We start from the raw sequence: 56,385 nt of genomic DNA on the forward strand, positions 1-56,385 counted from the left end.
CGCGTAGATCGCGGTGGCGTCGATCTCCAGCCGGTCGGTCGGGCGCCATTGCAGGCCGCCGCTGCCGGTCAATTGCTCGATCGAGCGGTCGATGCGGCGATAGCGCGGGCGGCGCGGCACCGCGACCACCGCACCGTCGATCGTCTGCGTCGCCCAGCGATCCTGGAACAGATAGTCGGCGCGATCCTCGAGCTTCTGATAGCCGAGGTTGAGGTACACGCCGAGGCGACCGTCGGCGAACTGGTCGACATAGCTGGCGCCGAACTTGGGTGTGATCGTCTTGCCCGCATATTCGCTGTTCTGCACCTTGGCGGACAGCACGATCTTGCGGTTCTTGTAATCGAGCGGCTGGACGGTCTGGATGTTGATCGTGCCCGACAGCCCGCCGCTATCCATGTCGGGGGTCGGCGACTTCAGTACCTGCACCGCATTCGCCAGCTCGGTCTGGATGATGTCGTAGCGGAAGCCGTCGGTGAAGTCGGCGCTCTTGAAGGTTTGCCCGTTGATCGTGGTCAGCGCATATTGCGGGCCGAGCCCGCGGATGCTGATCGTCGCGCCGCGTCCGTTGATGTTCTGCATCTGCACGCCGGAGATGCGCTGGATCGATTCGGTGATGTTCTGGCTCGGGAACTTGCCGAGATCCTCCGCCGAGATGCCGTCGCTGACGCGCGTGTCGCGGCGCTTGGCATCGAGCGCGGTGGCGATCGAGGCGCGGAAGCCGGTGACGACGACGTCGCCTCCTTCGGCTGCGGCATCGGCGGCGATCGGCTCGCTGGTCGCCGGGGTCGGCGTGACCGGAGCGTTGGGATCGATCGGAACGGTCTGCGCCAGCGCGGCGGGCGCCATGAACCACAACGCCGACCCTGCGGTGCCGAGCAGCATCGTCTTCACCGCGCGCGCTACGCGCGCCGGTTCGCGAACAACAACAGCCATTTTCCCTACCCCCGATTGATCAAGCATGTGACGCATGCCGGTTTGTCCGGTCACGAGCCCTGCTCCTCCTGCGCGATCACGGTGCTTTGGTATTATCCGGCTGTCAATTGGTTTTACACCGGTCCCATATTGCCCTGACCACCATTGAAGATGCCTCTTAATGGAACTTACTAATCCAAAGCAGGTTAACGTTGTCACATCGATCGCATCAAGGCGGTCGTCGTGCGGGGAAAACGGTTGATCGCATCTGTCGCTATGATCGTGGCTGGCCAGGTGGGCAGCTGTGGGTCGGCGCGGCCTGGTCGCGCGGCAAGCGACATGATCGCCGCTCCCCCAGTTATTACGGAGGATCGAGCATGAACAAACATGAGCTGCACGGCGGGGCGCGCTACCTGGGCGGGAAGGTCGAGAAGGCCGCCGGCGATGTCGCGGACAAGCGCGACTGGCAGGCCGATGGCGTGCTCAATCAGGTCGCCGGTGCGGCCGAAAACCTGCTCGGTCGCGCACAATCGGTGGCGAGCGACGTTGCCGACATGACGCCCGGGCTGATCGACGGGGCGCGCGAACGGCTCGGTGATGCCGCTGACCGCGCGAGCGCCGTTGCGCGTCACGGCACCGCGGTCGCGGAAACAACGGTGCGCGAAAATCGCGTCATATCGGTGGCGATTGTCGCCGCGCTTGGCGGCGTGGCGCTCGGCTGGCTGCTGTTCGCGCGACGTCATTGAAGGGGCAGCGGCGGTCGTCATGACCGCCGCGACATGAAAATCAGAGTAACAGGAGTGCGTATGGCGACGAATTTCACGGCGGGCCGGGTGCCGCTGGACGAGCCCGCAATAGTGCGGGCCGGGCGGCGCGTATCGTGGGGCGCAATCTTCGCCGGTGTGGTGATCGCGGTGGCGGTGCAGCTGCTGCTCGGGATCCTCGGCACCGGCATCGGGCTGTCGATGGTCGATCCGGTCGAGGGGACGACGCCGGGCGCGGCGGGGTTCGGGATCGCGGCCGGTATCTACTGGCTGATCACCACCGTCATCGCGCTCGGGTCGGGCGGCTATGCCGCGGCACGCCTGTCGGGCGTGACCGAGAAGTTCGACGCGCTGGCGCACGGGCTGGTCGTATGGGGCGTCACGCTGATCCTGACGCTGTATCTGCTGACCTCGGCGGTCGGCGGGATCATCGGCGGCGCCTTCCGCACCGTGGGATCGGTCGCGGGGGCGGCTGGCGCGACGGTCGGCGCGGTTGCACCGAAAGCGGCGCAGGTTGCCAGTGTGGATGCCGGCGATGTGAAGCAGGAGGCGTCGGCCTATCTGTCGGACGCGCCCAATGATCCGGCGCAAATGACCGCGGAACAGGCGCAGGCCGAGATCGCAAGGCAGCTTCCGGCGCTCGCCCGCGGCGGTGCCGACGGGCAGCGCGCCGAAAGCCGGATCGTCGACGTGGTCGCCGCACAGCGCAAGATCAGCCGCGAACAGGCGCAGGCGCAGGTCACGCGTGCCAAGGCGCAGTTCGTGAAGACCAAGAACGACGCGGTCGAAACGGCCAAGTCGGCGACCGACACCGCCGCCGGGGCTGCCGCCAGCACCTCGTTCATCCTCGTGCTCGCGCTGCTCGCCGGCGCCGGTGCGGCCGCCTTGGGTGCGACGACGGCGACCCGCCGCCGCCTGCGCTGAGTGCCCGCGGCGGGCCAGCGTATCCGGTCCGCCGCACCCTTTTGTTTCGAGAGGAGACGACCATGACCCGCAAAATCGCTCTCACTGCCACCGCCTTCGCGATGCTGGCGCTGTCGGCCTGCAATACCGTTCACGGCGCCGGCAAGGATATGACGTCCGCCGGGAAGGCGGTGTCGAAAGCCTCGGGTGAAAAATAAGCCAGTGATGTGGCGCGCCGCTTAGCGTTGGGCACGCCTCAGATCGGTCTGTCACGGCCCGCTGCGGCGAAAGTCGTGGCGGGCCGCTTGGCTTTTGTTCACCGGGCGCGCTCGCGCGTTGATCAGCTCAGCACGAACGGAAGCGAAGGGCATTCCGGCTCGTATAAAGCCGTCAGCCCGGACTTGACCCGGGGCTCCGCTTTTTTGAACCACTCGGTAGACATGAAGAAGCGGGGCCCCGGATCAAGTCCGGGGCGTCGGGATGTTACCGGGCGAGGCCAGCCGCCGCGCGGGCGCGGGCTTCGATCTCGGGCAACGTGCCCTCGGTCACCCAGCTGCCGCCGACGCACAGCACCGGCCCGATCGCCAGCCAGTCGGGCGCGCTCGCTTCGGTGATCCCGCCGGTCGGGCAGAATTTGCACTGGTAGAAGGGCGCGGCGAGCGCCTTGAGCGCCTTCACCCCGCCGCTGGTCTCGGCCGGGAAGAACTTGAAATGCTCCAGCCCCATGTCGAGCCCGCGCATGATGTCGCCCGCGGTCGCGATGCCCGGCAGCCACGGGATGCCGGCTTCCATGATCGCCTCGCCGGTCTTGGTCGACAGGCCGGGCGAGACGATGAACTCGACGCCAGCGTCCTTCACCTGCGCGACCTGTTCGGTCGACACGACCGTGCCCGCCCCGACGATCGCGCCGGGCACCTGCCGCATCTCGCGGATTGCATCGAGCGCGGCGGGGGTGCGCAGCGTCACCTCCAGCACCTTCAGCCCGCCCGCGACCAGCGCCTCGGCGAGCGGACGCGCCTGCGCGGCGTCGTGGATGACCAGCACCGGGATCACCGGGCTGGTGCGCATGACGGTTTCGATCTGGCTCACGATTGATGCTCCTGCGCGAAGGCGGCCGCGGCACCGAACAGGCCCGGCTGCGGATGGGTGATGAGCTTGACCGGGATCGCCGACATCAGCGACTGGAACCGGCCCTTGGCGACGAAGCGCTGGTCGAAGCCCGAGCGCAGCAGCTTGTCCTTGATGCGCAGGCCCAGCCCGCCCGCGATCACGACGCCCTTCGCGCCATGCGCCAGCGCCAGATCGCCCGCCACCGCGCCCAGCGCGAGACAGAAGCGATCGAGCGCCGCGAGCGCGATCGAGTCGGTGCCCTCCAGCGCCTCGGTCCAGATCGCCTTGTCGTCCTTGTGGATATAGGCGCGGCCTTCGAGCTCGGCGAGCGTCTCGTAGATCGCGACGATCCCCGGCCCGGCGACGATCCGCTCGGCCGACACGCGCGTGTAGGTCTTGCGCAGCCGCTTGAGCAACGCATCCTCGATCCCGTCGAGCGGAGCGTAATCCATGTGTCCGCCCTCGGTGGGCAGCACGCGGTAGCGGCCGTCCTGCCTGTAGACCTGCGCGACGCCCAGCCCGGTGCCGGGGCCGCACACCGTCGTGACGCCCTCGCCCGGCAGCGGCGCGTCGGGGCCGCAGAGATGCTCGAAATCGGCATCGGGCAATTGCCCGACGGCATGGCCGATCGCGCCGAAATCGTTGATGATCGTCCAGGTCGACGCGCCGAGCCGCTCGGGGATCAGCGACGGGCGGATCACCCACGGGTTGTTCGTCATGCGGATCACGTCGCCGGTGATCGGCGAGGCGACCGCGATCGCCGCGGCGTCGGGCAAGGTGCCACCCATCCGCTCGCGGAACGCCTCATAGGCGGTCTGGAGGCTGGCGTGCTCGGCAGTCTTGAGCGTGACCGGCTCGCCCAGCGAGACGACATGCCCTTCCTCGACATCTGCGATGGCGAAGCGCGCGTGCGTGCCCCCGATATCGACCGCTACGACCTGCATCATCTAACTCCCTCTCACCGGTGCGGAGGGCGCCGGGGTGAGGGGCCGCCACCGGCGGCACCGCTCGTGGCGCCTCTCTCCCGACCCTCTCCACGACGGGGAGAGGGCCAATGTATCAAAGACCCGCGCCGGCCAGCACCGCGCTCGCGCCCTTTTCGGCCTCGTCGGCGAGCCCGCGGAACATGCCGAACAATTCGCGGCCCATGCCGGTCGCCGGTGCGGGCGTCGGCGCCTGTTCGCGCGCTGCCCATTCGTCGGCGGGCACTAGCGCCTCCAGCGTTCCGGCCTCGGCATCGACGCGGATCAGGTCGCCGTCGCGGATCAGCCCGATCGCGCCGCCGACCCCATTCAGACCGGGCAGCGCCTCGGGCGAGCAATGAATCGCGCACGGCACCTTGCCGCTCGCGCCCGACATCCGCCCATCGGTGACGAGCGCGACCTTGAAGCCGCGGTTCTGGAGCACGCCGAGCGGCGGGGTAAGCTTGTGCAGCTCGGGCATCCCGTTGGCGCGCGGCCCCTGAAAGCGGACCACGACCACGACGTCCTGCTCCAGCTCGCCGTTCTTGAACGCCTCGAGCACCTCGAGCTGGTCGGCGAAGACGCGGGCGGGCGCCTCGACGATCCAGCGCTCGCGCTCGACCGCCGAGACCTTGATGCACGCGCGGCCGATGTTGCCCTGCAGGATGCGCATCCCGCCGTCGGGCGAGAACGGCGCATCGGCAGGGCGGAGGATCGTCTCGTCACCGCTGTCGCCCGCCGGGGTCCAGGTCAGCGCGTCACCTTCGAGCGTCGGCGCGGCGGCGTAGGCGGTCAGATCGTCGCCCGCGACGGTCATGATGTCGCGGTGCAGATAGCCCGCCGCCAGCAACTCCTTGATGACATAGGGCATCCCGCCCGCCGCCTCGAAGCCGTTCACGTCCGCCGACCCGTTCGGATAGACGCGCGCGATCAACGGCACCGCCGCCGACAGCCGGTCGAAATCCTCCCAGTCGATCACGATCCCGGCCGCGCGCGCGATCGCGGGCAGGTGGAGCAAATGGTTGGTCGACCCGCCGGTCGCCAGCAGGCCGACCGCGGCGTTGACCACCGCCTTCTCGTCGACGCACGCGCCGAGCGGGCGGTAATCGTCGCCGTGCGCGCCGATCGTCGCAAGCCGGTGGACCGCGGCACGGGTCAGTTCCTGCCGCAGCTTGGTGCCCGGATTAACGAACGCCGCACCCGGCATGTGGAGGCCCATCACCTCCATCATCATCTGGTTGGTGTTAGCGGTGCCGTAGAAGGTGCAGGTGCCTTGCGTGTGATAGGCGGCGATCTCCGCGTCCAGCAGCTCCTCGCGCCCGCAATCGCCGGTCGCGAAACGCTCGCGCACTGCCGCCTTGGCCTTGTTGGGGAGGCCCGAGGGCATCGGCCCGCCGGGGATCAGGATCATCGGCAGATGCCCGAAGCGCAACGCGCCCATCAGCAGGCCGGGGACGATCTTGTCGCAGATGCCGAGCAGCGCCGCGCCCTCGAACGTGCCGTGGCTCAGCGCCACCGCGGTCGACAGCGCGATCGTGTCGCGGCTGAACAGCGACAGCTCCATGCCGGCATAGCCCTGCGTCACGCCGTCGCACATCGCCGGCACGCCGCCCGCCACCTGCGCGGTCGCGCCGACCTCGCGCGCCCAGACCTTCATCTGCTCGGGATAGCGATAATAGACCGCGTGCGCCGACAGCATGTCATTGTACGCGGTCACCAGCCCGATGTTCATCGCCTGATGCTGCGTCTTCATCGCCTCGCGGTCTTCAGGCGTGCCCGCATAGGCATGCGCGAGGTTCGCGCAGCCGAGCCGCGGGCGACCGATCCAGCCCTGCCGCTCGCGCTCGATCAGCGAGAGATACGCCTGACGCGTCGGGCGGCTGCGTTCGATGATCCGGTCGGTAACGGCGCTGACGGCGGGGTTCATGATCTTGCGTCCTCGTCATGCCGGGCTCGTCCCGGCACCCGCGGCCCCGCGGGGCCGTAGGGGTAAGCCTTTGCGTCACCACGCCCTTCGGAACAAGGGCGCGGCGACGAGCGGCATACGTATTCGCGCGTTTACGCGGCCCAGTGGATGTCGACGGGCAGCTCGGCATCCGCCAGCACGCGCCCGATCGGATAGGGCGAGCCCGCGCCCTCCTTGATGGCGTCCTCGATTACCTTGCGCTTGGCATCACCGGTCACCGCGATCATCAGCGCGCGGGCGGTGACGATACCCTGCCGGGTCAGCGTCACCCGCGCGACCGGCGCCTCGGGCGGCAGCGGATCGGGCATGACGCCGATCGCGCGGCGTTCCTTTGGTCCGTTGAGCGCCTCGTCGTAATCCGGGCCGGGGAAGATCGATGCGGTATGCCCGTCGCCACCGACGCCGAGCAGGCACAGGTCGAGCGGCCAGTGCAGGTCCTGCATCAGCGCATCGGCCGAGCGCCCGGCCGCCTTGTAATCGTCGGTCGCCTTGGGGACGATCGGCATGACACGCGCGCCCTTCGGAATGAAGATCTTGCCGAGGGCGGTGACGTTCGACAGCGTATCGCCCAGCGGGACGATCCGCTCGTCGCCGGGGATGATCGTCACACGCTTCCAGTCGAGCTTGGCCTTGGCCAGCTTTTCATAGGCGGGCAGGGGCGTCTTGCCACCCGCCAGCGCGATCACCGCCGAGCCGCGCGCGTCGATCGCGCTTTCGATGACGAACTGGATGTCGCCCGCGACCGCATCGGCCAGCTCGGCGGCGTCGTCATATTCCCACCATTCGATTTCGGTCATGTCGTACTGCCTTATGAAATCACGTCATCCCCGCGAAGGCGGGGATCCAGAAACGCTGACCGTCCGGTCGATCGCACCACCTGCGCGTCTGGATTCCCGCCTGCGCGGGAATGACGGAACAAGTGTCAATCGTCCTGCCAGGTCACATTGTCGCGCTCGGTCAGCGCGATCGCGCCGGCCGGGCCCCAGGTGCCCGCGGAATAATGTTTCGGCTTGGTCTGGTTCGCGGCCCAGCCGGCGCGGATCGCGTCGATCCACTTCCATTGCGCCTCCACCTCGTCGCGGCGCACGAACAAGGTCTGGTCGCCCTCGATCAGGTCGAGCAGCAACCGCTCGTAGGCGATCCGGCGACGCTTGCCCGCGAATTCGGCGTCGAGGCTGAGGTTGAGCGGCACCTCGCGCAGCTTCAGCCCGTCGCGGTCCAGCCCCGGCTCCTTGGTCATCACCAGCAGCTGGATATATTCCTCCGGCTGCAGGCGGATGATGAGCGTGTTCGGTTGCAGCACCCCGCCGCGCCCCGAGAACATCGAGTGCGGCACCGGCTTGAACTGGATCGCGATCTCGCTGCGGCGCTTCGCCATGCGCTTGCCGGTGCGCAGGTAGAAGGGCACGCCCTGCCAGCGCCAATTGTCGATATGCGCCTTGATCGCGACAAACGTCTCGACGTTGCTGTCATAGCCGAGCTCGGTGTCATAGCCCTTGACGACCTTGCCGCCGACCGCACCCTCTTCATACTGGCCGGTGACCGTGTTCTGCGGAACCTGCTCGGGCGTCAGGTGCCGCATCGAGCGGAATACCTTGGCCTTCTCATCACGAATCGCGGTGCCGTCGTACAATGCCGGCGGCTCCATCGCGATCAGCGCGACGAGTTGCAGCATGTGGTTGGCGACCATGTCGCGCAGCGCACCCGCACCCTCGTAATAGCCGGCGCGATCCTCAAGCCCGACCGTCTCGGCGATCGTGATCTGGACGTTGTCGATGCCTTGCGCGTTCCAGATCGGCTCGAACATGGAATTGCCGAAGCGCAGTGCGAGGATGTTCTGCACCGTCTCCTTGCCGAGATAATGGTCGATGCGGAAGATGCGCTCTTCGGGGAAGACCGCCGCCACCGTGTCGTTGATCTCGCGGCTCGATTCGAGATCGTAGCCGAGCGGCTTCTCCAATCCGATCCGCACCGTCTCTCCGGCCAGCCCGACGCTCTGCAACCCCTTCACCGCCGGCTCGAACAGCGAGGGCGCGGTGGACAGGTAGATCGCCAGCCCGCCCGAAACGTCGCCGATCTTGTCGGCCAGCGCCTGGAAGGTCGTCGGGTCGGACAGGTCGACCGGCTGGAAGAAGACGCGGGCAAGGAACGACGACAGCGCGCTTTCATCCTTGCGGTCGGCGGGCAGGAACTCGTCGAGCGCCTTACGCGTCACGTCGCGGAACTGGTCGTCGGTCAGGTCGCCGCGCGCCGAACCGGTGATCGTCAGCCCCTCGGGCAGCAGGCCGTCGGCGTGCAGGCCGTACAGCGACGGCAACAGCATCCGCTTGGCGAGATCGCCCGTCGCACCGAACAACAGCAGCTTGCCGACCGGGTTGCGCTCCAACTCGCGTCTCCTTCTTACAGGGTCAGGCCGGCGACGGGATCGAGCCCGGCCATGATGTTCAAATTCTGCACCGCCGCACCCGCCGCGCCCTTGCCGAGATTGTCGAGCGTCGCGATCAGCAGCGCCTGCCCGGTCGCCTCGTTCCCGGTCACGCGCAGCGTCATGCGGTCGGTATTGGCATCGTCCTCGATCCGCACCATCGTCGCCGCCTCGTGCGCGAAGCGGACGACACGATTGCCGTCGTAAGCGCTCGCCAGCACCTCGGCGACGTCGGTCAGCGTCGCGCGCCGGGAGAGCTGGGCGAGATGCAGCGGCACCTGCACCACCATCCCGCGATAGGCGCGCGCCACTGCCGGCTGGAAGATCGGCGCGTGGGTCAGCCCGGCGTGGCGGCGCATTTCCGGCGCGTGCTTGTGGTTCAGCCCCAGCGCATAGGGGCGATAGGCGGTGATCGTCTCCCCGCCCTCGAATTCGGCGATCATCGCCTTGCCGCCGCCCGAATAGCCCGAGGTGGCGTTGACGCTAAGCAAGGTATCGGCGCCCAGCAGCCCGGCGCGGACCAGCGGGCGGACGAGCGCGAGGAAGCCGGTCGGATAGCAGCCGGGATTGCTGACGAACCGCGCGCCCGCGATCCGCTCGGCCTGGTCCGGCTCCAGTTCGGCGAAGCCATAGGTCCAGCGATCGGCGACACGGTGCGCGGTCGAGGCGTCGACGGCGCGCGTGCGGTCGTTGGCGATCATCGCCACCGCCTCGCGTGCGGCATCATCGGGCAGGCACAGCACGACATAGTCAGCGTCGTTGATCGCCTCGCGCCGCGCGGCTTCGTCCTTGCGGCGCGCCTCGTCGAGGGTGACGAGCGTGATGTCGCGCCGCGACTCGAGCCGCTCGCGGATCTCAAGCCCGGTGGTGCCGACCGCACCGTCGATGAAAACCTTGATCGTCATTTCGGCTGCACCGCATCGGCGTCGAGATACCCGACCGTTCCGCTGTCCACGGCAATCCCCCAGGCGATCCCGCCGGTCAGATCGAGCAGATCGAACGGCGCCCCGGCGGGAAGAGTGATAAGCGACGCGGCGGCGCGATCACGCGCCTCCCGCAACATCGACTCGCGCAGCACAGTTCGGCGCAATGGGGCAGCGTAATGCGGCGCGAAGACGCGATCGGCGAGGCGGACGTCGGCGATGTCGGGGCGCACGGCATGGGTGCGCGGATCGAGCGTTCGCGACCGGCCGACAAGCGCGAAGCCGCTACGCCCGGGCCGCATCCCCGGCGCCGTGGGGGCGGACGACGGCAGGGGCGGCATCCCCTTCGCCGATGAACTGGCCGAACTCTTCAAGAAAATCTGCCCCTTCGGTCGTGCGGGCGACGAAGATGTTGCGCTTGTCGCTGTCGTCGCGTTGCCGGCGCAGATAGCCCAGCGCACCCAGCCGATTCAAGGCGCGCGTCACGACCGGCTTCGACACGTTCAATATGCGCGCCAGCCCACGCACGGTGTGCGGCCCCGGTCGAAGATAAACCACGAGCAGGAGCGCCATCTGGCGGTTGGTGAGATCGGGCTCGCCCGAGCGCACATAATCGACCAGCGCATTCATCCACGAACTCAGTTCGGGTTGAGCCAATGTTGCCACGTCCTCGTCCCGCATCGAAAGAAGGCCGGATCATCCCGGACCTGTCGCTGGATTAACGCCCGCTTTCACCGCTGGTTTCAGCTATGTCTCGAATTTGGCACGCCGCTTGTCCGGGCGGGGGCGGGCGGCGCGGTTGATCCCGGCGCGTGGCTCCCCTATGTGGCCGGTGATCCGGGGGCGCCGCAGCGCGGACCGCCGGCTGTTTCTCGCTTCGGAATCGCGCCCAGCCCATGTTCACCTTCCTGATCGTCCTCCAGGCCATTATCGCGGCGGCGCTCGTCACCGTGATCCTGATGCAGCGGTCGGAAGGCGGCGGCCTGACCTCGTCGGGCAGCCCGTCGGGGCTGATGTCGGCGCGTGGTGCGGCCGATTTCCTGACCCGCGCGACTTCGGTGCTCGCCGGACTGTTCATCCTGATGAGCATCACGCTGGCGTTCCTGGCGGCGAGCCGCGGCGCGGTGTCGGTCGACACCTCGCTCCAGCGGCGCGCGCCGGCCGCGCAGACGCAGGCCCAGCCGCCGGTCGCGGCGCAGCCGGTACCGGCGACCGCGGACAACGCCGTCGCCCCGGCGCCGGCCGACAACGGCGTGCCGCTGGCCCGCTGATCGCTATCGTAGCGTCGTTTCGTCGCGCGCGGGTGTCCCGCGCGCTTGCCCTTTTGCGCATTTGAAGGTTAGGGGTTGCGTCCCATGGCGCGGTACATTTTCATCACCGGCGGCGTGGTCTCCTCGCTCGGCAAGGGTCTCATGGCGGCGAGCCTCGCGGCTCTGCTGCAGGCACGCGGCTATCGCGTCCGCATCCGCAAGTTCGATCCGTATCTCAACGTCGATCCGGGCACGATGAGCCCGTATCAGCACGGCGAGGTCTACGTTACGGACGACGGCGCGGAGACCGATCTCGACCTTGGCCATTACGAACGCTTCACCGGCGTCTCGGCGCGCCAGTCGGACAATGTCACGAGCGGACGCATCTACAAGACGATTATCGAGCGTGAGCGGCGCGGCGACTATCTCGGCGCGACGGTGCAGGTGATCCCGCACGTCACCGACGCGATCAAGGCGTTCGCGCGCGCCGAGGTCGACGATCTGGATTTCGTGCTCTGCGAGATCGGCGGCACCGTCGGCGATATCGAATCGCTGCCGTTCATCGAGGCGATCCGCCAGCTCCGCAACGAGGAGGGTCGCAACAACGCGATCAGCATCCACGTGACGCTGGTCCCCTATATCGCGGCGGCGGGTGAGCTGAAGACGAAGCCGACGCAGCATTCGGTGCGTGAATTGGCGGCGCTCGGCGTCCAGCCCGACGTGCTGGTGTGCCGCTGCGAACAGCCGCTTCCGGAGTCGGAGCGCGCCAAGATCGCGCTGTTCTGCAACGTTCCCGAAAGCGCGGTCATCCCCGCGCTCGACGCCAAGAGCATCTATGCGGTGCCGCTGCAATATCACGGCGAGGGGCTCGACTCGGAGGTGCTGCGCGCCTTCGGAATCACGCCGTCGTCGGCGCCGGACCTCACGCGCTGGGAAGAGATCGTCGAGCGGCTGATGCACCCCGAGGGCGAGGTGACGGTCGGCGTCGTCGGCAAATATGTCGGCCTGCAGGACGCGTACAAGTCGCTCAACGAGGCGCTGGTGCACGGGGGGATCGCCAACCGGGTCAAGGTCAACATCCGCTGGATCGACGCCGAATTGTTCGAGGGCGACGATGACGGCGAGATCGCCGCGCATCTCGAACCGTGCGACGCGATCCTCGTCCCCGGTGCGTTCGGGTCGCGCGGAGCGGAGGGCAAGATCGCCTCGGTCCGCTTCGCGCGCGAGCATAACGTGCCCTATTTCGGGATCTGCTTCGGGATGCAGATGGCGTGCGTCGAGGGTGCGCGCGATCTCGCCGGGATCGCTGCCGCTTCGTCGACCGAGTTCGGCCCGACGCCGGAGCCGGTCGTCGGGCTCATTACCGAGTGGATGGGCGAGCGCGGGCTGGAGAAGCGCGCTGAGAACGGTGATCTGGGCGGCACGATGCGCCTCGGTGCCTATCCGGCAGCGCTGGCCGGCAACAGCGTCGTCGGCTCGATTTACGGCAGCGATGCGATCAGCGAGCGCCACCGTCACCGGTACGAGGTGAACACCTCGTACCGAGAGGCGCTGGAGAAGGGCGGGCTGGTATTCTCCGGCATGTCGCCCGACGGGACGTTGCCCGAGATCGTCGAGCGCCCCGACCACCCGTGGTTCGTCGGCGTGCAGTTCCACCCGGAGCTGAAGAGCAAGCCGTTCGAGCCGCACCCGCTGTTCGCCAGCTTCATCGCGGCCGCAGTCAAGCAGAGTCGACTGGTATAAGACCGATCGTCATTGCCTCGTTTTGCTCGCAATGACGACGAAGTCTGCCGCGACCCCATTGCTCACCGATTACGTCCACGTTAACCTCTCGTTTACAAAGATAAACGGGAGGATGGCATGATCGGACGAGTGGCGACGCTGCTGTGCGCGGCGGCGATGACGGTAGCGGTTCCGGCAGCGGCGCAGACGAATGTGCCGCCCTTCTCTTCGCTGACGGTGTTCGGCGACAGCCTCGTCGACGCCGGCAACATCCGCAAGCTCGGCCTCGGCGCCGATCCGGCGCTGGGCTATGTCGACGGTCGGTTCACCAACGGCTACGACTATACCGACCTGCTGAGCCTGGCGATGTACGGTACGCCGACGGTGGCCTCGCTGAACGGCGGGACCAATTACGCCTATGGCGGCGCGCGGGCGACCGACACCACGCCTTTGCCCGACGCGCTGGAGCAGGTCGCACTCTACAAGGCCGCGCTCGCCAGGGGCGGGAAGGTTGATCCCAACGGCTTGTACGTCCTGAATTTCGGTGGGAACGACGTGTTCGCGGCGGTGAAGGGCGCGGCCGGCGGCGTATCCGATCCCGACGCCTTCCTGCTGGCGGCGGCGCAGAATTATGCCGCCGCGGTCGACGCGCTCAACAAGCTCGGCGCGCGCAACATCCTGTTGACCGGCTTCCCGGTCGCGACAGAAGGCACGCCGCTCGCCTATTCGATCAAGGCCGAGATCGATCTGGCGCAGGAACTGGCGAAGCTCGATCTCGCGGCTGACACCCGATTGATGCGCTACAGCTATCTCGATTTCTTTCAGCGGGTGCAAGCCAACCCGGGCGCCTTCAACCTGCCGAACCCGCTGATCCTGCCCGTGGACAAGAAGCCGCTGACCACCTGCCAGGGCGCGGCGGCCTACCCGGCGTGCACCGGTTATTTCTCGTTCGACGGCATCCACCCGACCGCCGCGATCCATCAGGCGCTCTTCGCGGACATCAACGGCAAGTTCGGCTTCGGGCTGACCGCCGTGCCGGAGCCGACGACCTGGGCGATGCTGGTGCTGGGCTTCGCCACCGTCGGTGCGGCGCTCCGCCGCGATCGTCGTCGGCGCGTGGTTGCCTGAGGGCGCGGCCGGACCGACCCTAAGCGCTGATCGTCATTGCGAGCGTAGCGAAGCAATCCGGGGCCGGATCAGGACGCCCTGGATTGCTTCGCTACGCTCGCAATAACGGATTTAACGGGGCGAAGGCCGCCCTGTCCCCGACAAAACGAGGGCGACACGCAAGTCAACAAACGGAAAGGCGCCCGAGCCTTGCGGCCCGGACGCCCCCACCGGCGCCTCGAAAGGGAGCAAAGAGACGCCGATCCCGGTCAGGCGGCCTGAGCTTCGTCGGCCGCCTTGTTCTCGACGGCGGCCAGCGGCGCGCCGGTCTTGATCGCGATGCTCTTCGGCTTCATCGCCTCGGGCACCTCGCGGACCAGATCGACCACCAACAGGCCGTCGTTCAGTCGTGCGTCCTCCACGAACACGAAGTCGGCAAGCTCGAACCGCCGCTCGAAGCTGCGGTTGGCAATGCCCAGATGGAGGAACTGGTTGTTGTCCGCCTTGTCGTCCTTCTTGCCGGTCACCAGCAACAGGTTCTGCTGCGCGACGATCTCAATCTCGTCACGGCTGAACCCGGCCACGGCCAGCGTGATGCGGTAGCGGTCTTCCGCCAGACGCTCCAGGTTGAACGGCGGGTAATTTTCGGCGCTGCTCCGCGCGTTGGCCTCGATGAGGTCGAACAGCCGATCGAAACCGATCGTGGAGCGGCGATAAGGGGTCAGATCGAAACGCATCGTCAAATCCTCCAATGAGCTATTTGAAAGCGGCGTCCGCAGTTGCGCGACGCCTGTTTCGTGCGGCCCGGTGACCGGCACCGCACGAACATGAATTTGGGGCCGAAGCGAAGCGTTTCAAGGGGTCGACAAACCCCTAGTTTGTTGATGGGATATGCGGTGTGCGGCACAGAGCCGTTTCAAGGTTTTAAAAGGGGTAACCGCATGTCCGTTACGCTCGCCTTGCTGCTGGCCGCCCAGGCGACCACGCAGCAGCCGCCGTCCACACCGGTCGTCGTCGGGGAACGCGAGACGGCGCCGACCACGCCGGGCGATCCCGACCGGAGCGAGGAGCAGGTGCAACGCAGCTCCGCCGCCGCCGACGTCGTCGTCACCGCGCGGCGGCGTGCCGAATCGGCACAGAACGTGCCGATCCCGATTTCGGTGGTCGGGGTGAAGGAGCTGGACGCGACCGGCAGCTTCAACATCCAGCGACTCCAGCAACTCCAGCCGACGCTGCAATTCTATTCGACCAATCCGCGCAACTCGTCGGTCAACATCCGCGGGCTCGGCGCGCCGCTCGGGCTCACCAACGACGGGATCGAGCAGGGCGTCGGCATCTATATCGACCAGGTCTATCTCAGCCGGGTCGCGGCGGCGACGCTCGACTTCCTTGACGTCCAGCAGATCGAGACGCTGCGCGGGCCGCAGGGGACGTTGTACGGCAAGAACACCGTCGCCGGCGCGATCAACATCACCAGCAAGGCGCCGAGCTTCACGTTGCAGGGCCGCGGCGAAGTGTCGGTCGGCAATCTGGAGTTCAAACAGGCCAAGGCGTCGATTTCCGGCCCGCTGACCGACAATGTCGCGATCCGGCTCGGCGTGTCGACGACCAGCCGGCGCGGCACGATCTACAATGTCGCGAGCAATCAATACGTCAATGCGCAGGACAATCTCGGCATCCGCACCGCGATCCTGTGGAAGGCGACCGACGACCTCGATCTGACGTTGTCGGGCGATTACTCGCGCCAGAACCCGAATTGCTGCGCGCAGATCTTCGTGCGTCTCGGCCAGACGCAGCGTCCGGCCAACCGCCAGTTCGACCAGCTCGCCGCCGCGCAGGGGTATGAGCCGCCGAGCCGCAACCCGTTCGACCGGCTGACCGATCTCGACGCCAAGCTCAGCGCGCGCAACCAGCTCGGCGGGCTGTCGCTGCGCGGCGAACAACGGCTGGGCGAGGGGACGCTGACCTCGATCACCGCCTATCGTTTCTGGGACTGGCTGCCCGCCAACGATCGTGATTTTACCGGGCTGCCGATCACGACGTTGTCGCAGAACCCGACGCGGCAGGACCAATATACGCAGGAATTCCGCTATGCCGGGAAGGCGGAGCATTTCGATTACGTGCTGGGGCTGTTCGGTTTCTACCAGACGATCCACACCACCGGCACGCAGCGGCAGGGCCCGGCGGCGAGCCGCTGGCTGATCAATCCGTCGAGCGCCCTGTCGCGCGATCCGTCGGTGCTGAACGGGCTGACCGCCGCCAACGACATCCGCCTCAAGAACTTCTCGGGCGCGGTCTTCGGCAAGCTCAACTGGAACGTGACTGACGCCTTCACGCTGTCGCCGGGCGTGCGGCTCAACTACGACGACAAGACCGGCAGCTATATCAGCGTGGTGCGTGACGGGCAGGGCAATCTCGTCCCAGCAACCGGTGGCGATGCGCGTCAGGCGGCGCAGCGCGACGCGATCCAGCCACAGGAATTCCGGGACCAGAAGTTCCGGGAATGGAACGTCTCCTACGACCTGACCGCGTCGTACAAGCCATCGCGCGACGTGCTGCTGTACGGCACCTATGCGCACAGCTTCAAATCGGGCGGGCTCAACCTGAATGGCGTGCCGGTGGTGGGCGGCGTGGTGCAGACGCAACTGGCGCAGGTCGCGCCGGAAAAGGTCGACCATTTCGAGCTGGGCGTGAAATCGCAATTCTGGGATCGCAAGGTGACGTTCAACGTCACCGGCTTCTGGACCGAGATCAGCGACTATCAGGCGGTGGTCAACAACAGCTCGACCTCGACGCTACGCGGCTATCTCGCCAACGCGGGCAAGGTGCGCGTGCGCGGTGTCGAGGCTGACTTCTCGGTGCGGCCGAGCGATCGCGTCAACCTCTACACCAACGGCGCGTTTACCGATCACAAGTACGTCGACTTCAAGAATGCGCCATGCCCGCCGGAACTGTCGGGTGGCGGCAGCGGCGCGACGATCGGCGCGCCGGGGCAGCCGGGCACCAACAGCCCGGTCGCGTGTGACATCTCGGGTCAGTGGCTGCCGGGCATTTCGAAGTTCGCCTTTTCTTATGGTGGCGAGTATAATCTGCCCGGTGAGGTGTTCGGAAAATCGGGCGAGGCCTATGTCGGCGTCGACGCCAATTCGCGAACGAAATTCTCGTCCAATGCCTCGCGGTCGATCTATACCGACGTCAACGGCTATACGCTGGTCAATGCGCGGCTCGGCTTCCGCACCGATAGCGGGGTCAATGTGTTCGGCTGGGTGCGCAACCTGTTCGACACCGAATATTACGAGGTGCTGGCGACGACGCCGGGGAACACCGGGCTGATCGCCGGCAATGTCGGCGATCCGCGGACGTACGGTCTGACAATCGGGTTCGGCTTCTGATGATTCCACCGTCGCCCCGGACCTGATCCGGGATCCCGCTTCTTCTCAACAGAAGTAAGAAGCGGGATCCCGGATCAAGTCCGGGAGGACGGAGGAGCGGCGCAACCATTGTCCCCCGGCGCAGGCCGGGGCCCGGTTGGAAAGGTTTGCGGGGTAATCCACAGCGCCAGCCGCGGGCGGCCGGCAAAGCCGCCGTCCTGACGTCGAAGGGGATCGGCTGAGGCCGACCCGCCGGCCGGTTTGGTCGCCGCTTCGCGACGCCCGGTGCGTGCACCGGGCTGCGACCGAACGGCAAACGCCCGGGCCGTTATCCACGACCCGGGCGCCTGCGTGACGATCGCTCGTCAGCCCCCTATCCAGCCCTCCGCCCGCGCGCTTTTCCCGAGGGATCAGCGGGGCTTGATGGCGTTCCCCGAACCACGGCCTTTTGCCTGTGTGCCAGTGCCCGCAGGTATGCGGCGGGGCTTGTTCGCTGTCGATACAAATGAACGGCGGCAAAACCGATTGCGGCGACTATGTGACGATTCCGCAACAGCCCCCATTGCGCATCCCGGGGTGGCTCCCTATCGCAGCCGGCATGTTGCTGTCCCGCTACGAGAGCATGATCGCACGGCGGTATCTGCTGCCGGGCAAGGGCGAACGGTTCATCGTGCTGGTGGCGGGATTCTCGCTCGGCGCGGTGATGCTGGGGGTCGCCGCGCTGGTGATCGTGATGAGCGTCATGAACGGTTTCCGGGCCGAGCTGTTCGACAAGATCGTCGGGCTGAACGGCCACGCGGTGGTGCAGGGCTACAACAACAGGCTCGACAACTGGCCGCGGGTTGTGGCGCTGGCGAAGGCGACGCCGGGCGTGACCAGCGCGGTGCCGATGATCGAGCAGCCGCTGTTCGCCACGTACAACGGCCGCGCCGAGGCGATCCTGTTGCGCGGGATGCGCCCCGAGGACATCCGCACCAACGCCACCATCCGCACCAAGATCGTCGCCGGCAGCCTCGCGACACTGGCGCCGAACAGCGGCAATGTCGCGATCGGGGCGCGGCTGGCCGAGCAGCTTGGCGCGACGATCGGTTCGCAGATCACGGTCATCAGCCCGCTCGGCTATTCCACCCCGATGGGAACGGTGCCGCGCAGCGTGATCTACACGGTCGGCGCGATCTTCGAGGTCGGCGTATATGATTATGACAAGGCCTATGTCATCATGCCGCTGCAGGATGCGCAGACGCTGCTGCTGACCGGTGACACGGTCGGGATGATCGAACTGCAGACGACCGATGCCGACAAGGTCGGCGAGATCCTCGCCCCGCTCGCCAAGCAGATCCAGCCGTACGGCGTGGTCAGCGACTGGCGACGGCTCAACTCGGAGCTGTTCGACGCGCTGGCGGTCGAGCGCGTGGCGATGTTCGTGGTGCTGTGCATCATCATCCTCGTCGCGGCGTTCAACATCGCCAGCTCGTTGATCATGCTGGTGCGCGCCAAGACCCGCGACATCGCGATCCTGCGGACGATGGGCGCGAGCCGCGGCGCGATGCTGCGAATCTTCATAACGGTCGGCACGACGATCGGCGTGCTGGGCACCTTCGCCGGGCTGCTGCTGGGGGCGGTGTTCCTGTTCTTCCGGCAGTCGGTGGTCAATTTCGTCCAGCTGCTCACCGGACAGAATTTGTGGGATCCGTCGATCCGCTATCTCACCGAGCTGCCGTCGAAGGTCGATCCGGTGGAGGTGACCGCGATCGTCATCATCACGTTGCTGATGACCTTCCTCGCCACCGTCTATCCGGCGCTCAAGGCCGCCAATACCGACCCGGTCGAGGTGCTGCGCTATGAATGACGTACCCGCGGCGGTCGACGGCGCGCCCGCGGTCCTGCGAACCACGGGACTTGCGCGCAGCTTCACGCAGGGCGATGCGACGATCCACGTGCTGCGCGGCGTCGACCTGGCGGTGCGCCCCGGCGAGATCGTCGCGCTGCTGGGGCCGTCGGGCTCGGGCAAATCGACCCTGTTGCAGGCGGTCGGGTTGCTCGAAGGCGGCTTCTCGGGCTCGATCCGCATTGCGGGCGTCGAGGCCGCAAAGCTCGACGCCGCCGGGCGTACCGCGCTGCGCCGCGACCGCCTGGGGTTCGTCTACCAGTTCCACCACCTGCTGCCCGACTTCAATGCGATCGAGAATGTCGTTCTGCCGCAACTCATCCAGGGTGCGGAGCGTGCGCCGGCCGAGGAGCGTGCCGCCGCGCTGCTGACCGCGCTTGGCGTCGGGCATCGCCTGACGCATCGGCCCTCGGCGCTGTCGGGCGGCGAGCAGCAGCGCGTCGCGGTCGCACGCGCGCTCGCCAACCGTCCGGCGCTGGTGCTCGCCGATGAGCCGACCGGCAACCTCGACGAGGCCACCGCGGACCGCGTGCTGGCTGAGTTCCTGCGGCTGGTGCGCGGCGAGGGCTCGGCTGCGCTGGTCGCGACGCATAACGAGCGGCTGGCGGCGCGCATGGACCGCGTCGTCCGGCTTCACGAGGGGCAATTGGAGAGTGCGGAATGAGTGTCGAGGCGTGGCGAACCGTGCCGACCCTGGTCGGACGCCATGTCACGTTACGCCCGCTCGACCGCGCGGATCGCCCCGCGCTGCTGGCGGCGTTCAGCGGGCTGGCGCAGGTGTTCGCCACGGCCGTGCCCAATCCGGTGACGATCGACGACTGGTTCGATACGCTGGTGGCGCAACAGGCGGCGGGTCGCGTGCTGCCGTTCACCCTGCTCGACGCCGACGGACAGGTCGCCGGCGCTACGCGGCTGCTGCGGACGAGCCCGGGCTGTCACCGTGCCGAGATCGGCGGCACGCTCTACGCACGTCGCGTGCAGCGTACCGCGCTGAGTACCGAGATGAAGCGGCTGCTGCTCGGCCACGGCTTCGACAGGCTCGGCTGTCAGTGTGTGCAATTGCGCGCCAACTGGCGCAATTCCGCCTCGCGCCTGGCAATCGAACGGCTTGGCGCGCGCGGGGAGGCCGTGCTGCGCTGGCACTCGGTGAGCGGGAATGGCGAAGTGAGCGATACGGTCGTTTATTCGATCCTCGCGGACGAATGGCCGGAGGTGCGGCGCAATCTCGATTATCTATTGGAGCGTCCGCAATGACCGCGATCACCGACCTGATTGTCACGGGCGCGGATGGCGCGCCCGTTCGGCTCGATCAATGGCGCGGGCAGGTGCTGCTGATCGTCAACACCGCCTCAAAGTGCGGATTTACGCCACAGTACGAGGGACTGGAAGCGCTGCACCGCCGCTACGCCGGGCGCGGTTTTGCGGTGCTCGGCTTCCCCTGCAACCAGTTCGGGGCGCAGGAGCCCGGCGATGCGGCGGAGATCGCGAACTTCTGCTCGCTGACCTATGACGTGACCTTCCCGGTGTTCGCAAAGATCGATGTCAACGGCGCGCAGGCCGATCCGCTGTTCGAGCGGCTGAAGGTCGAAGCACCGGGGGTGCTCGGGACCAAGGCAGTAAAGTGGAACTTCACCAAATTCCTGATCGACCGCGATGGCAGGGTCGTGCGCCGCTACGCTCCGACGACCAAGCCCGACGAGATCACCGCCGACATCGAGACGCTGCTCTAACCGATGTTCGGCGATCGCGTGGTGCTCGGCTGCATGTTCGGGCTGATCCTCGCGATCCTTGCGCTGCTGCTGGTCGCGATGGCGTTGGTGCATGTGGCGGCGCGGTAACTACCGCCCGTCAGTCCCGCGTAGGCGGAAATTCAGACGCGCGGGCCTGTCGACAGAGGCGCGATGCCAGAGGTTCTGGATTCCTGCCTGCGCGGGAGTGACGGTCAGGGCGAAACGCCGGGTCAGCCCCACCAGGCAGCTCACCCCGGCATCGCAAACGCATCGGCACCCTTGCGATGGTCGCTCGCCGCGGTGATCGCAGTCACGCCGCCGACCAGAAAGCTTACCCCGAGGATGAACCCCGGCAGCGTCAGCGCCGACCACGGCACCGTCGCCAGAATAAACCCGGCCAGCAGGATGTTGACCACGCCCAGCGCGATCATCAGCCCGCGCCGCCGCCGCATCCGGAAGCCCAGCACGACCTCCAGCACGCCGCGGACCAGCAACCACACCGTCACCATCAACGTCAGCGACAGCGCGCCGGTCGCCGGCTCGAACACCATCACCGCGCCGACGATCACCGACAGCAGGCCGAACAGCACCGCATAGATGCGCCCCTCATGACCCTGCCCGAACAGCCCGGCGGCGATCGAGAACACGCCCGAGACGAACAGCAGCGCGCCGATCACCACCGTCGCCGCATAGGTCGCCGCAAACGGCCAGACGAACGCCGCCACGCCCAGCAGCACCGACACCACGCCATAGGCCATGATCCAGCCCCATCCCGCGCCGGTCGCCGGGCCGGGGATGCCGAACCCGCGTTCCGATGAAGCTCCGAATTGCGCCATGTCGATCACTCCATTCCGGCTGGGCGAACGGGTCGGCGTGTTCGCGGTTCCGCTCAAGCGGTCGGGGATGGTCGAATCGGGTCGGCGCGCCTAGGTTGCAGCGATGCCGCATTCCGGGTTCGTGCCACTCCGCATCTTCTCCAGCTACACCATGCTCGATGGCGCGATCGAGCCGAAGGCGATCGCCAGGCGCGCTGCGAAGCTCGGCTTCCCCGCCGCGGCGCTGACCGACCGCAACGGCCTGTATGCCGCGATGGCGTTCTCGGACGCAGCGATGGGCGCGGGCGTACAGCCGGTGATCGGCACGATGCTGGGCGTCGCGCGCCCCGACATGCCCGAGGGCGTCGCGACCGCGACCGACTGGATCGCGCTCTATGCGCAGGACGAGACCGGCTACGACAACCTTTGCGCGCTCGTCAGCCATGCGCATCTCGACCGCCCGCTCGAACTCGCACCGCATGTCGGGTTCGAAATGCTGGAGCGTCATTCCGCCGGGCTGATCGCGCTGACCGCTGGCGGCGAGGGCGGGGTGGCCCGGCTGTTCGCCGAGGACCAGCCCGACCGCGCCATCGCTTACGCCGATCGCCTCCACGCGATCTTCGGCGACCGGCTCTATATCGAATTGTGCCGCCGCGACGATGCGATCGAGGACAAGGCCGAGCCGCTGCTGCTCGACCTCGCCTATGACCGTAACTGGCCGATCGTCGCGACCAATCCATGCTGTTTCGAGGAAGCCGATTTCGGTGACGCGCATGACGCGATGCTGTGCATCGCCTCGTCGAGCTATGTCGAAAGCGAGGATCGTCCGCGCAGCTGCGGCCATGCGTGGATGAAGCCCGCAATCGACATGGCGGCGCTGTTCGCCGATCTGCCCGAGGCGCTCGCGAACACATTGGTGGTCGCGCAACGCTGTGCGGTCGCCGCGCCGAAGCGCAAGCCGATCCTCCCCAGCCTGGCGGGCGACCGCGAGGGCGAGGCGGCGATGCTCCGCAACGACGCCGCGGCCGGGCTGGAGGCGCGGCTCGACCGGATCGAGGAACTCGGCGCGCAGCCTGCCGACGATCCGAACTGGCGCGAGACGTATCGCGAGCGGCTGGCGTTCGAGGTCGACGTCATCATCCAGATGGGTTTCCCCGGCTATTTCCTGATCGTCGCCGACTTTATCAAATGGGCGAAGGATCACGACATTCCGGTCGGGCCGGGGCGTGGCTCGGGTGCGGGCTCGGTCGTCGCCTGGGCGCTGACGATCACCGATCTCGATCCGATCAAGCTGGGCCTGCTGTTCGAGCGCTTCCTGAACCCGGAACGCGTGTCGATGCCCGACTTCGACATCGATTTCTGCGAAACGCGGCGTGGCGAGGTGATCCGCTACGTGCAGGAGAAATACGGCCGCGATCAGGTCGCGCAGATCATCACCTTCGGTAAGCTGAAGGCGCGCGCGGTGCTCAAGGACACCGGGCGCGTGCTCCAGATGAGCTATGGCCAGATCGACCGGCTGGCGAAGCTGGTGCCGAACCACCCGACCGATCCGTGGGACCTCAAGCGCGCGCTGAACGGCGTGCCGGAGATTGCGCGCGAATATTCCAACGACAATCAGGTCCGGCACCTGTGGGACCTCGCGACCAAGCTGGAGGGGCTGCCGCGCCACTCCTCGACCCACGCCGCCGGCGTGGTGATCGGCGACCGCCCGCTCGCGCAACTGGTCCCGCTCTACCGCGATCCGCGTTCGGATATGCCGGTCACGCAGTTCGACATGAAATATGTCGAGGGCGCGGGGCTGGTCAAGTTCGACTTTCTCGGGCTCAAGACGCTGTCGGTGCTCAAGAAGGCGATCGAGCTGCTCAGGAAGCGCGACATTCACGTCGATCTCGATGCGCTGCAATGGGACGATGAGGGCGTCTACAAATTGCTTCAGCGCGGCGACACAGTCGGCGTGTTCCAGCTCGAATCGGAGGGGATGCGCCGCACGCTGTCGGCGGTGCGCCCGACCAATTTCGGCGACATCGTCGCACTCGTCTCGCTCTACCGCCCCGGCCCGATGGACAACATCCCGTCGTTCGGGCGGCGCAAGCAGGGGACGGAGGAGATCACCTATCCGCACCCGTTGCTGGAGCCGATCCTTGCCGAGACCTACGGCATCTTCGTCTATCAGGAACAGGTGATGCAGGCCGCGCAGGTGCTGGCGGGCTATTCGCTCGGCGGCGCGGACCTGTTGCGGCGCGCGATGGGCAAGAAGATCAAGGCGGAGATGGACGCACAGCGCGCCACCTTCGTCACCGGTTGCGCCGAGCACAACCAGATCCCCGCGCCCTACGCCAACCAGCTGTTCGACTTGATCGACAAATTCGCGGGCTATGGCTTCAACAAGTCGCACGCCGCGGCCTATGCGCTGCTCGCCTATCAGACCGCGTGGCTCAAGGCGCATCACCCGGCGGAATTCTTTGCCGCGTCGATGTGTTACGACCTGCACCTGACCGACAAACTGGCGATCTTCGTTGATGACGCGCGGCGGCTCGGCATTCCTTTGCTCCCGCCGTGCATCAACGGCAGCGTCGCCGAGTTCGACGTGCAGGTGAACGACGAGGGCCAGCCGGCGGTCCGCTACGCGCTCGCCGCGCTGAAGTCGGTCGGCGAAGGCGCGATGGAGAAGCTCTGCGAGGAGCGCACCACATCGGGTCCGTTCAAGAGCCTCGACGATCTCGCCGCACGCGTCGATCCGCGGCTGCTCAACAAGCGCCAGCTCGAAACGCTCGCGGCAGGCGGCGCATTCGATGGCCTGGAGCCCAACCGCGCCGGTCTCCATGCCGTCGCCGAGACGGTGCTGGCGATCGCCGCGCGCACGCACGAGGGGCGGACCAGCGGGCAGGGCGGGCTGTTCGGCGACGATGCCGGCGCGGGCGACGCGATCAAGCTGCCCGCCAACGTGCGCTGGTCGCTCGCCGAGCGGATGGAGCAGGAGAAGGAGGCGTTCGGCTTCTATTTTTCCGCGCATCCGGTCGACCGCTACCGGCATCTCGCCAAGACACACGGCGCACGCACCTATGTGACGCTCGGCGAGTTGCAGATCGCCGACGGCGCGCGCGTGATGGCGACGATGGCGGTGCTGGTCGAGGAAGCGCGCTGGCGTACCTCGGCGCGCGGCAAGCGTTACATGATGGCGACGCTCTCCGACGCGACCGGTCAGTTCATGGCGACCTGCTTCGACGACGGCCCGGCCGCCGATCTCGAGGAGGCCGCCAAGAACGGCGGCTGCGGCTTGGCGACGGTCGAGCTGGACCGCCGCCCCGGCGAGGAAACCCCGCGCGTCACGGTCAAGTCGATCAAGCCGTTCGAAACGCTCGCCACCTCAACGCGCTTTGCGCTGGAGGTGCATGTCGCCGACGCCAGCGCGGTGGCGGGGCTCGCCGCGCTGATCGGCCCGTTGCGCGGCGCACGCGGCAAGGTGACGCTCAAGGTGCCGATCGGCGAAGGCGAGATCGCGACCGTGATCCTCGACCGCGACTTCGCGCTCGACGCGGAACTGGCGGAGCGGATCGAGGCGCTGCCCGGCGTGACCAAGGTGGATTTCGAAGTCGAGGAAACGCGGTTGCGGTCGGTCGGGTGACGCCGACGCCGGCATTGCGAGCGTAGCGGAGCAGTGACGAACCAACTGGCGGATTGTCTCGGGAAATGCCGGCAGCTGTCAGCCCGTCACACCCCCCGCACGATCCCGGCGACATAGGTCCGCAACACCGCACGCACTTGCGCCGACGCGAGCGTCACGCCGCCATCGAGCGCAAGCGTCGCCAGCCCGTGCACGATCGCCCAGCACCCCAGCGCGGCGACCGGATCGTCTTCCCCCACCAGCGCCGCGACGCGCCGGGTGAGGATCGCGAACGCTGGCGTATCCGGCTGCTTCGGCGCCGCCGCCCCGCAGGTGAACATCGCACGGAACAGCGCCGGATGCGCGCAGGCGAAGTCGACGTAGGCGCCCCCCTGCGCGACCAGCCGCTCGGCATCGCTGCCCTCGGCATCCGCCGCCGACAAGGCCGCGAGAAACATCGCGAACCCACGCTCGGCAACCGCCGCCATCAGCGCCGCCTTGTCCGCGAAATGCCGGTACGGCGCCATGGCCGACACCCCCGCCGCACGTGCCAGCGCCCGGATGCCCGGCTCGGCCTCGCCGGCCTCCAGCATTGCGATCGCATGATCGAGCAAGGTGTCGCGCAATCCTGCCGCCGGAACCATCGTCTGTTTACACCGTATACATGCCTGTCTATGTGTACGGTGTAAGCAATGGAGCGACGATCATGCAAGCCAGCGATGCCAAAAGGATGACCGTCGATCTGGCCGCGTGGCCGGATCTGGTGGTGGTGATGCTCGGGTTTCGCGTCGGCAGCCTGCGCGGGCTGCCCTCTTTTCTGCGCATCGGCCGCGGGCTGCGCGAGATCGCGCAATCGCCGCCCGATGGCCTGCTCGCCGCGCACCAATGCCTGCATGGCTGGAACCACGTCGGCATCCGCCAGTACTGGCGCGACCTCGACAGTCTCGAGGCGTTCACCCGCTTGATGCCGCATGCCGGCTGGTGGAAGGACTTCCTCGCCGATCGCCACGGCAACGGTTTCTGGCACGAGGCCTATGCCGCGCGCGGCGGGATGGAGGCGATCTACGTCGACATGCCGCACGCACCCGGCCTCGGTGCTTTCGCTCCGGCGCTCCCCGCGCACGGGCGGCTGATGTCGAGCCGCAGCCGCTTGGGGCGGTGAGGCAGCTCATACCCCCATTCGTCATTGCGAGCGGAGCGAAGCAATCCAGAGCCGGAGCAGGACGCCCTGGATTGCTTCGCTACGCTCGCAATGACGACTAAGCCGCTAGAACAACTCTCCCTGCGCCCCCGCCGGCTTGCGGAACAGGTCGCAGCGCAGGTCCAGCGTCCGCCGCCGGTCCGGAAACCCCGCCTTGGCCCGCGCGATCCGGAACCGCGTCCGCAGCAGTTCCGCCCACGGCCCCTGACCCTTCATCCGCATCCCGAAGCGCGGGTCGTTGTCCTTGCCGCCGCGCAGCGACTGGACGATCGCCATCACCTTGCCCGCGCGATCGGGATAATGTTCGTCGAGCCATGCACGGAACAACGGCGCAACCTCCCACGGCAGCCGCACCGGAATGTACGACACGCCCAAAGCCCCCGCCGCCGCCGCGCGCGCAACGATCGTCTCGACCTCGCTGTCGGTGATGGCGGGGATCACCGGCGCCATGTTGACATAGGTCGGCACGCCCGCGTCGGTGAGCGTGCGCACCGCCGCCAGCCGCCGCTCGGGCGTGGTCGCGCGCGGCTCCAGCGTCATCGCGATACGCGGATCGAGCGAGGTGACCGACATCGCCACCGCCACCAGCCCCTTGGCCGCCATCGGCGCGAGCAGGTCGAGATCGCGCACCACCCGGTCGGACTTGGTGGTGATGACCAGCGGATGGTCGCATTCCGCCAATACCTCGATCAGCGCCCGCGTGATCCGCCATTCGCGTTCGATCGGCTGATACGGATCGGTGTTCGTCCCCATCGCGATCGGCGCGCAGGCATAGCCCGGCTTGCCCAGTTCGACACGCAGCAGCGCGGCGGCGTCGGGCTTGGCGAACAGCTTCGTCTCGAAATCCAGCCCCGGCGACAGATCGTGGAACGCATGGCTCGGCCGCGCGAAGCAATAGATGCAGCCATGTTCGCAGCCACGATAGGCGTTGATCGAACGGTCGAACGGCACGTCGGGCGACTGGTTGCGCGAGATGATCGTGCGCGGATGCTCGACGGTGACGGTCGTGCGCACCGGCGGTGGCGCGCCATCAATCACCTCCCGCGCATCGCGCCAGTCGTCATCCTCCTCCGCCTGCGGCAGGTTGAAGCGCGCACTCCGGGTGATGAGGGTCGCGCCGCGGTGCGGCCGGAGATTCGCCATTGCGCGAAGCTATCGGGCCGAATAGAACGTTACAAGAACAAACAGGGAGATGCGATGTGGCCCGCCTCTATTATCTTGAGCTGCCGACCCGCGATCGGGCAGCGTCCAAGGACTTCTATGCGCAGGCATTCGGCTGGACGTTCACCGATTTCGGCCCGGATTATGCGGCGACGCTCAGCGGCGATACCGATGTCGGGCTCGACGCCGCACCCGACCGTGTCGCCGCGCCGCTGCCGGTGATTGAGGTGGACGATCTGGAGGCGGCGCAGGCCGCGGTCGAGCAGGCCGGCGGAACGATCACCGTGCCGATCTTCGCCTTTCCGGGCGGGCGGCGCTTCCACTTCCGCGATGTCGACGGGCACGAACTCGCGGCGTCGCAGTCGGGGTGAGTTGTCCGTCATTGCGAGCGTAGCGAAGCAATCCACGGCGTCCTGGTCGGGCTCTGGATTGCGTCGCTACGCTCGCAACGACGGATTTACCCAATGACGGGCTGGCCCTACCGCTCCATCAGCCGCGGCATCAGCTCGACGAAATTGCATGGCCGGTGGCGACTATCCAGTTGCGACGACAGGATGCCGTCCCACGCATCCTTCACCGCGCCGGTCGAGCCGGGCAGCGCGAACACATAGGTCCCGCGCGCCACGCACGCACAGGCGCGGCTCTGCACCGTCGAGGTGCCGATCGTCTGGAAGCTCAGCCAACGAAACAGTTCGCCAAAGCCGGGGATCAGCTTGTCGGCGACGCGCTCGACCGCCTCGGGTGTCACGTCACGCCCGGTCACGCCGGTGCCGCCGGTGGTGATGATGCAATCGACCTGCGGATCGTCGATCCAGCGGTGGAGCTGCGCGACGATCGCGTCGACATCGTCGCGCAGGATCGCGCGCTCGGCCAGCACGTGCCCGGCATCCGACAGTCGCGCGACCAATGTGTCGCCCGAGCGATCCTCCGCCAGCCCGCGCGTGTCGGAGACGGTCAGCACCGCGATGCGGACGGGCAGGAAGGCGCGGCTTTCGTCGATTGGCATCCTGCCGGGGTAGCGGTGCGGGGCAGGGGCGTCCAGCGGGTGCGCCGCGTTCTAGATCATGATGACGTGCGGCCGAACATACCGTTCGTCATTGCGAGCGAAGCGACGCAATCCAGGGCGTTCTGGTCCGGCTCTGGATTGCTTCGCTACGCTCGCAATGACGGATCAAGTTGACGTCATCACGCTTGGCGAGAGCCAGATCCATGAAGCTGATGCGTCACCCCGGCGAACGCCGTGGCGACGAAGAGAGATGGTTCAGGTGAGGTGATGGCGGGTGCGAGGGGGGGCGTCGATCGCAAGCCCGCGGGCAAACCCCGTCGCCCCGGACCTGATCCGGGGCCACGCTTCTTCTCGACCGAGGTGAGAAACGGAAGCCCCGATCAGGTCATGACCGCTACGAAAGTGCCGGATCATGACGTTCTCAAGCCGTACCCGGGCGGAGGCCGGGGTACGACAAGGAGACTTTCGCAAAGGACCCGATCAAGTCCGGAACGCGAACTGCAAACCGCCCTCAGTTCGACTGGATCGGCGTCTGCACCCCGACGCTGGCGTTGACCGCCAGCGCGGTGGTCGGCGCGGGGTTCATCCGCACCGCGCTCGCCCCCGGCAATCCGGGAAACCGCGGCCACATGCCCTGCGCCAGCGCCGCGCGGCTCGGGCTCTTAGCCTTGCCGCCCTGCGCCTCGTACATCCAGTAGTTGCGCAGCACCGTCACCACGTAACCGCGCGTCTCCCAATAAGGAATGCTCTCGATATAGAGCAGCGGATCGCCGTTATCGTGAACCAGCGCGTTCCACTCGCCGACCGGCTTCGGCCCGGCATTATAGGCGGCGATCACCTTGGGGAGCAGCCCGCCGGTCAGCCCCATGTCGCGCAGCTTCTCGATGTGCCGCTGCCCGATGTCGATATTGGTCGACGGCCGCGCCAGCGCATTCTGGTCGATCGTCAGCCCCCGCTCTCGCATGTAATCGGTCGCGGCGGCGGGCATGATCTGCATGAGGCCGAACGCGCCGGCCGGGCTGCGCACCTTGTTGCGGAAGCCCGATTCCTGCAACGTGTGCGCATAGACCAGCGCCTTGTCGATCCGCCACCCGGTGTCCGGGGTCCAGTTCGGCATCGGATAGCGCGTGTCGGCGGTCGCGACCGCGCCCTGCGGCAGATTGTGCGCCAGCCAGACGGTCGTCGCGGGAAGGTTGAGCGACTCGCTGAAACGGACGAGGCTGGTGAACTCGGCCGGCGTGCCGATCCGCGCCTGCTGCCGCACCACGCGGTCGGCATCGTCGCTCTCGCCGATCTCGGCCAGCGCGGCGGCGACGCGGATATTCGGGCGCCGCTCCAGTCGCGTCCAGTCGGCCGACACCCGCTGCGCGCGCACCGCCGGCATCCCGAGCCCCAGCGCCTGCCGCGCGAGCAGCCCGTAGAAGGTCTCGCCGTATTGCGCCGCGATCTTCAGCCGCGCCTCGACCTTGTCGGGCCGCCCGCATGCCACGTCGGCGCGCGCCGCCCAGAACAAGGCGGTGGCGCGCAGGTCGATATCGGGGCTGCGCGCCGCGACATTCTCGAACTCGGTTTGCGTCGTCGTGCAATCCTGCTGCCGCCACGCCGCCAGCGCCTGCGTCCAGCGCCCGTGGATCGCCCAGTCGCCGCTGCCCAGCGCCGCCCTGGCGCCGATCGTACGCGCCTGCGAATCGAGCCCTTGCAGGAAATAGATCCACGCGATCCGCGCCTGCCATTCGGTCTGCGCCTCGGGTGACAGGCCCGTGGTGCCCTCCAGCAACGCCTGCGCCTCGGCGCCCAGATCGGCCTTGACCAACGGCTGCATCTTCACCGCCAGATCGGCGGCGATTTGGTCGCTCGCGGTCGCCCTGGCGCGGACACGGATCGGCGCGCCGTCGTTCCAGATCAGCCGCTGCTGCTCGGGCAGCGCGGGCAGGTCGCTGATCCCGCGCGCTTTCGCCACGCGCAACAGCGCATCGGCCTGCGGCAGTTCGGGCGCCTCGGCCAGCAACCGCGCGACCGCCGCGCCGTCCGCCTTGGGCGAGCCCTTGGCGGTGTACAGCTCGGCGCGCGCATAGGCGTGGAGCGGCCCGGTCGCCATGCCGTCGAGCGCGAGCTGCGCGTCGGTCCACCGCCCCTCGTGGATGGCCGCGAATACCGCGCGATAGGCGCTGCGCTGCTCGGGCGTCAGCTGCGCCGGGATGCCGGCGTCCTCGCTGGCGGAGGGCGGCGGGGCGGGCGGGGCCACCACCGGTAATCCGCCGCCGGCCGGCGCGGCCTGCGCCGGCGCGACCAGCGCCATGGCGGTGGCGATCATCAGCCCGGAGGCATACGCAATTTTCACGATTCGACCTCCCCGGTCAGCAACAACAGGTCTTTCCACGCTTCCGCCTTTGCCGTGGGCCGATCGAGCAGGAAGCGCGGATGATGGCTCGCCACGACCTGCGTCACCGTGCCATTCTTATGGTTAAGTGTGTGAAAACGCCCGCGCGCATCCGCGACGTTCATCGTCAGGATCGCACGGCTGGCCGCATCGCCCATCACCAGCAGCCGTTTCGGCGCCGCCAGCGCGACATGATGCCGGGCGATCTCACCCAGCCGCGCCTCGGTTTCACGCGGCACGCGACCCGTCGTCGGCCGCCGCACGCACACCGAGGCGAGCGCGGTATCGGCGCGCGTCCGCCCGATCGCGGCGAGCATCCGCTCGAACAGCCGCCCGACCTCGCCTTCCATCAACAGCTCGCGATCGTCGCGTTCGGGGCAGTCGACGAACACCATCAGCTCGGCGTCCGCCGGCCCGCTCGCCGCGATCGCGCCGCCGCCCCAGCGCGCCTCGGGCGCTGCCTCGCCGATGCGCCACGCCGCGAACGCCGCCGCATCCTCGGGCAGCGCGTCGCTGGCCGGAGCGACTTCCGCCGCCGCCGGGCGCTCCGTCTGCCGCGTCGCGAGCTGCTGCGCCGCGCTGTCGAGCCACGCGAATCCCTCGTCGCCGACCACCACGTCGACCCCGGCATCGTGCCACCAGTCGAGCGCACTGGCCGCCGCCTTGGTCCAGTCGAGATTCTGATCGGCCCCCATGCCGCCATAGGATGGAGAGTTGACGCGAAGGTCAACTTACTGGCACCGCCGATGCCGATAGAACGTTGGGACGATACGACGAGCGCCCGGTGCGGGTGCGCGCGCAGGAGATGACGAAGTGAGCGACCGCGAATCCATGCCCTATGACGTGGTGATCGTCGGTGCCGGTCCCGCGGGGCTGTCGGCGGCGATCCGCCTCAAGCAACTGGCCGCCGGACGCGACGCTGATATCTCGGTGTGCGTGCTCGAAAAGGGCTCGGAAGTCGGCGCACATATCCTGTCGGGCGCGGTGATCGACCCGCAATCGCTCGACGAACTGCTGCCGAACTGGCGCGACGACGGCTGCCCGCTCGCCGAGGTGCCGGTGACGCAGAACCACCATTGGGTGCTGACCAAATCGGGCAAGTTCAACCTGCCGCACCTGTGGACCCCGCCGTTCCTCCACAACAAGGGCACCTACACCGGCTCGCTCGGCAATCTGTGCCGCTGGCTGGCGGGCAAGGCCGAGGAGCTGGGCGTCGAGATCTTCCCCGGCTTCGCCGCCGCCGAGATCCTGTTCAACGAGGACGGCAGCGTGAAGGGCGTCGCGACCGGCGACATGGGCGTCGCGCGCGACGGCACCTTCAAGCCCGATCACCAACCCGGCCTCGAACTCCACGCCAAATATACTTTCTTCTCCGAGGGATGCCGCGGGCATCTCTCCAAGGAACTGATGCGGATCTTCGACCTGCGCCGCGATTGCGATCCGCAGGTCTATGGCCTCGGCGTCAAGGAATTGTGGGACATCGACCCCGCGCTCCACGAACCCGGCAAGGTGATCCACACGCAGGGCTGGCCACTCAGCGAGCATGGCGGCAACGGCGGCGGCTGGATCTATCATCAGGCCGGCGGGCAGGTGTCGATCGGCTTCGTGACGTGGCTCAATTACTCGAACCCGTACGTGTCCCCGTTCCAGGAAATGCAGAAGTGGAAGACCCACCCGCAGGTCGCCGCTTTGCTCAAGGGCGGCAAGCGCGTCAGCTATGGCGCGCGCGCGATCAATGACGGTGGGTTGCAGTCTATCCCGAAGCTCGTCTTCCCCGGCGGCGCGCTGATCGGCGACAGCGCCGGATTCCTCAACGTGCCGCGCATCAAGGGCACGCACACCGCGATGAAGAGCGCGATGCTCGCCGCCGAGGCCGCGGTCGACGCGATCTTGTCGCAGCGCGGCGGCGACGAGCTGGCGGCTTACCCCGAAGCATTCGAGCGCAGCTGGGTGAAGAAGGAGCTGTCGATCGTCCGCAACGTCGTGCCGCTGGTCAAGAAGTTCGGCGACTTCCTCGGCTCGGGGCTGGCGGGCGTGACGATGTGGGCGGAATATCTCGGACTGAAGATGCCGTTCACGCTGCACCACCACCCCGATCACGAGACGCTGTGGCGCAAGGATCTGGTCAGGAAGATCGACTATCCGAAGGCGGACGGCGTGCTGACCTTCGATCGCCTGTCGTCGGTGTTCCTGTCGAACACCAACCACGAGGAGGACCAGCCCGTCCACCTCACGCTCAGGGACCCGGACGTCCCGGTCGCCTACAACCTCCCGCTCTACGACGAGCCCGCGCAGCGTTACTGCCCGGCGGGTGTGTACGAGATCGTCGGCGAGGAAACGGGCGACCCGAAGTTCGTCATCAACGCGCAGAATTGCGTCCACTGCAAGACGTGCGACATCAAGGACCCGACGCAGAACATCAACTGGGTGGTGCCGGAGGGCGGCGGCGGCCCGAACTATCCGAATATGTGAGCAGGTCGTTCCGTCGTTGCGGAGCTTATCCGGGGCTCCGCTGCTTTTCGCCGGCAAAGCAAAGATCGGGAGGCCGGAGCTGCTCCGTCTTCAAGGGCAGCACTTGCCCGGCCCCCGCGTCTTTCCCGATGAAAACTTATTTGTAGGCGTCTAGGAATAGTACGGGATCAACTCGTCGACCAATTCGTCAGTTGCGTGCTCGGCCGCCGCAATTGAGGCAGCCAGTCGTTCGTCAGCGAACTCGTCATATTCGATGGCAATTGCGTGGCTGTCGGTCAGGCCGATATAGCCGAGCGGGACGCGAAGGCCTGCCTCCACGAGGTTCATCGCCTCCAGCCGCCCGCCCGCATCATAGCCATAGTCTCCTCGCGCGGAGAGGATGACCAGGCGCTTGCCCGGCGGGAGCATCGGCCAATAGGGTTCGCCCTCGCGCGACCGATCGAAGCCGAAGGTCAGGCCAACCCGCACGATATTGTCGACCCACGCCTTCAACGGCGCGGGGATGCCGAAATTGTACATCGGCGCACCGATCACCAGCAGATCCGCCGCGAGCAGTTCGGCCACTAGCCTGTCGCTTTCCGCAAGGCGTGCCGACTGCGCCGGTGAGCGATGCTCCTGCGGGGTAAAGCTGGCGTCGATCCAGTCCGCATCGATGGGGATCGGCGGCGTCTCTGCAACATCGCGGCGCACGACCACGTCATTCGGCCGTGCGGCGATCCAGCGCGTCACGAAGCGGTGTGACAGGCGACGGCTATGCGATCCCCGTGCATCGTGACTCGAGCGTCCGAACCGGGCGCTTGAATCGATGTGCAGCACGCGCAGGGGCTGGCGGATGGATTGGGGCATGACTGCATCGTCCTCATCTGTCATGTTTCCCGGATATGCTCTCTTCAAAGGGCTGACGAACGATCCTTTCTCATTCGATGGCTGAATTGACCTCACCTGTGGCCTCGTCGCGCCGCCTCCCGCCGCTCAATGCCTTGCGAGCGTTCGAATGCGCGGCCCGTCGGCTTAGCTTTCGCAAGGCGGCAGACGAACTCGGCGTGACGCCAACCGCCATCAGCCATCAGGTTCGGTTGCTGGAGGATATCCTCGAACAGCCGCTGTTCGTACGCCACGTCCGTCGGGTTGCGCTGACACAAGCGGGAAGGGCGTTGTTTCCCGTGTTGCGCGACGGCTTCGACTCGTTCGCGTCTGCGATCGCGCAGCTTCATCCGCAGCGATCCCGTTCCCGGGTTATTTTGTCGGCCACGCGGCTGTTCACCGCGCGCCGCCTCGTGCCGGCGCTGGGTGACTTTGCGGCGGATCATCCGGGGATCGACCTGCACCTGCACGCCAGCGACGGGGTCGTGGATCTGGAAGCTGGCGATGCAGATATTGCCGTTCGCTACGGAAACGGACCCTTTCCCGGCCTTACGTCAGAGCCGTTGATGCCCGAACGTGTTGGCGTGCTGGCCAGCCCAATGCTCGGCATTGCGCAGCCGTCTGACCTTTTTCGCGTGCCGCTGCTGCATTCCGACTGGACCGGGCCGATGACGGCACCGGACTGGGCAAGGTGGGCCCGGCTTGCCGGCATCTCCGACCTGCCGGTCGCGACGGGCGCTCGCCTCACCGATGACAGCTACGCGCTACAGGCGGCGATCGCCGGGCACGGTGCCGTGGTGAGCAGCCTCGTCCTTGCGGCGCCCGAGATACGTTCGGGCCTGCTCACGCACCCCTTCGGTCCTGTGATCGAAGAGGGCCTGTACCAGATCGTGATGGCGAACCACGCCGCCCTACGCCCGGAAGTGCTCCAGGTTCGGGATTGGCTTCGAGCATTTAGGGGCGACGGCGTTCTCGATTGAGCATCGTTCGTGGGAAGGCTGGACTCACTGCCGGCTACCAAACGGCGTTGCGGTCTAGGCTGACTGGCCGTGAGGGGAGAGGCCGTACCGCATCGGTGCACGTCCGGTCGGTGTTCGAAGCTCGGAATCAACGCCCGGGAGGAACTCCCCGGCTGTATTTGGCGCTTGGCTGCGTTCCTGCGGACGGGCGGGCGGCGACCGGCGGCATATTGGGCGGCCATGTCGTCGATCAACGGCATGACGGCGCCGGTCAGGTAGTTCGAAGTATTAGTGCTGCACCATCTGTCCGTCGCCTTCTCGATCAGTGATTGATCGTCGACGCCGATTGCCATCCACGAGCTTGTACAGGGAGTGCTCCCCTCCGCCAGCCTCAGGCATTCGCATCCGACAGCAACGCTCAACCTGAACGCACCAGCCCTCTCGCGTGTTGAGACACGCATGACCCGCCGCCCCCCGCCACTGGACCTCGCCGTCCGACGCCTCTACCCCGACCGGCCCTCGATCAGTCGCATCCGAAAGGCCGCCGCCACGCTTACCCGCCGCCTCGCGCTCCCGCTCGCCGCGACGCTCGCCGGCACCGCGCTGCCCGCGTCGGCCGCAACGGTCGACCCGGCCGCCTATGCCCGCGCCCGGATCGCGGAAGCGGACGGTGCCGTCGCCAGCGCCGCGCAGGACTACGCCCGCGTACTTGCCGACGATCCGCAGGATATCGCGATCGCGCTGCGCACCTTCCGCGCCGCGGTGCGCGCCGGCGACATGCCGCTCGCCGATCGCGCCGCCGCCGCGCTGGCTGCGCAGAAGGCGGCGCCCTCCGACACCGCGCTGCTGACGCTCGCCCGCGCCGCGCGCGACGGCGACCGTGCGGGCGCGGAGGCGGCGCTCAGGCGCTTTGACGGCGACCGGCTGCGCATCCTCGCGCCGCCGCTGCGCGCATGGCTCGCGCTCGAGGCCGGCGGCGATCCGTTCGCGGCGCTGGCGCAGGCCCCCGATGAGCCGGTCGCCCGCCGCTTCGCCGCGGAGACGCGCGCGCTGCTGCTGATCGCCACCGGCCGCACCGACGAGGGCGTGGCGGCGGTCCGCGCGCTGGGCGGCGCGGCGGATCTTGCCGCGCTGGACGAGCGGGTCGCGGCAGCGCGGCTGCTGATTGGGCAGGGCAAGGAGAAGGCCGCGCGTGCGTTGCTCGACGACGATGCCGGCGCGACCGCGCTGCGGGTCGAGCCGGCCCGCGGCGCGCGCCCCACGCTCGCGTTCGGCGCCTCGCACCTGTTCACGCGCATCGCCGCCGACCTGGCGACCGGCGAGGACCCCGGCGTGCTCACCTATACGTTGCTCCGCGCCGCGCTGCGCGCCGATCCGGCCAACGATCGCGCGCGGCTCTTGCTTGCCGGGGTGCTGGCGGGCGACGATGCGCTCGACGCCGGGCTGGCGCTGTTGGGTGAGGTGCCGGCCGACAGCCCTTATGCGTCGCTTGCCGCGACGGGGCGCGTCCAGATGCTTGCTGATGGCGGTCGCGAGGACGCGGCGCTGGCGGCGCTCGACGCGTTGTCCGTGACGAAGAAGACGCCGGTCGGCGACGTCCAGCGGCTCGCCGATTTGCAGATGCGGCTTGATCGGCCCGCGCAGGCGGTGCCGCTCTATGCGCGGCTGGTGAAGCAGGCCGGCGCCGGTGCGGACTGGACCGACTGGCTGCAATATGGCGCGGCGCTCGACGGGGCAGGGCAATGGCCCGCGGCGCGCGACGCGTTGCAGAAGGCGGTCGCGAAAGGCCCTGACCAGCCGCTCGCGCTCAACTATCTGGGCTATGCGCTGACCCGGCACCGCGAACGCGTCGACGAGGCGCAGGCGATGCTGGAGAAGGCCGCGCGGCTCAAGCCCGACGATGCCGCGATCGCCGATTCACTCGGCTGGGCGCTGTACCTGCGCGGACAGCCGGCGCGCGCCTTGCCGCTGATCGAACGCGCCGCGCAAGCCGATCCGCTCAGCGCCGAGATCGGCGAGCATCTCGGCGACCTCTATTGGCAGGCCGGCCGCCGTTACGAGGCGCGCTACGCCTGGACCGCGGCGCAGGCGACCGCGACCCCGGTCGAAACCGCGCGGCTCGCCACCAAGATCGAACAGGGATTGCCGCAGTGATGATCGCCGAGACCGCGCCCGCCAAGCTCAACCTCGCGCTGCACGTCCGCGCGCGGCGCGCGGACGGCTATCACGAGCTGGAGACGCTGTTCGTCTTCGCCCGCGACGGCGACCGGGTGACCGTCGCGCCCGCGACGACGCCGGGCTTCACCGTAACGGGCCCGTTCGCCGAAGCGGTCGGCCCGGCCGCCGACAATCTGGTGACGCGGGCCGAAGCGGCGTTCCGGCAGGCGTTCGCGCCCGACGCGACGCATGCGGTGACGCTCGACAAGCATCTGCCGGTCGCCTCGGGGATCGGCGGCGGGTCGGCGGACGCCGCGGCGACCTTGCGCGCGCTCGCCCGGCTGCACGGGCTACCGGTCGACACGCCGCGGCTGCTGACGATCGCCGCCGATCTGGGTGCGGACGTGCCCGCCTGCCTGCTCGGCCGCCCGACTTTCGGGCGCGGGCGCGGCGATGCACTCGCGCCGATCGCGGGACTCGGCGACATGCCGGCGCTGCTGGTCAACCCCGGCGTGGCGGTGTCGACCGCGCAGGTCTTCGCGCATTGGGACGGCGTCGATCGCGGCGCGCTCGATCTGACCGGAACGACACTGGAGCGCGCCCTTGCGGGCCGGAACGACCTCCAGCCGCCCGCCGAGGCGCTCGCGCCCGTGATCGAGGGGGTTATTTTACGCCTCTCCGCGGCACCGGGAGCGGTTTTGACGCGCATGTCCGGTTCCGGCGCGACCTGTTTCGCGCTGTTCCACGACACTGCGGCACGCGACTCCGCCGTCGCGCAGATCGCTGCGGCGGCGCCCGATTGGTGGCTGTGCCCAACCACGATCGGCTGAAAAGCTTGTATTCAGGCGAAAGTTCGCTACTTGTTCTTTTGGAACAAAGTGAATACACCAGTGCGGCGCGTTGAATGCGGCGCGCGGTTGCTCTAGCGAAAGGCTCCACGGCAATGGCCGCCAAACTTCAGGTGATCGATACCGGCATGGCAACCGCGAATACAGACCGTCAAAAGGCGCTCGACGCCGCGCTGGCGCAGATCGATCGCGCCTTCGGCAAGGGCTCGGCGATGAAGCTGGGGCAGAAGGAGACGATGCAGGTCGAGGCGATCTCGACCGGCTCGCTCGGGCTCGATATCGCGCTCGGCGTCGGCGGGTTGCCGCGCGGGCGCGTGATCGAGGTCTATGGTCCGGAAAGCTCGGGCAAGACCACGCTTGCGCTCCACGTCATTGCCGAGGCGCAGAAGAACGGCGGCACCGCCGCCTTCGTCGACGCCGAACACGCGCTCGACCCGGTCTATGCCAAGAAGCTGGGCGTCAACATCGACGAGCTGATCGTCTCGCAGCCCGACACTGGCGAGCAGGCGCTGGAGATCGTCGATACGTTGGTGCGCTCGAACGCCATCGACGTGCTGGTGGTCGATTCGGTCGCCGCGCTGGTGCCGCGCGCCGAGATCGAGGGCGAGATGGGCGACAGTCACGTCGGCCTTCAGGCCCGGCTGATGTCGCAGAGCCTGCGCAAGCTGACCGGCTCGATCAGCCGCTCGCGCTGCATGGTGATCTTCATCAACCAGCTGCGCATGAAGATCGGCGTGATGTACGGCAACCCGGAGACGACGACCGGCGGCAACGCGCTGAAGTTCTACGCCTCGGTCCGCCTCGATATCCGCCGCACCGGCGCGATCAAGGACCGCGACGAAGTGATCGGCAACGCCACCCGCGTCAAGGTCGTCAAGAACAAGGTGGCACCGCCGTTCAAGCAGGTCGAGTTCGACATCATGTACGGCGAGGGCATCTCGAAGATCGGCGAGATCCTCGATATCGGCGTCAAGGCCGGGCTGGTCGAGAAGGCCGGTGCGTGGTTCTCCTATGACTCGGTGCGGATCGGGCAGGGACGTGAGAACGCCAAGAACTTCCTGCGCGAAAATCCCGAGATGAAGGATCGGCTGGAAAAGGCGATTCGCGGCCGCACCGAGCAGGTTGCCGACGGAATGATGGCGGGGCCGAGCGAGGACGACGACGTCTGATCCCGGCAATGTCGAACCGGACCCGCCTTGAATGACGAGCGCCGGCGATTGGCGCGGGCGGGTCGGCACTGTCTGAGCGGAGGAGCATGCGCGCACCGGGCGCGCGTTTGCGGGCGTCGCGGCGGCGCTTGATGCGGCAATTGCCTCCGTTGCCCCGCCCGTGGGGCGCGCTGCCGATCTGGGATGCGGGATCGGCGACACGACGCTCGCGCTTGCCGCGACCCAACCGGGGCTGCGCGTTACCGGCATCGACCTGTCGCCGGCGCTGATCGCGATCGCGCGCGCCCGCGCGGTGCCGGACGCGGGAGCGGGGATGGACCGCAAAGGCGTCCCTGCCGCCGCGACCTTTGTCGTTGGCGATGTCTTGAAAGTGCTGCCAACGCTTGTCCCTCTCGACCTGCTGGTCTCGCGGCACGGCCTGATGTTCTTCACCGATCCGGCCTCCGCCTTCGTAGCGCTTCGCGCCACTGTGACCCCGGGTGCGCCGCTGGTCTTCTCCTGTTTCGCCCCGCGGGCGGAAAATGAGTGGGTAACCGCCCCTGAAAGTGCCGTTGGCCAGATGTCGCCGACCGCGGAGGGCTACGCCCCGGGGCCGCTCGCCGCGTTGCTCGCCGCCAGCCACCCGTCCGATCGCGCGCAACAGGAGGCGGCGCTGCTGGATCTGTTCGCAACGCGGATACGGGAGGGCGCGGTCACGTTCTCCGCTGCGATACGGATCGTAACCGCGCGCGCGGGGAAGGAAGCTGCATGACGATCATCGTCCACCATCTCGAGAATTCCCGCTCGCAGCGCATTCTGTGGATGCTCGAGGAGCTTGAACTGCCCTACGAGGTAAAACGCTACGAGCGCGACCGGGAGACGATGCTCGCCCCGTCCGAATTGCGCCGCGTCCATCCACTCGGCAAGTCGCCGGTGATCGAGGATCGGGCGGCGCACGGTTCGACCGGTCCGCGCGTGATCGCCGAAACCGGCGCGATCGTCGAATATCTCGTCGATCGCGCCGACGGAACGCTGGGTGCGCCGTCCAAGCGCGACGCTGCGCTCGCGTATCGATTCTGGCTACACTATGCGGAGGGCTCGTTGATGCCGCCGCTGCTGGTCAAGCTGATCGTGTCCCGCATTCCGCTGGTCGGCTCGCGGGTCGCCGCGCAGATCCAGCCGATGATCGACCGACATCTCGATTATGTCGAGGCATCGCTCGCCGATCATCCGTGGTTCGCCGGTGACACCTTCACCGCGGCCGACATCATGATGAGCTTCCCGATCGAGGCGGCGCGCAGCCGCGCCGGGCTCGACGCCAGCCGGCCCAATACGCTTGGCTGGCTGGAGCGCATCCATGCCCGCCCGGCCTATCAGCGTGCGCTCACGGCCGGCGGCCCGTACGCCTATGCGTGAGTGGCGGGTAGACGTCGTCACTCATCGTTTTTCCTCCCGATCGAGGTACGTCATGTCGCGCGGGATCGACTTCAGTGCGGAAGCACCACGCTGCCGGCCTGAGCGATCACCGCCCCGGGGCCGGGGCGGCAACGCAACGTGACCAGACGGGGGGTCAGCCTTCTTTCGTGCGCTCAGAAGCGCGTGCGCAACGTCAGTCCATAGGTCCGCGGCTCGCCCAGGAACGAGGTGAACAGCGAATTGGCGGTCGCAAAGCTGGGGCTGCCGAAAGCCTGCACCTGCGATTGCGAACCGGCGCCCTGGAACGGGGCGCTGAACGCGACCTGCTGATAGTTGGTGTCGAGCAGGTTCTGCGCCCACAACTCGACCGCCCACCGCTGTTCGTCGCCGCGCACGCCGATGCGCGCGTTCATAAGAAAGAAGCCGTCCTGCCGCTTCTCGAAGAACAGGTCCGACCCGGTGTTGTAGTCGCTGGTCATGCGTCCGTCGACGTAGAACAGGGCACTTACGCCGTTACCGCCAAGTGCCGGAGTCCAGCTGACCGAGCTGGTGACGGTGTGGCGCGGGGCATTCGACATCTGCGCGCCAGGCAACAGGAACAGCGCCGCGCTCAACGGCTCGCCGGCCTTGCTGCCGACCAGGTTGCGCGCATATTTGGCATCGGCAAGCGTGTAGCCGAGGTTCACCGTCACGTCGGGTGTCGGGTACATGCCGACCTCGAGTTCGACGCCCTGCGTCACCAGCCCCTTGCCGACCTTGCCCGTGCACGTGCCGGTGGTGCTGGAGTTATCGCGATCCGTTCCGTTCAGCGGCTTGTCGCAGCCGCCGATGTTCTGGACGATGTAATTGGTACCGTTAAAGGTGTTGAGCTGGAAGTTGGTGAACTCTGATCGGAACGCCGCAACATTGGCGGTGAACTGCCGCGAGGTGTATTTCAGCCCCAGCTCATAGGCGTTCACCGTCTCGGGGTCGAAGCGCAGATTGCGGACGTTCGACGCGGGCGGCGTGCTCAGCACCGTCTCGCTCAGGTCGGAGCGGTCGAGATTGTAGCCGCCGGCCTTATAGCCGCGCGCGTAGGAGGCGTAGAACAGCGTTGAATCGAACGGCTTCCACGAAACGACGCCCGTCCCTGTCAACTGGCCCTCGCGAATCTGGTCGCCTAGTGCGACGTTGGTCAGTGCCGCAGTCGAATTGCCGATGCATGACAACGTGATGATCCCGCCCGCGACCGAGCGCAGCGCGGCGATGTTGCTGGCGAGCAGCGGGCGCAGCGCCGCCTGCTGCGCCGGGCAGATGGTGTTGTTGTTGTTGAACCCGGCCGCCAGCGTCTTGTGCTCGTTGGTGTAGCGCAGCCCGACCGTGAAATTGAGGCGGTCGGTCAAGCGATAGATGTTGTGCGTGAAGAAGGCGAAATTCTCGCTGGTCTGGCGATAGACGTCGCGCAGGCTGCCGAGATTGTTGAGTGTGCTCAGCCGGTCGAGCCCGCCCACAGCAACGCCGCCGATCCCGGCGGTCAGTGCGGCACGACCGGCGGTGCTCAGGCACCCCGGGTTGGCGGCGTTGCGCAGCGCCGCGGCGGGGTTGATCGACAGCACCGCGCGGCACGCGGCGAATGCGCCATATTGCGCGCCGAAGTGGAGATTATCGACCAGCGCGAGGTTTTCGTGCGCGTAGTAACCGCCGATCAGCCAGTCGAGCTTGTTGTCGAGGATTGTGCCGGAGAAGCGGCTCTCGTGGCTGAAGACCTTGAACTGGCGATAGTTGTTGCCGTCGTCGGGGCGATAGATCAGGTCGACGGTGGAATAATCCATATCGCCTGCGCCACCCGATTTGTATTCGCGATAGGCGGTCAGCGAGGTGAGTTGTGTCGCGCCGAGGTTCCAGCGGACGCGCATCGACAATCCGCCATCGGTGGTCAGGTTGCTATAAGCGCGCCCAACGGTCTGGGCGATCCGGCGGTTGTACGGGTCACCTTCGCTGGGCAGTACGCCGCCGAGGCTGCGCAGGATGCCGGTGATCGGGTTGGCAGCGCTGATCGCGTAATCGCCCGGCGTGCCCGGCGAGGGATCGGTCTTCTCGCGGGTGTCGGCATAGACCGCACCGCAGCACTTCTCGTCGCGCCGCGTGTAATCGCCGATGAAACGCACCGCGAGATCGGGGGTGATCGTGAAGAGCAACTGTCCGCGCACGAAGTACCGGTCGCGGTTGTTGAAGTCGGTCTTGTTGATGACGTCGGTGAGGAAGCCGTCGCGCCGGCTGGCGACGCCGTCGATGCGGAACGCGAGCAGATCCTTGATGACCGGCCCGGTCAGCGCACCCTGCACGCGGACGGCGTCGTAATTGCCGTAGCTGACTTCGCCCATGCCGCCGAACTTGAACTCGGGCAGCTTGGTATAGATGCTGATCGCGCCCGCCGAGGAATTGCGACCCGACAGCGTGCCCTGCGGCCCGCGCAGCACCTCGATGCGCTCGACCTCGCCGAGGTCGTTGAGTCCCGACCCGGTGCGGCTGCGATAGATGCCGTCGATGAACACCGCGACCGAGCTTTCCAGCCCCGGGTTGTCGCCGACCGTCCCGACGCCGCGGATGCGCGCCGAGGCATTGGCCTCGCTACCAGTCGAGCTGACCAGCAGCGACGGGGCAATCTGGGTCATCTGGCGGATGTCGGTCGCGCCCGAATTCTGGAGCGCAGCCTGCCCGAAGGCCGATACCGCGATCGGCACATTCGACAGCCGTTCGGAGCGGCGGGTGGCGGTCACGACGATGTCAGCGGTGTTGGGGGATGCTGCCTGCGTCGCATCTTTCGGCTGATTGGCCGCCGATCCGCGCAAATCCTGCGCAGCGGCGGGCGCCGCCAGAACCGCGACCACCGCCACTGACCGATACAAACGCGCCTTACGCATCCTGGATCCCCTCGCCATTCACGCCCGATTGTGACGATGCTGGTAGGTGCGCACGGATAAGGAATGGTTAACGCAACCGTTCGCGTCCTTTCGCGCGCTGGTTCGTTGACGCGTGCGGAACCCCGGGCAGAGATCTCCCCGCAATCGCGTTTGTGCGATTCGGCCTCTCAACCCGGCGAATCAAAGGTGATATGCGCGCGGTCATGATCTCGTTTGCCTCCGGTAGCCTTTTGCTCGCCGCGCTCGCCGTCGCGGCCCCCTCCATCGCGCAGGTGCCGGTCACGCCGGAATCCGCCGCGCCGACACCGATCCCGCTCGTTCAACCGCAGTTGCCCCTGCCGACGCTCAGCGACGCCCAGCGACAGGAGCTGGCGCGGTTGATCGCCAAGGACGAGGTGGCACAGGGACTAAGCCGCACCGCACGCACAGATCTCGACCGGCTCGACAATGCGTCGCTAGCCCGGGTGGCGCTCGACCACGCCCGCGCGGTGCACGGCGGGCGGTTGATGCCGTCCGATTTCCAGAAGGACTGGGGGATCCGCCCGACCGCCTATGACCCGCTGCCGGGCTTTACCGACGCAGTCGCGCGCGACCGGCTGACGACATGGATGCGCTCGCTTGCACCGCCTTATCAGGGATATGACACCTTGGTCGAAGGGCTGGCGCGTTACCGCAAGATCGCGGCGGCGGGCGGCTGGCCGACGCTGAGCGTCGCGCCGGCATATGGCAGCAGCGGGCCTGCGGTGGGGCGGCTGCGCGAGCGGCTGGCGATCGAGGATCCAGAACTGACCGGCACCGGCGACCGCTTCGACGCGGCGTTGCTGGAGGCGGTGCGTCGCGCGCAGCGTCGCTACGGCCTCAACCCCGCCGGGCAGGTCGGCGCGCAGACGCTCGCCGCGCTCAACGTGCCGGTCGAGCAGCGTATCCAGTCGATCATGGCCAATCTGGAGCGCTGGCGCTGGCTGCCGCCGACGCTCGACCGTCGGCGCGTGCAGGTCAACATCGCCGCGGCGGTGCTGACGGCGTTCGACGGCGACCGCCCGATCATGTCGATGCGCGCGGTCACCGGTCGGCCGGGCAACGAGACGCCGATGCTGGTGTCGCAGATCAGCAGCATCGTCATCAACCCGCCGTGGAATGTGCCCAGCTCGATCGCCACCAAGGAATTGTGGCCGAAGGAGCGCGCCAATCCGGGCTATCTGAAGCGCAACGGCTTTCGCGTGATCGACACCGGCGACGGCGGCAAGCGGCTGCAGCAAGCGTCAGAGCAGAGCGCGCTGGGGCGGTTCAAGTTCGATTTCCCGAACGACTTTGCGGTCTATCTCCACGACACCCCGGCGCGGTCCGGCTTCTCGAAGTTCGACCGGCTCGCCAGCCACGGCTGTGTCCGGCTGGAGAAGCCCGAGGATCTCGCCAAGCTGCTGATGGCGACCACACCCGACTGGCAGCCCGACGCGATCGACTCGGCGGTGGCCGCCGGCAAGACGGTGCGCGCCAAGATGGCCGAGCCGGTCAGCGTCTATCTGCTGTACTGGTCGGCGTTTGCGGGCGCGGATGGGCAGGTCGGCTTTCGCGAAGATCCCTATGGCTGGGACGGCAAACTGGCTGCTACGGTCGAGCGACGGTCCGCCGCGCAGGCGCTGGCGGCGAAGTGAAGGAAGCACGAATGATGGTATGGCGGCATCGGTTGGCGTTGGTCGCGCTCTTGGGTCTGGGCGTGGCAGGCTGCTCGAAGTCGGAGCCCGAGCCGCCCGAGATGAACATGACCGTGCAGGAACTCGAACCAACTCCCGAGCCGACGCCGACCGAGGAACCAACGCCTATCGTCGAACCGACGCCGACGCCGGGCAATGACACCGCGATCCTCCCGCCGCCTGAGGACGCCGCACCCGACGCCCAGATGATGGACGACGCCTCCGCGACGGGGATGACCGCGCGCAGCGATCGTAGCGGCCGTGAGGATGAGGTCGATACCGCGCCGGCAGAGACCCGGCGGCGGGACTAAACGGAGGGCGCGCGATTGAGGATCCACGGTCCTCTGTCGTGCCCTTTTTTCAGCGCAGCCCTTCGGCATCAAGCGCCTCACGGACAGCGGGTCGGGCTCTGACCCGCCCGTACCACGACTTCAGATGGTGGAGCGTGTCATAGTGGATGTCAGCTCGATAGGTTGGCTCAAGCCACGCCGCCTGTCCCCATTGGACGAGCGAATAGAGATAGGCATCGGCGACCGTGAAAGCGTCACCCATAAGATAGTGCCGATCGGCAAGGGTGTCGTTGAGCCACGCGAAGCGTGCCTCCAGCTTCGGTTTGGCAATGGCGGTGCCGTAGCTCCCGGCCAAGCGCGCATAGAGCAGCGGAATGAATCCCTTGTGGATTTCCGAAGTCAGGAAGTTCAGCCACTCCTGCAATCGATAACGTGCCATCGTGCCGTTTTCGGGAGCAAGGTCGCGCTCGGGTCTCAGGTCGGCGAGATATTGGAGGATCGCGGGGCCTTCACGAAGCAAGGTGCCGTCGTCGAGCTGGAGCAGGGGCACATAGCCTAACGCATTCAGCTCGTTGAAATCTCGTCCGTCATCCATCGACGACTCTTGTGATCCACCCGGATCAGGTCGGCCGTAATTTCGAGCTCGCGAAGAATGATGTGCGGTGCGAGCGAGCAGGCAGCAGGCATGTAATACAGCTTCACGGACGGCTCCTGGATGGCGCGGGACTGACCCGTCCCAATCACTGCATCTTGCCGAAGTGCCGCTTCCCTGGAAGAAGGCAGTAATATGTGTCTTGGCGACAAATTTGAAACTTGCGGTTGGTTCCGGTGAGGCGCAGCGTAACGGGGTGTTCGGTTGAAGAGGCTATGCGGTTGCTCGGCGGCCGCTGGCGATTGCTGATCGTCTCCTACCTTGTTGACGGGCCACGGCGTTACAGTGACTTGCGTCGATCCATTCCCGCGATCTCGCAACGGATGCTGACGCTTGATCTGCGGGCTCTGGAAGCGGCCGGCTTTGTAGCGCGGACCGTTTTCCCGACCGTGCCGGTGACCGTCCAATACGAGTTGACCGCTGACGGTGCGCGCCTGATCCCGGTTGTCGAGGTTATGCGAACCTTCGGCCTCTGGCTGAAGGAGCGCGATTGAGGGTCTGACCTGTCAGCCTCGCCGCGCCCCCCCCCCCGGCCTAATTCGGGAATCGCAAGCTTCTGGACGGCGCGCCCGTAAAGTGGGTTGGGGTCCAGTGCTGAGACGCGATATGAAAGGGTATTTCGTCGCTTTTGCCTGACGTACGACGAGCCCCCACTCAGGCCGTCTCCAGCAACCGCTCCGCCTGTGCGCGCGCTTCCGGCGTCACCGTCGCGCCAGACAGCATTCGTGCGATCTCCTCGCGACGTCCCTCCGCATCCAGCGGGCGCACACCGGTGCGGGTCACCGTGCCGTCGCTGGCCTTCGCGATCAGCAGGTGCGTCGCGCCGCGTGCAGCGACCTGTGGGCTGTGCGTGACGACCAGCAACTGCGTCGCCTGCGCCAGCCGCCCGAGCCGCTCCCCGATGGCGCTCGCCACCGCACCGCCGACGCCACGGTCGATCTCGTCGAAGATCATCGTCGCCGCGCCGCCCTGCTCGGCGAGCGCGACCTTCAACGCAAGGATGAACCGCGACAGCTCGCCGCCCGACGCGATCTTGGCGAGCGGTCCGAACGGCGCGCCGGGGTTGGTGGCGATCTCGAACTCGACCCGGTCCCGCCCCGCCGCCGACCATTCGCTCTCGGGCAGCGGCGCCACCACCGTGCGGAAGCGCGCGGCATCGAGCTTCAGCGGCGCCAGCTCGCCTGCCACCGCCGCGTCGAGCCGCGCCGCGGCCTCGGTGCGGATCGCGGTAAGCTGTTCGGCAGCACGATCGTAGGCGGTACGCGCCCGCGCCACCGCCGCTTCCAGATCGGCAAGCCCCTGTTCGCCGGCATCGAGCCGCACAAGCCGATCGCGCAATTCCGTGGCGAGCGCGGCAAGCGCGTCGGGCTGGACGCGGTGCTTGCGCGCCATCGCGCGCAATTCGAAGAGCCGTGCCTCATCCTCTTCGAGCTGGCGCGGATCGTAGAGCAGCGCCACCGCGGCATCGCGCAGCTTCTCCTCGGCCACCGCCCCCTCGATCAGCGCGCGGTCGATCGCCGCCAGCGCCTCGCCCAGCGCGGGGTGATCGTCGGCGATTCGCTCCAGCACGCGCGCCGCCTGCCGCAGGTGGCTCAGCGCCCCGGCGCTGCCTTCGAGATGTTCGGTGACCGTTTCCAGCTCGCCCGCGCTCTTCTCGGCGCGCTGCATCCCTCGACGGCGCTCGGCGAGCGTCTCTTCCTCGCCGGGTTCGGCGGCGAGCGCCTCCAGTTCGGCAACGGCATGTTCGAGCCAGTCGCGATCGGCCTGCGCGGTCGCGATCGCGTTGCGAGCCTCGGCCAGCGCCCCACCCGCCTCACGCCATACCGCATAGGCGCTGGCGACGTCGCGGATGCCACGCCCCGCGTAGCTGTCGAGCAAGGCGCGGTGCCCGGGCGCGGCGAGCAGACCGCGATCGTCGTGCTGGCCGTGAATCTCGACCAGCATTGGCCCGATCTCGCGTAGTAAGGCCGCGGAGGCGGGCTGGTCGTTGACGAACGCTCTGCTGCCACCGTCGGCCTTGACCAGGCGACGGATGATGAGCGGTTCGCCGGGATCGATCTCCAGCCCGTTGTCGGTGAGCAGCGCGGCGACCGCCGGCGGCGTGTCGAAGGTCGCGGTCACCACCGCCTGCGTCGCGCCGGTCCGGACCAGCGTGCTTTCGCCGCGCCGGCCGAGCGCGAGCCCCAGCGCATCGAGCAGGATCGACTTGCCCGCGCCGGTCTCACCGGTCAGCACCCCGAGGCCGGGGCCGAACTCCAGCTCCAGCGCCTCGATCAGCACGACGTCACGAATGGCAAGCGCGGTCAGCATGGGCAGCCGCTCCTTACCCGCAAAAAACGCGGTTGGTTACCCTTTTTGTTCCCGCGGGACGCGATCAGCCGCCGGTCGGGTTTGTGGTGGGCGACGGCGAGCTGACCCCCGGTGTCGGCACGCCTGCCTGTGCGTCACCCCCGGTCGTCGCCGGGGTGGCCGGCAACGGCGCATCGGCCTTGGGTGCGGCGCCGGTTGCCTCGCCGGGAACCGCGGCGCGCACCGGCGTAGCGACGATCGGCTGACCGGGCGCCAGCGGCGCGATCGTCGCCGGCGGGTTTTCCTTCATGAGCTTGTAGGCGCGGCCGTACCAGTCGGTCCCGGGATAGTTGGCGCCGAGCACCGCGGCTGACTTTTCCGCTTCGTTGCGAACGCCGAGCGCCAGATAGCCCTCCGTCAGCCGCATCAGCGCTTCGGGGGTGTGGGTGGTGGTCTGATACTGGTCGACAACGCGACGGAAGCGCAGCGTCGCGGCCAGCCACTGGCGACGGCGCTCGTAGAAGCGACCGATCTCCATTTCCTTGCCCGCCAGGTGGTCGCGGACCAGATCCTGCTTCAGTCGCGCATCGGCGGCGTAGCGGGAGGTGGGATAGCGGCGCATTAGTTCGCCGAGCGCATCGAGCGACTGCTGGGTGATCTTCTGGTCGCGGGTGACGTCGCTGATCTGCTCGTAATAGCTCATCGCGACGAGATAATAGGCGTAGGGCGCGTCGCGGTTGCCGGGGTGCACCGACAGGAAACGCTGCGCGCCCTGAATCGCCTGCGTGTAATCACCGCTCAGATAATAGCTGAACGCGCCCATCAACTGCGCGCGGCGTGCCCATACCGAATAGGGGTGCTGGCGCTCGACCTCGTCGAAGAGCGCCGCGGCTTCCTTGTAGCGCCCCTGATCGAGCCGCTGCTTGGCGGCGGAGTAAAGCGTACCGACGTCGCGTGCGACATAGGGGAGGTCGGCACGGTTGCGCGATCCGCCCGAACAACCGGCGAGCAAGACCGCCAGGGCAGCGGCAACCCCGATCGCGAGCGAACGGGTGGGGAGCGGGCGAAGGGTGAGGGTACGCATCGCCTTGGCTCTTAGCTTAGAGGAACCCCCGCGAACAACGGCTTTCGCGCACGCGCAACAGTGGCTAGCGGGAACGCGTTGATGCGCCCGTCAGCGACCCGGAAGGAAGGATTACGCTCATGCCCGCGACCCTGCTCGCCACCAAACGCGTCGAAAAGCCGTGGGGGCGGCACCATCTGTATCCCGGCTTCGCCGATCCGGCGCCGGATGGTGAGCCGATCGGTGAGATCTGGTTCCAGTCGCCGCACCCGGAAGAGCCCGAACTGCTCATCAAATATCTTTTCACGAGCGAGAAGCTGTCCGTGCAGGATCATCCGTCGGACGAAGAGGCGCAGAAACGCGGCCTGCCGCGCGGCAAGGACGAATGCTGGACAGTCCTTGCCGCCGAACCCGAATCGACGATCGCGGTCGGTCCCCTGGCGCCGATGACCCGGGAGGAGCTGCGCGCGTCCGCCGAGGATGGCAGTCTTGAGCAGAAGCTCGACTGGAAGCCTGTGAAAGCGGGCGATTTCTACTATTCGCATTCCGGGTTGATCCACGCGATCGGTGCCGGGCTGACCGTGATCGAGGTGCAGCAGAATTCTGACACCACGTATCGGCTGTTCGATTACGGCCGCCCGCGCGAATTGCACCTCGATGACGGAGTCGCGGTCGCCGACCTCAACCCCTATGTTGCCCCCCCGCAGCCCGGCGAGGTCGCGCCTGGACGCAGGATCCTGGTCGAAGGGCCGAAATTTGTGCTGGAACGCTGGACTGGCGGCAACCGCGACATCGCGCTGCCTTCTGGTACGACCGGCTGGCTGGTCCCGATCCGCGGCGAGGGTGTCCTGGCGGGGGTGGCGTGGAAGGCCGGCGAATGCGTGACGGTGACCGGCAACGAGCAGCTTCATGCCTCCGAGGACGCCGACCTGCTCTTTGCCTATCCGGGCGACAAACGACTTTGACCGCCCGGTGCGCGACCACAACCATATTGCGTTGCCATGATTTCCTTGTGATGTTTGCGTGAAACGCGCCTGGCCGCCGGCCGGGACGCGCCATCGCAGGACAGGGAAATCGGGGACATGGAACGGGCCGTCGACCGGGCCGGGGCGCGGAAATTGCTGAGCTGTCTCACCGACGAGCAACTCCGCATCGTTGATGCTGACGAGGATTATGGAACGGCGCTCGGCTATGCGCGCGACGCGCTGATCGGGCGCGACGTACTCGAACTGACTCATCCCGACGATCGCGACATCAATCGCGAACGTGCCAACGCGCTGATGACGGGAGGCGTGCCATTCTCGATCACCAAGCGCTATATCGGTGCGGATGGACGACCCTTGTGGGTTACCAATCATATCAGCCTCTTCCATGCCGGACGCACGCGGCGGATGATGGCGACCGTGGAGCTGATCGACGGACCGCCGGCCGAGGACGAGACGCGGCTGCTGCGGAAGTCGGCCGAGCGCATCCTCGCCAAGCGGCGGTTGCGCACGCATCATTTCGAGGACGAGATGTTCGGCGAGCCGGCGTTCGATCTGCTGCTGGACCTCTTTGCACAGGATCTGGCCGGGCGTCACACCTATACCACCAGCGCGGCGATCGCATCGGGGGCGCCCCTGACCACCGCGCTGCGCCAGATCGCGATGCTGGTCGAGCGCGACTGGATCGTGCGCGATCCCGATCCGGACGACCGGCGCAGGATCCGGCTGCGGATGACAGCGTCCGGATCACTGCGAATGCGCAACTATCTGCTCGCGGCCGAAAGTCTCTGATCGTCGGCTAGACGGACCGCGGGTTTAGCGCAGGCGTTCGATCGCCTGCGCCAGCGCGACGTACAATTTGCCCATGTCGGATGACAGCAAGGTCACCCCCAGTGGCGAGGCATCGGGCTGGGCAAGGATCGTCCGCAGCATTGCCTCGAAATCGTGGATATAGCGGTTAACCTGTTCGCGGAAGTTGCCGTCCTCGTCATACAGGCGTGCGACGTCGCGCTGTTCCGAGCCGTCCAGCAACCGCACCGCGCGCCGCGTAAAGACGCCGCGATCACCCTTGAGATAGGCTGCCCAGGCACTGTCGGAAATCTCCGGCGCGAAGGTCCGGGTAAGGTCAATCGACGCCGAGTTGAGCGACTCGATCAGCAGCGAGGCGCGGCGCGCGAAGGTGTCGCGCTCGTTCTCCTCGGTGGCGGTACGCGCTTCCTCCAGCCGGCGGTCGATCTGGGCGATCGTCGCCTCGATACCATCAAGCTGCGTCTGGAGGCGTTCGCCGGCACGGCTGGCCGCAACCACCGCGGTTTCGGAGATACGGGCGACCTGCTCGACCTGCTGCTGTACACCGCTTTCAATCGCGCGCTCCAGTGCCTTGACCCCGGCACTCTCCAGCGCGTCAGCCGCTTCGGGTATCACGCGGGCCAGCGCCTCGCGCGCGTGCTCGGCAGCGGCAGCGGCGGTTTCGCGAACCCGCAGCAACGCCTCGAGCAACCGCGGCGCGGCTTTCTCGGCAAGATCGTCGGCGCGGCGGGTGGCATCCTCGACCGCGTCACCGATCAGTCCGGCCTGCGCACGGCCGCGCTCCAGCCCCTCACTCAGCCGCGACGTCAGCGTCTCGACGGTCTGCCGCTGCTCGGCGACAACCTGCGCGACCGCCTCGATCGCGTCATGCGTGCTTTCGGCGGCGGTGACCAGCGCTAGCAACTCCGGCTTTGCGGCCACGATCACCTGCTTGGTCGAACCGACCCGCGATTCGAGCCGTGCGATCGCGTCGGGCATCGTCTCGTCCATCTCGCGCGCTGCGGCGTCAAGCGCGACGAGCAGGTGCTCGGTGGTGGCGATCGTGCGCTCGGCGGTGCCGTTGCCGCTGTCCATTGCCGCAATCAGCGCCTCGGTGGTCGCCTGCAGCGCGCTGATCGTTGCCGCCAATTGCCGGCTGCGCTCGGTACCGTCGGTATGGAGCGCGTCGAAGCGCGCGCCGGCCTGGTCGATCGCTTCGTCGAGCGTGCTGAACAGCATCTCACCCGCGCCCCGCTGCGCATCGAGGCGCGCCGCGATCCGCTCGATCACGATCTCGACCAGTGCGATCCGCTCGCTGAGCGCCTCGGCACTGCCGCGTGCGGCATGATCGAGTGCCTGCTGACTGGCGGTGACCATCGCCAGCATCGCCTCGCCCTGCGCAACGATACCCTTGCGCGATTCGTCGATCGCAGTGGCAGTGCGTTCAAGCAGCCCGTCGACCGCGACCGCGGCATCGGAGGTGACGCCTTCGAGGCGCAGCCCGGCGGTGGCGCTGGTCGCCTCCATCCGCTGCATATAGGCGGCGAGCTTCTCGGCCGCGCCACCCGCAACGCTTTCCGCCTCACGACCGCGGGCCGCGAGCGCGGCGACCTGCGCGTCGAGCGCAGCACTATGTTCGTAGGCAACAAGCCCGGCCTGATCGATCGTCGCGGCGAGCGTGCGGGTTTCGTCGGTCGCACGCGGCAGCGCACCGAGCAGTGCCTCGAGCTGCTCGGCGGCATGACCGGTGGCGTTCACCAGCGCGCGCGCATGGGCGTCGGCGCGTGCGATCTCGGTCGACAGTTCGTCGCCGATCGTCGCCAGCCGCGCCGTTGCCGCATCGCCGAGCGCGGTGAGCAGCCGCACTTGCTCGGCCAGCGCGCCGCGGCGTTCCTCGATCTCGTCGCCGAGCGCCGCGACCGCGCTTTCGAGCGCAAGTGATTCGGTCCGCATCGCCCGCGCGGTCGCACCGAAACGGCGCGCCTCGGCATCGCTGGTGCGCAGCGTCAGCAGCCAGATGATCCCGGCCAGCGCCGGCACCGTTGCCGCGGCGGCGCCGAATTGCGCGAGTGAGAGCACCGGCATCGTTGTGAGCGCGTCGCGCGCGATCCACAGCAAGGCCGCGATCCAGCCGATCGCGAGCACGACCGCGACCCATCCCAATACGGTACGACGACGCAACGGCGCGGCGGCGCCCTCATCGTCGGAGAAGACGGGATCGGTCACGTACTCTTGCGGCTCCGCATACGGCGTCAGGACGAATGGCTCTGCCGGCGCCTCGGCGCCAGCCGGTCGAATGTCGTAAATGGAAGACGGCCCCCCGTTCATCACGCGGGTGTAACACGTTTACCGTCCGCGGAAACCCGTTTCGGCCGGCTTTCCCGGCTCGGTTCGGCGCAAGCGGCGGTCAGGTCGGGGATTGTTGCCAGCGGTTCGCCGCCCCCCTAACAGCCATGACCATGCTGGCTGGCCTGTTATTCGCGACCCACGAAGCGGAGGATCGCTCCGGGATGCTCGCGGCCACACTGCCGTTCGCGGCGGCGACGCTGATCGAATACCAGGCACGATTGCTGGTGGCGTGCGACGTGGCGCAGATCGTGGTCGTCGTTTCGCGGCTGACGCCCGAGCTGATCGGCGCGCTGGCGCGGATCGGACGGCGCGGGGTGGCGGTGGATACCGTGCGGAGCGCCGCCGACGCGCTGGCGAAGCTCCACCCGTTGGCGCGGGTCGTGATGATCGCGGACGGGCTGGTTACCACCGAGGACGTCGTGATCCGGATGGCAGGCGAAGCGGGTGACGCGCTGCTGGTGGTGCCGGGCACGCAGGCGGGAACGACCTTCGAGCGGGTCGGCGGCGGTGCGGCCTGGGCGGGGGTGGCGCGGATCGACGCCGGGCGCGTGGCCGACGCCGCGCGGCTGCCGGAGGATTACGACCTCCAATCGACGCTGCTCCACGCCGCCGAACAGGCCGGCGCGCGCTATGTAACGCTGCGGCTCGACAATATGGCGATGGGGCACGGCATCGAGCGCCGCGCAGTGGCGCTCGAGGAACGCGGTCGGGCCGTGCTGTCGGCGTCCATGGCGGTGCGACCCAGTTGGTTCGAGCGGCTGGTGCTGCGCCCGCTTGCACGGATGGCGATCCCGTGGATCGCGCGCCACGGGATCGGTACCGAGGCATGCAGCGCCACGGCGGGCGCAGCGATGGCGGCGGGGCTGGTGACGGTCGGTGCCGGCTTCACGGGGCTTGGACTGGCACTGGTGCTGGTCAGCGTGCTCGGCGCCGAACTGGCCGGCGCGCTTGCGTTGTTCCGCGACGAACCCGGACTACTCCGCGCCAATCGGGTCGCGATCCTGGTCGCGCCCGCGCTGGCGGTGCTGCTGCTGGCGCAGGTCGTCGATGGCACCGCAGCGACGACCACGGCGCGGCTGCTGGCGCTGCTCGCGCTGGTCGCGGGCGGGGTGGGAGAGCGTGCGGCGAGTGCCGGGGGTCGCAGACCGTGGTGGGGCGTAGCCCCCGCCTATCTGGCGGTGCTGACGCTGTTTGCCTTGCTGGGTTATCCGACGCTCGGCATCGCGGCGGTCGCGGGTTATGCGGTCGCGACGCTGGTTGCGGCGGTGGAGCGGCTTCGCAAGGCTTAGCCCGGCTTTAACGAACGTGCGCTAACCGGGGCGTATGTCGGCCCCTTCTCCTCATGCCAGCGTCATGGGCGATCCGGCGCGGCTTGCCTCGTACGCCGCCGACGCGGAACGTGCGGCTGCGCAGCGGCTGGCCGTGGCGGTAGAGGATATTTTCCTCTCGCAACCCGGGCGATTGGATGATCGCACTCGCGCGGCGACGCTGCGACTGGCCGAGACGACGATCGGTGCCACCGAGCAGCAGGTGTCCGCCGATGCCGCACGCGCGCTGATGGCGGTCGGGCGTCGTGAGGCGGCCGCGGTGCTCGGTTCGAATCGCTCGCTGGCGTGGCCGCGGCTGCTCGATGCCGGGTTGATGCGCGACTCGGACCTGATCGGGGCGCTGATCGCACAGGCGCGCGTCGACCTGCTCGATGAGTCGCTGGCGGCGCTGCGTGCGCCAGATGCGGGGGCGACGATCGTCACGATGCTGATCGAGCATGGCGACGCGGCGCAGCGGGCGGCGGCGAGCGATTATCTGCTGACCGACGGGATGCGGCGCGTCGGTGGCGAGGGGCGGCGCGCGGTGTTGCCGGCCGCGGTGCAGGCACGCATCGTCTGGTGGGTGGCCGCGGCGTTGCGCGAGCGGCTCGGTGCGGAGGGCGGGGTCGCGGCGGACATGGCCTTGTGCGAGGCGGCGCAGCACCGCATCGCGCGGGCGGGCGAGTGGCAGATGAGCGAGGTCGCGGCGCGACTGGCGCGCGCGCTGGCGCCGACCGAGGCCAACCGCGGGACGTTGATGGTACGCGCGCTGGAAAGCGCGCGGCTGCCGCTGTTCGCGGCGCTGCTCGCCGAGGCGATCGCCATCGATGTCGAGGCGGCGCAATCGCTGGTGCTCGATTCCGCGAGCGATCGGTTGTGGCTGGCGCTCCGCGCCGCCGGGCTCAACCGCGACGCGATCGCGCGCGCCGGTTTCCTGCTGTCCGAGGCCGATCGCGAGCGCGACCTGACGATGCTGATTGAGGTGCTCGATCCACTCGGTGC

At 67.6% G+C, this 56,385-nt stretch carries 51 protein-coding genes (2 of these 51 only partly in view); 28 read left to right on the forward strand and 23 right to left on the reverse strand.

Going from position 1 to position 56,385, the window contains the following annotated elements; genetic code table 11:
• Positions 1 to 933, reverse strand: partial view of a TonB-dependent receptor gene (locus BACI71_RS08555; protein WP_236552906.1) — the beginning only. The gene continues 1,848 nt to the left of window position 1, outside the view; only the first 933 of its 2,781 coding nucleotides appear in the window; the start codon lies at positions 931 to 933; the stop codon falls past the left edge of the window.
• Positions 934 to 1,289: 356 nt separating this feature from the next.
• Here BACI71_RS08555 and BACI71_RS08560 point away from each other — a divergent pair, with 356 nt between their 5' ends.
• The 3 genes from BACI71_RS08560 (at position 1,290) to BACI71_RS08570 (ending at position 2,797) form a co-directional block, all read left to right on the forward strand.
• Positions 1,290 to 1,658 carry a CsbD family protein gene (locus BACI71_RS08560; protein ID WP_159757590.1) on the forward strand — a complete coding sequence of 123 codons (369 nt, stop codon included), beginning with the start codon at positions 1,290 to 1,292 and terminating at the stop codon, positions 1,656 to 1,658.
• A gap of 60 nt (positions 1,659 to 1,718) precedes the next feature.
• Entirely contained in the window at positions 1,719 to 2,600 is an 882-nt protein-coding gene (locus BACI71_RS08565; protein WP_159757593.1) for a hypothetical protein, read from the forward strand.
• A 62-nt stretch (positions 2,601 to 2,662) separates the two neighbouring features.
• On the forward strand, positions 2,663 to 2,797 hold the full coding sequence (locus BACI71_RS08570; RefSeq protein ID WP_159757596.1) for an entericidin A/B family lipoprotein: 135 nt from the start codon (positions 2,663 to 2,665) through the stop codon (positions 2,795 to 2,797).
• A 265-nt stretch (positions 2,798 to 3,062) separates the two neighbouring features.
• On the opposite strand, the gene eda is transcribed toward BACI71_RS08570, so the two are convergent.
• The 8 genes from eda to BACI71_RS08610 all read right to left on the reverse strand — a co-directional run bounded on the left by eda (position 3,063) and on the right by BACI71_RS08610 (position 10,595).
• Positions 3,063 to 3,647: a bifunctional 4-hydroxy-2-oxoglutarate aldolase/2-dehydro-3-deoxy-phosphogluconate aldolase gene (gene eda / locus BACI71_RS08575; RefSeq protein WP_443018501.1), complete on the reverse strand. Its 585-nt coding sequence runs from the start codon at positions 3,645 to 3,647 to the stop codon at positions 3,063 to 3,065.
• 17 nt (positions 3,648 to 3,664) lie between these two features.
• Positions 3,665 to 4,633, reverse strand: a complete 969-nt coding sequence (gene glk / locus BACI71_RS08580; protein ID WP_159761022.1) for a glucokinase — start codon at positions 4,631 to 4,633, stop codon at positions 3,665 to 3,667.
• A gap of 115 nt (positions 4,634 to 4,748) precedes the next feature.
• Positions 4,749 to 6,578, reverse strand: a complete 1,830-nt coding sequence (gene edd, locus BACI71_RS08585; RefSeq protein ID WP_159757602.1) for a phosphogluconate dehydratase — start codon at positions 6,576 to 6,578, stop codon at positions 4,749 to 4,751.
• A 131-nt stretch (positions 6,579 to 6,709) separates the two neighbouring features.
• Positions 6,710 to 7,414, reverse strand: a complete 705-nt coding sequence (pgl, locus tag BACI71_RS08590; RefSeq protein WP_159757605.1) for a 6-phosphogluconolactonase — start codon at positions 7,412 to 7,414, stop codon at positions 6,710 to 6,712.
• A gap of 125 nt (positions 7,415 to 7,539) precedes the next feature.
• A complete protein-coding gene (zwf, locus tag BACI71_RS08595) occupies positions 7,540 to 9,003 on the reverse strand; it encodes a glucose-6-phosphate dehydrogenase (protein ID WP_159757608.1) in 1,464 nt (487 codons plus the stop codon).
• 14 nt (positions 9,004 to 9,017) lie between these two features.
• On the reverse strand, positions 9,018 to 9,947 hold the full coding sequence (gene argC, locus BACI71_RS08600; RefSeq protein ID WP_159757611.1) for an N-acetyl-gamma-glutamyl-phosphate reductase: 930 nt from the start codon (positions 9,945 to 9,947) through the stop codon (positions 9,018 to 9,020).
• The gene (locus BACI71_RS08605) at positions 9,944 to 10,267 is read right to left on the reverse strand and encodes an SH3 domain-containing protein (protein ID WP_159757614.1); all 324 of its coding nucleotides are present in this window, start codon (positions 10,265 to 10,267) and stop codon (positions 9,944 to 9,946) included. Before BACI71_RS08605 ends, argC begins: the two co-directional genes overlap by 4 nt.
• Complete coding sequence (locus BACI71_RS08610; RefSeq protein ID WP_159757617.1) at positions 10,251 to 10,595, reverse strand: MarR family transcriptional regulator; 345 nt, start codon at positions 10,593 to 10,595, stop codon at positions 10,251 to 10,253. Before BACI71_RS08610 ends, BACI71_RS08605 begins: the two co-directional genes overlap by 17 nt.
• Positions 10,596 to 10,861: 266 nt before the next feature.
• Between BACI71_RS08610 and secG the strand changes: the two genes are divergently transcribed.
• The 3 genes from secG (at position 10,862) to BACI71_RS17905 (ending at position 14,065) form a co-directional block, all read left to right on the forward strand.
• Positions 10,862 to 11,236, forward strand: coding sequence for a preprotein translocase subunit SecG (gene secG, locus BACI71_RS08615; RefSeq protein ID WP_159757620.1), 375 nt, complete (start codon positions 10,862 to 10,864; stop codon positions 11,234 to 11,236).
• 84 nt (positions 11,237 to 11,320) lie between these two features.
• Complete coding sequence (locus BACI71_RS08620) at positions 11,321 to 12,958, forward strand: CTP synthase (RefSeq protein ID WP_159757623.1); 1,638 nt, start codon at positions 11,321 to 11,323, stop codon at positions 12,956 to 12,958.
• 117 nt (positions 12,959 to 13,075) lie between these two features.
• The gene (locus BACI71_RS17905) at positions 13,076 to 14,065 is read left to right on the forward strand and encodes an SGNH/GDSL hydrolase family protein (protein ID WP_159761024.1); all 990 of its coding nucleotides are present in this window, start codon (positions 13,076 to 13,078) and stop codon (positions 14,063 to 14,065) included.
• 248 nt (positions 14,066 to 14,313) lie between these two features.
• On the opposite strand, the gene BACI71_RS08630 is transcribed toward BACI71_RS17905, so the two are convergent.
• A complete protein-coding gene (locus BACI71_RS08630) occupies positions 14,314 to 14,781 on the reverse strand; it encodes an Hsp20 family protein (protein WP_159761026.1) in 468 nt (155 codons plus the stop codon).
• A 204-nt stretch (positions 14,782 to 14,985) separates the two neighbouring features.
• Here BACI71_RS08630 and BACI71_RS08635 point away from each other — a divergent pair, with 204 nt between their 5' ends.
• The 5 genes from BACI71_RS08635 (at position 14,986) to BACI71_RS08655 (ending at position 21,033) form a co-directional block, all read left to right on the forward strand.
• A complete protein-coding gene (locus BACI71_RS08635) occupies positions 14,986 to 17,436 on the forward strand; it encodes a TonB-dependent receptor (RefSeq protein ID WP_159757627.1) in 2,451 nt (816 codons plus the stop codon).
• Between the two features lie 577 nt (positions 17,437 to 18,013).
• On the forward strand, positions 18,014 to 19,264 hold the full coding sequence (locus BACI71_RS08640) for a lipoprotein-releasing ABC transporter permease subunit (RefSeq protein ID WP_159757630.1): 1,251 nt from the start codon (positions 18,014 to 18,016) through the stop codon (positions 19,262 to 19,264).
• On the forward strand, positions 19,257 to 19,967 hold the full coding sequence (locus tag BACI71_RS08645) for an ABC transporter ATP-binding protein (protein ID WP_159757633.1): 711 nt from the start codon (positions 19,257 to 19,259) through the stop codon (positions 19,965 to 19,967). Before BACI71_RS08640 ends, BACI71_RS08645 begins: the two co-directional genes overlap by 8 nt.
• Positions 19,964 to 20,557 (forward strand): GNAT family N-acetyltransferase, encoded by a 594-nt coding sequence (locus BACI71_RS08650; RefSeq protein WP_159757636.1) that lies wholly within the window; start codon positions 19,964 to 19,966, stop codon positions 20,555 to 20,557. The genes BACI71_RS08645 and BACI71_RS08650 overlap by 4 nt, the downstream gene beginning before the upstream one ends.
• A complete protein-coding gene (locus BACI71_RS08655; RefSeq protein WP_159757639.1) occupies positions 20,554 to 21,033 on the forward strand; it encodes a glutathione peroxidase in 480 nt (159 codons plus the stop codon). Before BACI71_RS08650 ends, BACI71_RS08655 begins: the two co-directional genes overlap by 4 nt.
• 248 nt (positions 21,034 to 21,281) lie before the next feature.
• Here BACI71_RS08655 and BACI71_RS08660 read toward each other — a convergent pair whose 3' ends face one another.
• Entirely contained in the window at positions 21,282 to 21,869 is a 588-nt protein-coding gene (locus BACI71_RS08660) for an HdeD family acid-resistance protein (RefSeq protein WP_159757641.1), read from the reverse strand.
• 103 nt (positions 21,870 to 21,972) lie between these two features.
• Here BACI71_RS08660 and dnaE point away from each other — a divergent pair, with 103 nt between their 5' ends.
• Positions 21,973 to 25,473 carry a DNA polymerase III subunit alpha gene (gene dnaE, locus BACI71_RS08665; RefSeq protein ID WP_159757644.1) on the forward strand — a complete coding sequence of 1,167 codons (3,501 nt, stop codon included), beginning with the start codon at positions 21,973 to 21,975 and terminating at the stop codon, positions 25,471 to 25,473.
• An 86-nt stretch (positions 25,474 to 25,559) separates the two neighbouring features.
• Here dnaE and BACI71_RS08670 read toward each other — a convergent pair whose 3' ends face one another.
• Positions 25,560 to 26,096 carry a TetR/AcrR family transcriptional regulator gene (locus BACI71_RS08670; RefSeq protein WP_159757647.1) on the reverse strand — a complete coding sequence of 179 codons (537 nt, stop codon included), beginning with the start codon at positions 26,094 to 26,096 and terminating at the stop codon, positions 25,560 to 25,562.
• A gap of 62 nt (positions 26,097 to 26,158) precedes the next feature.
• Here BACI71_RS08670 and BACI71_RS08675 point away from each other — a divergent pair, with 62 nt between their 5' ends.
• On the forward strand, positions 26,159 to 26,614 hold the full coding sequence (locus tag BACI71_RS08675; protein WP_159757650.1) for a monooxygenase family protein: 456 nt from the start codon (positions 26,159 to 26,161) through the stop codon (positions 26,612 to 26,614).
• 105 nt (positions 26,615 to 26,719) lie between these two features.
• Here the strand turns inward: BACI71_RS08675 and BACI71_RS08680 are convergent, their stop codons facing one another.
• Complete coding sequence (locus BACI71_RS08680; RefSeq protein ID WP_159757653.1) at positions 26,720 to 27,796, reverse strand: PA0069 family radical SAM protein; 1,077 nt, start codon at positions 27,794 to 27,796, stop codon at positions 26,720 to 26,722.
• A gap of 56 nt (positions 27,797 to 27,852) precedes the next feature.
• Here BACI71_RS08680 and BACI71_RS08685 point away from each other — a divergent pair, with 56 nt between their 5' ends.
• Positions 27,853 to 28,185, forward strand: a complete 333-nt coding sequence (locus BACI71_RS08685; RefSeq protein WP_159757656.1) for a VOC family protein — start codon at positions 27,853 to 27,855, stop codon at positions 28,183 to 28,185.
• A gap of 107 nt (positions 28,186 to 28,292) precedes the next feature.
• On the opposite strand, the gene moaB is transcribed toward BACI71_RS08685, so the two are convergent.
• The 3 genes from moaB to BACI71_RS08700 form a co-directional block, all read right to left on the reverse strand.
• Positions 28,293 to 28,820: a molybdenum cofactor biosynthesis protein B gene (gene moaB / locus BACI71_RS08690; protein ID WP_159757659.1), complete on the reverse strand. Its 528-nt coding sequence runs from the start codon at positions 28,818 to 28,820 to the stop codon at positions 28,293 to 28,295.
• A gap of 511 nt (positions 28,821 to 29,331) precedes the next feature.
• Positions 29,332 to 31,119, reverse strand: coding sequence for a transglycosylase SLT domain-containing protein (locus BACI71_RS08695; RefSeq protein ID WP_443018502.1), 1,788 nt, complete (start codon positions 31,117 to 31,119; stop codon positions 29,332 to 29,334).
• Positions 31,120 to 31,157: 38 nt separating this feature from the next.
• Positions 31,158 to 31,895, reverse strand: a complete 738-nt coding sequence (locus BACI71_RS08700) for a uracil-DNA glycosylase family protein (RefSeq protein WP_159757662.1) — start codon at positions 31,893 to 31,895, stop codon at positions 31,158 to 31,160.
• A gap of 118 nt (positions 31,896 to 32,013) precedes the next feature.
• On the opposite strand from BACI71_RS08700, the gene BACI71_RS08705 reads away from it, so the two are divergent.
• Positions 32,014 to 33,672 carry an electron transfer flavoprotein-ubiquinone oxidoreductase gene (locus BACI71_RS08705; protein WP_201297335.1) on the forward strand — a complete coding sequence of 553 codons (1,659 nt, stop codon included), beginning with the start codon at positions 32,014 to 32,016 and terminating at the stop codon, positions 33,670 to 33,672.
• Between the two features lie 150 nt (positions 33,673 to 33,822).
• Here the strand turns inward: BACI71_RS08705 and BACI71_RS08710 are convergent, their stop codons facing one another.
• Positions 33,823 to 34,542 carry an FMN-dependent NADH-azoreductase gene (locus BACI71_RS08710; protein ID WP_328804021.1) on the reverse strand — a complete coding sequence of 240 codons (720 nt, stop codon included), beginning with the start codon at positions 34,540 to 34,542 and terminating at the stop codon, positions 33,823 to 33,825.
• 53 nt (positions 34,543 to 34,595) lie between these two features.
• On the opposite strand from BACI71_RS08710, the gene BACI71_RS08715 reads away from it, so the two are divergent.
• From BACI71_RS08715 to BACI71_RS08740, 6 genes are all read left to right on the forward strand, one after another.
• Positions 34,596 to 35,516, forward strand: a complete 921-nt coding sequence (locus tag BACI71_RS08715) for a LysR substrate-binding domain-containing protein (RefSeq protein ID WP_159757668.1) — start codon at positions 34,596 to 34,598, stop codon at positions 35,514 to 35,516.
• A gap of 438 nt (positions 35,517 to 35,954) precedes the next feature.
• A complete protein-coding gene (locus tag BACI71_RS08720; protein WP_236552907.1) occupies positions 35,955 to 37,649 on the forward strand; it encodes a tetratricopeptide repeat protein in 1,695 nt (564 codons plus the stop codon).
• The gene (locus BACI71_RS08725; RefSeq protein WP_159757671.1) at positions 37,649 to 38,482 is read left to right on the forward strand and encodes a 4-(cytidine 5'-diphospho)-2-C-methyl-D-erythritol kinase; all 834 of its coding nucleotides are present in this window, start codon (positions 37,649 to 37,651) and stop codon (positions 38,480 to 38,482) included. The genes BACI71_RS08720 and BACI71_RS08725 overlap by 1 nt, the downstream gene beginning before the upstream one ends.
• Before the next feature lie 113 nt (positions 38,483 to 38,595).
• A complete protein-coding gene (gene recA, locus BACI71_RS08730; protein WP_159757674.1) occupies positions 38,596 to 39,669 on the forward strand; it encodes a recombinase RecA in 1,074 nt (357 codons plus the stop codon).
• Between the two features lie 160 nt (positions 39,670 to 39,829).
• Positions 39,830 to 40,420 (forward strand): class I SAM-dependent methyltransferase, encoded by a 591-nt coding sequence (locus tag BACI71_RS08735; RefSeq protein WP_159757677.1) that lies wholly within the window; start codon positions 39,830 to 39,832, stop codon positions 40,418 to 40,420.
• Complete coding sequence (locus tag BACI71_RS08740) at positions 40,417 to 41,064, forward strand: glutathione S-transferase family protein (RefSeq protein WP_159757680.1); 648 nt, start codon at positions 40,417 to 40,419, stop codon at positions 41,062 to 41,064. The genes BACI71_RS08735 and BACI71_RS08740 overlap by 4 nt, the downstream gene beginning before the upstream one ends.
• A gap of 173 nt (positions 41,065 to 41,237) precedes the next feature.
• Here BACI71_RS08740 and BACI71_RS08745 read toward each other — a convergent pair whose 3' ends face one another.
• Positions 41,238 to 43,967 (reverse strand): TonB-dependent receptor, encoded by a 2,730-nt coding sequence (locus BACI71_RS08745; protein ID WP_159757683.1) that lies wholly within the window; start codon positions 43,965 to 43,967, stop codon positions 41,238 to 41,240.
• Positions 43,968 to 44,158: 191 nt separating this feature from the next.
• Here BACI71_RS08745 and BACI71_RS08750 point away from each other — a divergent pair, with 191 nt between their 5' ends.
• Entirely contained in the window at positions 44,159 to 45,622 is a 1,464-nt protein-coding gene (locus BACI71_RS08750) for a L,D-transpeptidase family protein (RefSeq protein ID WP_236552908.1), read from the forward strand.
• A gap of 32 nt (positions 45,623 to 45,654) precedes the next feature.
• On the forward strand, positions 45,655 to 45,972 hold the full coding sequence (locus BACI71_RS08755; RefSeq protein ID WP_236552909.1) for a hypothetical protein: 318 nt from the start codon (positions 45,655 to 45,657) through the stop codon (positions 45,970 to 45,972).
• 49 nt (positions 45,973 to 46,021) lie between these two features.
• Here BACI71_RS08755 and BACI71_RS08760 read toward each other — a convergent pair whose 3' ends face one another.
• Both BACI71_RS08760 and BACI71_RS08765 read right to left on the reverse strand, forming a co-directional pair.
• Positions 46,022 to 46,546: a glutathione binding-like protein gene (locus BACI71_RS08760; protein WP_201297336.1), complete on the reverse strand. Its 525-nt coding sequence runs from the start codon at positions 46,544 to 46,546 to the stop codon at positions 46,022 to 46,024.
• Positions 46,516 to 46,653 carry a hypothetical protein gene (locus tag BACI71_RS08765; RefSeq protein WP_201297337.1) on the reverse strand — a complete coding sequence of 46 codons (138 nt, stop codon included), beginning with the start codon at positions 46,651 to 46,653 and terminating at the stop codon, positions 46,516 to 46,518. The genes BACI71_RS08760 and BACI71_RS08765 overlap by 31 nt, the downstream gene beginning before the upstream one ends.
• Positions 46,654 to 46,818: 165 nt before the next feature.
• Here BACI71_RS08765 and BACI71_RS08770 point away from each other — a divergent pair, with 165 nt between their 5' ends.
• Positions 46,819 to 47,097: a winged helix-turn-helix transcriptional regulator gene (locus BACI71_RS08770; RefSeq protein WP_201297338.1), complete on the forward strand. Its 279-nt coding sequence runs from the start codon at positions 46,819 to 46,821 to the stop codon at positions 47,095 to 47,097.
• Positions 47,098 to 47,257: 160 nt separating this feature from the next.
• Here BACI71_RS08770 and recN read toward each other — a convergent pair whose 3' ends face one another.
• Positions 47,258 to 48,913 carry a DNA repair protein RecN gene (recN, locus tag BACI71_RS08775; RefSeq protein WP_159757686.1) on the reverse strand — a complete coding sequence of 552 codons (1,656 nt, stop codon included), beginning with the start codon at positions 48,911 to 48,913 and terminating at the stop codon, positions 47,258 to 47,260.
• A 64-nt stretch (positions 48,914 to 48,977) separates the two neighbouring features.
• Positions 48,978 to 49,976 (reverse strand): outer membrane protein assembly factor BamD, encoded by a 999-nt coding sequence (gene bamD / locus BACI71_RS08780; protein WP_159757689.1) that lies wholly within the window; start codon positions 49,974 to 49,976, stop codon positions 48,978 to 48,980.
• Between the two features lie 119 nt (positions 49,977 to 50,095).
• On the opposite strand from bamD, the gene BACI71_RS08785 reads away from it, so the two are divergent.
• A complete protein-coding gene (locus tag BACI71_RS08785; RefSeq protein ID WP_159757692.1) occupies positions 50,096 to 50,920 on the forward strand; it encodes a class I mannose-6-phosphate isomerase in 825 nt (274 codons plus the stop codon).
• Between the two features lie 117 nt (positions 50,921 to 51,037).
• Positions 51,038 to 51,730, forward strand: a complete 693-nt coding sequence (locus BACI71_RS08790; RefSeq protein ID WP_159757695.1) for a PAS domain-containing protein — start codon at positions 51,038 to 51,040, stop codon at positions 51,728 to 51,730.
• A 24-nt stretch (positions 51,731 to 51,754) separates the two neighbouring features.
• Here BACI71_RS08790 and BACI71_RS08795 read toward each other — a convergent pair whose 3' ends face one another.
• A complete protein-coding gene (locus BACI71_RS08795; protein WP_236552910.1) occupies positions 51,755 to 53,953 on the reverse strand; it encodes a hypothetical protein in 2,199 nt (732 codons plus the stop codon).
• 227 nt (positions 53,954 to 54,180) lie between these two features.
• On the opposite strand from BACI71_RS08795, the gene BACI71_RS08800 reads away from it, so the two are divergent.
• Complete coding sequence (locus BACI71_RS08800; RefSeq protein ID WP_159757701.1) at positions 54,181 to 55,365, forward strand: hypothetical protein; 1,185 nt, start codon at positions 54,181 to 54,183, stop codon at positions 55,363 to 55,365.
• A 64-nt stretch (positions 55,366 to 55,429) separates the two neighbouring features.
• Positions 55,430 to 56,385, forward strand: the 5' portion of a protein-coding gene (locus tag BACI71_RS08805; protein ID WP_159757704.1) for a DUF2336 domain-containing protein. Its footprint extends 115 nt past the window's final position; only the first 956 of its 1,071 coding nucleotides appear in the window; its start codon is at positions 55,430 to 55,432; its stop codon lies beyond the right edge, outside the window.

Source organism: Sphingomonas sp. 8AM (assembly GCF_902506455.1).
In the GTDB taxonomy this organism is placed as follows: Bacteria; Pseudomonadota; Alphaproteobacteria; order Sphingomonadales; family Sphingomonadaceae; genus Sphingomonas.

Excerpts from the sequence above, each read along its gene's own strand:
- glk (WP_159761022.1), bottom strand. The coding sequence starts at position 4,633 with ATGCAGGTCGTAGCGGTCGATATCGGGGGCACGCACGCGCGCTTCGCC.
- BACI71_RS08605 (WP_159757614.1), bottom strand. The coding sequence starts at position 10,267 with ATGCGGCCCGGGCGTAGCGGCTTCGCGCTTGTCGGCCGGTCGCGAACG.
- BACI71_RS08565 (WP_159757593.1), top strand. The coding sequence starts at position 1,719 with ATGGCGACGAATTTCACGGCGGGCCGGGTGCCGCTGGACGAGCCCGCA.
- argC (WP_159757611.1), bottom strand. The coding sequence starts at position 9,947 with ATGACGATCAAGGTTTTCATCGACGGTGCGGTCGGCACCACCGGGCTT.
- pgl (WP_159757605.1), bottom strand. The coding sequence starts at position 7,414 with ATGACCGAAATCGAATGGTGGGAATATGACGACGCCGCCGAGCTGGCC.
- BACI71_RS08725 (WP_159757671.1), top strand. The coding sequence starts at position 37,649 with ATGATCGCCGAGACCGCGCCCGCCAAGCTCAACCTCGCGCTGCACGTC.
- dnaE (WP_159757644.1), top strand. The coding sequence starts at position 21,973 with ATGCCGCATTCCGGGTTCGTGCCACTCCGCATCTTCTCCAGCTACACC.
- secG (WP_159757620.1), top strand. The coding sequence starts at position 10,862 with ATGTTCACCTTCCTGATCGTCCTCCAGGCCATTATCGCGGCGGCGCTC.
- edd (WP_159757602.1), bottom strand. The coding sequence starts at position 6,578 with ATGAACCCCGCCGTCAGCGCCGTTACCGACCGGATCATCGAACGCAGC.
- BACI71_RS08715 (WP_159757668.1), top strand. The coding sequence starts at position 34,596 with ATGGCTGAATTGACCTCACCTGTGGCCTCGTCGCGCCGCCTCCCGCCG.
- BACI71_RS08770 (WP_201297338.1), top strand. The coding sequence starts at position 46,819 with ATGCGGTTGCTCGGCGGCCGCTGGCGATTGCTGATCGTCTCCTACCTT.
- eda (WP_443018501.1), bottom strand. The coding sequence starts at position 3,647 with ATGCGCACCAGCCCGGTGATCCCGGTGCTGGTCATCCACGACGCCGCG.
- BACI71_RS08785 (WP_159757692.1), top strand. The coding sequence starts at position 50,096 with ATGCCCGCGACCCTGCTCGCCACCAAACGCGTCGAAAAGCCGTGGGGG.
- BACI71_RS08570 (WP_159757596.1), top strand. The coding sequence starts at position 2,663 with ATGACCCGCAAAATCGCTCTCACTGCCACCGCCTTCGCGATGCTGGCG.
- BACI71_RS08680 (WP_159757653.1), bottom strand. The coding sequence starts at position 27,796 with ATGGCGAATCTCCGGCCGCACCGCGGCGCGACCCTCATCACCCGGAGT.
- BACI71_RS08720 (WP_236552907.1), top strand. The coding sequence starts at position 35,955 with ATGACCCGCCGCCCCCCGCCACTGGACCTCGCCGTCCGACGCCTCTAC.
- BACI71_RS08610 (WP_159757617.1), bottom strand. The coding sequence starts at position 10,595 with ATGAATGCGCTGGTCGATTATGTGCGCTCGGGCGAGCCCGATCTCACC.
- BACI71_RS08740 (WP_159757680.1), top strand. The coding sequence starts at position 40,417 with ATGACGATCATCGTCCACCATCTCGAGAATTCCCGCTCGCAGCGCATT.
- BACI71_RS08695 (WP_443018502.1), bottom strand. The coding sequence starts at position 31,119 with ATGGCGCTGGTCGCGCCGGCGCAGGCCGCGCCGGCCGGCGGCGGATTA.
- BACI71_RS08650 (WP_159757636.1), top strand. The coding sequence starts at position 19,964 with ATGAGTGTCGAGGCGTGGCGAACCGTGCCGACCCTGGTCGGACGCCAT.
- recN (WP_159757686.1), bottom strand. The coding sequence starts at position 48,913 with ATGCTGACCGCGCTTGCCATTCGTGACGTCGTGCTGATCGAGGCGCTG.
- BACI71_RS08800 (WP_159757701.1), top strand. The coding sequence starts at position 54,181 with ATGACCATGCTGGCTGGCCTGTTATTCGCGACCCACGAAGCGGAGGAT.
- BACI71_RS08620 (WP_159757623.1), top strand. The coding sequence starts at position 11,321 with ATGGCGCGGTACATTTTCATCACCGGCGGCGTGGTCTCCTCGCTCGGC.
- BACI71_RS08670 (WP_159757647.1), bottom strand. The coding sequence starts at position 26,096 with ATGGTTCCGGCGGCAGGATTGCGCGACACCTTGCTCGATCATGCGATC.
- moaB (WP_159757659.1), bottom strand. The coding sequence starts at position 28,820 with ATGCCAATCGACGAAAGCCGCGCCTTCCTGCCCGTCCGCATCGCGGTG.
- BACI71_RS17905 (WP_159761024.1), top strand. The coding sequence starts at position 13,076 with ATGATCGGACGAGTGGCGACGCTGCTGTGCGCGGCGGCGATGACGGTA.
- recA (WP_159757674.1), top strand. The coding sequence starts at position 38,596 with ATGGCCGCCAAACTTCAGGTGATCGATACCGGCATGGCAACCGCGAAT.
- BACI71_RS08790 (WP_159757695.1), top strand. The coding sequence starts at position 51,038 with ATGGAACGGGCCGTCGACCGGGCCGGGGCGCGGAAATTGCTGAGCTGT.
- BACI71_RS08710 (WP_328804021.1), bottom strand. The coding sequence starts at position 34,542 with ATGACAGATGAGGACGATGCAGTCATGCCCCAATCCATCCGCCAGCCC.
- BACI71_RS08640 (WP_159757630.1), top strand. The coding sequence starts at position 18,014 with ATGTTGCTGTCCCGCTACGAGAGCATGATCGCACGGCGGTATCTGCTG.
- BACI71_RS08700 (WP_159757662.1), bottom strand. The coding sequence starts at position 31,895 with ATGGGGGCCGATCAGAATCTCGACTGGACCAAGGCGGCGGCCAGTGCG.
- BACI71_RS08675 (WP_159757650.1), top strand. The coding sequence starts at position 26,159 with ATGCAAGCCAGCGATGCCAAAAGGATGACCGTCGATCTGGCCGCGTGG.
- BACI71_RS08745 (WP_159757683.1), bottom strand. The coding sequence starts at position 43,967 with ATGCGTAAGGCGCGTTTGTATCGGTCAGTGGCGGTGGTCGCGGTTCTG.
- BACI71_RS08560 (WP_159757590.1), top strand. The coding sequence starts at position 1,290 with ATGAACAAACATGAGCTGCACGGCGGGGCGCGCTACCTGGGCGGGAAG.
- bamD (WP_159757689.1), bottom strand. The coding sequence starts at position 49,976 with ATGCGTACCCTCACCCTTCGCCCGCTCCCCACCCGTTCGCTCGCGATC.
- BACI71_RS08630 (WP_159761026.1), bottom strand. The coding sequence starts at position 14,781 with ATGCGTTTCGATCTGACCCCTTATCGCCGCTCCACGATCGGTTTCGAT.
- BACI71_RS08660 (WP_159757641.1), bottom strand. The coding sequence starts at position 21,869 with ATGGCGCAATTCGGAGCTTCATCGGAACGCGGGTTCGGCATCCCCGGC.
- BACI71_RS08760 (WP_201297336.1), bottom strand. The coding sequence starts at position 46,546 with ATGGATGACGGACGAGATTTCAACGAGCTGAATGCGTTAGGCTATGTG.
- BACI71_RS08750 (WP_236552908.1), top strand. The coding sequence starts at position 44,159 with ATGCGCGCGGTCATGATCTCGTTTGCCTCCGGTAGCCTTTTGCTCGCC.
- BACI71_RS08645 (WP_159757633.1), top strand. The coding sequence starts at position 19,257 with ATGAATGACGTACCCGCGGCGGTCGACGGCGCGCCCGCGGTCCTGCGA.
- BACI71_RS08635 (WP_159757627.1), top strand. The coding sequence starts at position 14,986 with ATGTCCGTTACGCTCGCCTTGCTGCTGGCCGCCCAGGCGACCACGCAG.
- BACI71_RS08655 (WP_159757639.1), top strand. The coding sequence starts at position 20,554 with ATGACCGCGATCACCGACCTGATTGTCACGGGCGCGGATGGCGCGCCC.